At 59.7% G+C, this 49,662-nt stretch carries 28 protein-coding genes and 6 pseudogenes; 4 read left to right on the top strand and 30 right to left on the bottom strand.

All coding sequences use genetic code 11. The annotated features are described in order from the left end of the window. The 26 genes and pseudogenes from QYH69_RS31440 to QYH69_RS36180 form a co-directional block, all read right to left on the bottom strand. A pseudogene (locus QYH69_RS31440) lies at window positions 1–539 on the bottom strand (IS5/IS1182 family transposase); the annotation flags it as partial. Window positions 540–597: 58 nt separating this feature from the next. Beyond that, window positions 598–2,088: pseudogene (ltrA, locus tag QYH69_RS31435) on the bottom strand (group II intron reverse transcriptase/maturase). A gap of 365 nt (window positions 2,089–2,453) precedes the next feature. After that, window positions 2,454–2,717, bottom strand: a pseudogene (locus QYH69_RS31430) (transposase); the annotation flags it as partial. A gap of 270 nt (window positions 2,718–2,987) precedes the next feature. After that, window positions 2,988–3,563 carry an inclusion body family protein gene (locus QYH69_RS31425; RefSeq protein WP_308835572.1) on the bottom strand — a complete coding sequence of 192 codons (576 nt, stop codon included), beginning with the start codon at window positions 3,561–3,563 and terminating at the stop codon, window positions 2,988–2,990. Between the two features lie 214 nt (window positions 3,564–3,777). Next, window positions 3,778–4,323: an AidA/PixA family protein gene (locus QYH69_RS31420; protein WP_308835571.1), complete on the bottom strand. Its 546-nt coding sequence runs from the start codon at window positions 4,321–4,323 to the stop codon at window positions 3,778–3,780. Between the two features lie 176 nt (window positions 4,324–4,499). After that, a complete protein-coding gene (locus QYH69_RS31415; RefSeq protein WP_308835570.1) occupies window positions 4,500–5,234 on the bottom strand; it encodes a hypothetical protein in 735 nt (244 codons plus the stop codon). Then, a complete protein-coding gene (locus tag QYH69_RS31410; protein WP_308835569.1) occupies window positions 5,225–17,620 on the bottom strand; it encodes an Ig-like domain-containing protein in 12,396 nt (4,131 codons plus the stop codon). Before QYH69_RS31410 ends, QYH69_RS31415 begins: the two co-directional genes overlap by 10 nt. Continuing rightward, a complete protein-coding gene (locus QYH69_RS31405) occupies window positions 17,604–21,164 on the bottom strand; it encodes a hypothetical protein (RefSeq protein WP_308835568.1) in 3,561 nt (1,186 codons plus the stop codon). Before QYH69_RS31405 ends, QYH69_RS31410 begins: the two co-directional genes overlap by 17 nt. Before the next feature lie 139 nt (window positions 21,165–21,303). Beyond that, window positions 21,304–21,996, bottom strand: coding sequence for a hypothetical protein (locus QYH69_RS31400; protein WP_308835567.1), 693 nt, complete (start codon window positions 21,994–21,996; stop codon window positions 21,304–21,306). A 203-nt stretch (window positions 21,997–22,199) separates the two neighbouring features. Beyond that, on the bottom strand, window positions 22,200–23,213 hold the full coding sequence (locus QYH69_RS31395; RefSeq protein ID WP_308835566.1) for a hypothetical protein: 1,014 nt from the start codon (window positions 23,211–23,213) through the stop codon (window positions 22,200–22,202). An 820-nt stretch (window positions 23,214–24,033) separates the two neighbouring features. After that, window positions 24,034–24,240 carry an integrase core domain-containing protein gene (locus tag QYH69_RS31390; protein WP_374992536.1) on the bottom strand — a complete coding sequence of 69 codons (207 nt, stop codon included), beginning with the start codon at window positions 24,238–24,240 and terminating at the stop codon, window positions 24,034–24,036. Between the two features lie 210 nt (window positions 24,241–24,450). After that, entirely contained in the window at window positions 24,451–25,035 is a 585-nt protein-coding gene (locus QYH69_RS31385) for an isoprenylcysteine carboxylmethyltransferase family protein (protein ID WP_308835565.1), read from the bottom strand. A gap of 171 nt (window positions 25,036–25,206) precedes the next feature. Then, a complete protein-coding gene (locus tag QYH69_RS31380; protein ID WP_308835564.1) occupies window positions 25,207–26,289 on the bottom strand; it encodes a TadG family pilus assembly protein in 1,083 nt (360 codons plus the stop codon). Between the two features lie 3 nt (window positions 26,290–26,292). After that, complete coding sequence (locus QYH69_RS31375) at window positions 26,293–26,733, bottom strand: pilus assembly protein (protein ID WP_308835563.1); 441 nt, start codon at window positions 26,731–26,733, stop codon at window positions 26,293–26,295. 7 nt (window positions 26,734–26,740) lie between these two features. After that, window positions 26,741–27,667: a tetratricopeptide repeat protein gene (locus QYH69_RS31370; RefSeq protein WP_308835562.1), complete on the bottom strand. Its 927-nt coding sequence runs from the start codon at window positions 27,665–27,667 to the stop codon at window positions 26,741–26,743. After that, window positions 27,664–28,626, bottom strand: coding sequence for a type II secretion system F family protein (locus tag QYH69_RS31365; RefSeq protein WP_308835561.1), 963 nt, complete (start codon window positions 28,624–28,626; stop codon window positions 27,664–27,666). The genes QYH69_RS31370 and QYH69_RS31365 overlap by 4 nt, the downstream gene beginning before the upstream one ends. Continuing rightward, window positions 28,623–29,594 carry a type II secretion system F family protein gene (locus QYH69_RS31360; RefSeq protein WP_308835560.1) on the bottom strand — a complete coding sequence of 324 codons (972 nt, stop codon included), beginning with the start codon at window positions 29,592–29,594 and terminating at the stop codon, window positions 28,623–28,625. Before QYH69_RS31360 ends, QYH69_RS31365 begins: the two co-directional genes overlap by 4 nt. Continuing rightward, on the bottom strand, window positions 29,591–31,009 hold the full coding sequence (locus QYH69_RS31355) for a CpaF family protein (RefSeq protein ID WP_308835559.1): 1,419 nt from the start codon (window positions 31,007–31,009) through the stop codon (window positions 29,591–29,593). Before QYH69_RS31355 ends, QYH69_RS31360 begins: the two co-directional genes overlap by 4 nt. After that, on the bottom strand, window positions 31,009–32,226 hold the full coding sequence (locus QYH69_RS31350; protein WP_308835558.1) for an AAA family ATPase: 1,218 nt from the start codon (window positions 32,224–32,226) through the stop codon (window positions 31,009–31,011). The genes QYH69_RS31355 and QYH69_RS31350 overlap by 1 nt, the downstream gene beginning before the upstream one ends. A gap of 28 nt (window positions 32,227–32,254) precedes the next feature. Further along, window positions 32,255–32,545, bottom strand: a complete 291-nt coding sequence (locus QYH69_RS31345) for a CpaD family pilus assembly lipoprotein (RefSeq protein WP_308835574.1) — start codon at window positions 32,543–32,545, stop codon at window positions 32,255–32,257. Window positions 32,546–32,641: 96 nt separating this feature from the next. Beyond that, window positions 32,642–34,075, bottom strand: a complete 1,434-nt coding sequence (locus QYH69_RS31340) for a type II and III secretion system protein family protein (protein ID WP_374992537.1) — start codon at window positions 34,073–34,075, stop codon at window positions 32,642–32,644. Window positions 34,076–34,156: 81 nt separating this feature from the next. After that, complete coding sequence (gene cpaB / locus QYH69_RS31335; RefSeq protein ID WP_308835556.1) at window positions 34,157–35,119, bottom strand: Flp pilus assembly protein CpaB; 963 nt, start codon at window positions 35,117–35,119, stop codon at window positions 34,157–34,159. 11 nt (window positions 35,120–35,130) lie between these two features. Beyond that, entirely contained in the window at window positions 35,131–35,628 is a 498-nt protein-coding gene (locus QYH69_RS31330) for a prepilin peptidase (RefSeq protein ID WP_308835555.1), read from the bottom strand. 74 nt (window positions 35,629–35,702) lie between these two features. Further along, a complete protein-coding gene (locus QYH69_RS31325) occupies window positions 35,703–35,885 on the bottom strand; it encodes a Flp family type IVb pilin (RefSeq protein ID WP_308835554.1) in 183 nt (60 codons plus the stop codon). 412 nt (window positions 35,886–36,297) lie between these two features. Further along, window positions 36,298–36,490 (bottom strand): annotated as a pseudogene (locus QYH69_RS36185) (integrase core domain-containing protein); the annotation flags it as partial. A gap of 59 nt (window positions 36,491–36,549) precedes the next feature. Then, window positions 36,550–36,691 (bottom strand): annotated as a pseudogene (locus tag QYH69_RS36180) (IS3 family transposase); the annotation flags it as partial. Between the two features lie 340 nt (window positions 36,692–37,031). Here QYH69_RS36180 and QYH69_RS31315 point away from each other — a divergent pair. Both QYH69_RS31315 and QYH69_RS31310 read left to right on the top strand, forming a co-directional pair. Beyond that, entirely contained in the window at window positions 37,032–38,054 is a 1,023-nt protein-coding gene (locus QYH69_RS31315; protein ID WP_308835552.1) for an IS110 family transposase, read from the top strand. A 272-nt stretch (window positions 38,055–38,326) separates the two neighbouring features. After that, window positions 38,327–39,138, top strand: a protein-coding gene (locus QYH69_RS31310) for an IS5 family transposase (protein WP_308835551.1) whose coding sequence is annotated in 2 segments (ribosomal slippage) — window positions 38,327–38,675 and window positions 38,675–39,138 — 813 coding nt in all. Because the reading frame shifts where the segments join, the coding sequence is not laid out codon by codon here. 442 nt (window positions 39,139–39,580) lie between these two features. Here QYH69_RS31310 and QYH69_RS31305 read toward each other — a convergent pair. The 4 genes from QYH69_RS31305 to QYH69_RS31290 all read right to left on the bottom strand — a co-directional run bounded on the left by QYH69_RS31305 (window position 39,581) and on the right by QYH69_RS31290 (window position 46,744). After that, window positions 39,581–41,446 (bottom strand): EAL domain-containing protein, encoded by a 1,866-nt coding sequence (locus tag QYH69_RS31305; protein WP_308835550.1) that lies wholly within the window; start codon window positions 41,444–41,446, stop codon window positions 39,581–39,583. A gap of 25 nt (window positions 41,447–41,471) precedes the next feature. Continuing rightward, entirely contained in the window at window positions 41,472–43,262 is a 1,791-nt protein-coding gene (locus QYH69_RS31300) for a histidine kinase (protein WP_308835549.1), read from the bottom strand. Window positions 43,263–43,270: 8 nt separating this feature from the next. Continuing rightward, window positions 43,271–44,542: an HD domain-containing phosphohydrolase gene (locus tag QYH69_RS31295; RefSeq protein ID WP_308835573.1), complete on the bottom strand. Its 1,272-nt coding sequence runs from the start codon at window positions 44,540–44,542 to the stop codon at window positions 43,271–43,273. A gap of 117 nt (window positions 44,543–44,659) precedes the next feature. After that, window positions 44,660–46,744, bottom strand: a complete 2,085-nt coding sequence (locus tag QYH69_RS31290; RefSeq protein ID WP_308835548.1) for an ATP-binding protein — start codon at window positions 46,742–46,744, stop codon at window positions 44,660–44,662. A 533-nt stretch (window positions 46,745–47,277) separates the two neighbouring features. Here QYH69_RS31290 and istA point away from each other — a divergent pair. Both istA and istB read left to right on the top strand, forming a co-directional pair. Beyond that, a pseudogene (gene istA, locus QYH69_RS31285) lies at window positions 47,278–48,729 on the top strand (IS21 family transposase). Next, entirely contained in the window at window positions 48,726–49,547 is an 822-nt protein-coding gene (gene istB / locus QYH69_RS31280; RefSeq protein ID WP_061138844.1) for an IS21-like element helper ATPase IstB, read from the top strand. The pseudogene istA and the gene istB overlap by 4 nt, the downstream one beginning before the upstream one ends. Window positions 49,548–49,662: the final 115 nt, after the last annotated feature.

Here is a 49,662-nt window from a genome sequence, read left to right as displayed (position 1 = left end):
GAGTCTCCCTTCAACGTGATGACCGTATAACGCACCAACAGAGAATCGGTTGTCATGAATTTGGTAAAACTCAATAATGCTGCACGGCCTGGGTCTGACACCTGGGCGACCTGTCGCTCCACATCGCGCATCACCCGTCCAACGCGTGAACGCTGCGTGCGCAGTGCTTTCCTCATGCGTTTGTACTGCTTCGCGTGAGCGTAGCGGCCAATCTGCAGCCCCAGACGCGGCGCCTCCCGGTTGTAGTTCTGCCGCAGCTTCAGGCCGTGCCGCGCGGCCGCCTTCACCAGGTGTTCGCGACACCGCTCGAGCAGGCGTGAATCGGTTGGATGGGCGATCGCTTTTTCCATTACCGTTGTGTCGACGATCACCCGCTTCACGCTCGAAGCCTTGATCACGCCGGCACGTTTCGCTGCTTCGATCGTCTCGGCCAGCAACTCTTCAACGCCGGCTTCGCCCAGTCGCTTGCGCCATCGCGTCAGGCTCGACGGGTCAATCGGCGGTTCGGTCTGCAAATAGGTCTCACCGGTGAACACCTGATTGCGGTAGGAATACCAGTTACCCAACACCCCCCGCTTAGATCCGAACGTGCCCAATTCAGGCATTCGGCTCCCACCTCGGGTGATTGACGGCAAATCGGCGATCCGGCCACGCATGAAGAATCTGCGGTTGGGGGAGCCACTCGTCTGCGAGACGCTGCATACGCTGCCACGTCATCCCGTCTTTCTGACTGCGTCGCCGAAGCGTCCGCCGCCAGATCTTCATGATGCCGTGCCTGAACGCATGTAGCGTCCGGATATTGGTCGGAACTGCATGGTACGCAAAGTAGCCCCGAACGATCTGCGCCAGCCAGCGCCCTTGTGAGGCTATCGGCTCGTGCATACGCAAGCGCATCTGCTCTTTAACCTGCTTGAGCTTCGCGCGAAGCCGGTCCTTGCGGCTCTTGCGTTTGAGCTGGAAGGAGCCGTTGCGTGACTTGCCACTTATGTGGGTGAAACCCAGATAGGCAAACGTCTCCGGCTTCTTCATGCCCTTACGCCTTCGCCGCTCAGCTGCGTACCGACCAAACTCCAGCAGACGGGTCTTCTCCGGGTGCAGCGTGAGGTCGAATTCCTCCATGCGTTGCCGCAAATCCGTCATCAGCAGCAACGCATCGGCTTCGTACTGAAAACCCACTACCGTATCGTCCGCGTACCGCGACACAATCACCGTGCCACGAGCCCGCTGACGCCGCCATCGCTCTATCCACAAATCAAAGACATAGTGCAGATAGATATTGGCGAGTAATGGGGAGATCACTGAACCCTGGGGAGTACCGGCCTGTACCGACGTTAGCAGGCCATCGTCCAGTACCCCTGCGTCGAGCCATTTACCGATCAGGCGAATGACGCGCTGGTCCGCCACCCGATGCTTCACGAAACGGATCAATCATTGCCTGTTGACGGTATCGAAAAAGCTTCGGATGTCGGCGTCCAGAATCCAGTTCACCGGTCGCCACTGAATCGCGGCAGCCAATGCGTCGAGCGCATCATGCTGGTTACGACCCGGGCGAAATCCGTACGAGAAACCGAGGAAGTCTTCCTCATAAATGGCGTTCAGAACATCAACCATTACGCTCTGCATAAGCTTGTCCTCCAGCGCAGCTATACCCAACGGCCTGAGGCCTCCGTCGCCCTTGGGTATATAACGCCGCAGTACTGGCAGGGCACGGTAGCTCCCTGTATGAACCCGCCTGTGCAGATCCCGGAGATTGCTCTCCAGTCCCGCTTCATAGCTTTGCCACGTCACGCCGTCAACTCCCGGTGCCGCTTTGCGTTTGAGCGCATAGAACGCAGCACTCAGTCGCTCGACCGTGACGTGGTGCAGCAACGTCGTAAAACGCATCTTCTTATGCTGTCTCGCCAACTGCCGTACGCGATCCAGTCCCTGTGACACGCTTCCCCGGTTCTGTGCCCGGCACGTGTGATTCTGGTTCGCGTTCCCCTCGGTCCCCGCCCTTGGCTCCACCCACTCCGCCGCCGGTTTCCCGACCTTGTTCGCAGGCTTCTTCGCTACTACGGCGGAGTCTGACTTCTCACGTCCGTGCATCATCGGCTTCGGCTCCTCGCCTTCCCGATGCGGACCTGACCAGGACGGCTACTGCGCCAGGTCAGACGTGAGATCTCCCGGTTCCCGTGCAAGGCGCTTGCGTGCATGCCAGGTTCTACGACCACGCCGGATCGGCAGGCACTCGCGATGTCGCGCCCACTCGTATTGCCTTCCACGTACTGGAGCGCGTCGGCATCCGGGATATAAACCATTTCGTGGCTCCATGGCTGGCCTGCACATTCCCCTGCCGACGCTTCGCTGACCTCCTCACGGATGCCCGCGCACGGCTCGGGGGCGATGCGGCTCGCTATGCCTTCATCGTAGTGGACTCTCACCACCTACACCTTGCCGGTCTCCCGGCGCACCCAATACGGGTTCCCCACCCATTGCCAGACGACCTCTTCGTCGGACAGATCGAATGTGTGCTGCAAATACAGCAGCCCCGCAATCAGCCGCGGCGAGCTCGCCGGTCGACCTTTGCCCGACACGAAGCTCTCGCTCATCAACGCGCCCAGCCGCTCCCAGTTGATCAGGTCAGTCAGGTGTACCAGCGGATGCTTCAGGTTGATCTGTTCGCGCAGCGGTTGCCGGAAGAAATCTCCCTCCGTCACAGGCGTCTTCGGACCCATCTGCACCTCGTCGAAAAATGCAGGATTCTTGCGTTAATGTGCCAGGTTCCTGCAAATCTCACAACACCATTTCCGCCTCAAAGCTCCGCCACGCGAGGTTCTCCGAATTGTTCAGGCTCGACGACTTAAGTGGGCCGGATGTGGCCTTTGGGGGATCAACGGAACGGAGATTATGCCGGGCGGAGCCAGCACGCTTATATGCTCTTTCCGTTCTGTCGATCCCTAAAATACCCTTTCTGAAGGTAAGCGTGATCCCGCAATTGCCGGGAGTCAGGCAACGGTGATGGTCGGGTCCCACCAGAAATAGCCGTAAAGGTCCTGCCGTTGTCCGTTATCCGCGAGCGTGTAAAGTGCAAAGCTTATGCCGAAGCCCTCTTTACCGCTTTGCCGGACCGTGGATTCAAACGTCGAAAACCGGGTCGGCACGTGAAGAGCAGGCAGACCGTCGCGTGTTTTCGAATTCGGGTCCGGTTGGACCGCCTCCTTCTTTTCGTACACGTTGGCGTTGAACTGATTGAATACGTCGATGCCGTCAAATTTCTTGATATCGTAAATGATCACTGCATCGTCCGAATTATTGTAAACGGACGTGCCCACAAATTTAACTCTGTCTTCCACATTCGCCTTAAAGCTCAAGTCGCCGGTACCTTGGCCGCTGATAATTCCTCTAGAGCCAGTACAAATCATGTATTTGTTGCTGTGATCAAGCGCAGTTGGCATGTCTTTCTGCGTACTCGGGGTCCGACTTGGGTTACTCTTATTCCAGTAGTTTTTTATGCTTTCCGTGTCAATAACCGTGATAATATCGATCGTTTGCGAAGATGCCTTAAGAATCACGTTGCTCATGTCATAGTCCCCTATATCATGGAGTACGATTGGTTTTGCATACCGGTGCGCATTATTAGCACCGGCGCTCATTTTTAATCAGTTCGTCATGGAAGCGTACCTAGCCAATCGGACAGGTTGTTAATTTATTTAATTTAAAATGAATGCCCAAATATGTATTTAACATTATTTCGCATATAAAATTATCCGGATTGAGTTTTATGTTTGTCGAATGCTATTCATCGACCGTAATCGCCACGCCACATCTGCAATAACTGAAAAGCACATGTTTCTGACCGCTTTCCGATAAGGTATAAAGTGCGAAATCGAAAAGAATATGCTCGGTTCCGTAGGCGAGGATTTTCGATTCGAGGCTCTGGAAGCTGGCGTTCACGTGGAGTGCGGGCAAGCCATCATGGTTGGCGGAATCGGGGTTCGCTTGCACCGCGTGCGTCCTTGTCGCGAATCGCGGCCGGAAACGCGACAGTACCCGCTCTCCCGTAGCGGACCCAACACCGTATAGGATCACTGCACTATTCGAATTTAGGTCGATCGATGTACCTGTCAAAGAAAGCAAGTCCCCGACTCGGGCCCGGACCCGCACGTCACCTGCGTCACTTTGCATACGTGGCCCGATCATAAACAGACAATCCGGACTGACGGTGGCCGGAGTAGAAAGGTCCAGGCTGGGGGGAAGAAAACGGCTGATACCCGTATCCACTATCGCAAGCACGTTGACTTTTCGCGGCGAACTTGACTCAACGGTTGATTCGTATTCCATGTACCCTCTCGCACGCTGAACGACGCAGTGTTGCCCGCTGCGAGCGTGGCCTTCTCGATCACGCAGCGGCACCAATGCCGGTACGTTCCGCACGCAGCATGCCCGCTTCACAGAGGGTGCATGCGGGTTGGGGCCCGAATGTGCGACGCATTCGCGCTGCATGTTATATGAGATGGTCAGCGCACCGGCGCAACGAAATTGAGCAGTGCCGCTGCGGTCGTGAGCGATTCGCCCATGAAATATATCGCCGTATAGATTTCGCCTGGCGACAGCGTCACCCCCTGGATCACGGCGTTGTCGTCGGTCACGTCGTGCACAACGTTCACGCGCGCGACTGGCGCGGGCGCGTTGTAAGGGCTCGCGCGTCCTCGCCACAACCCCACCCAGTTGCCCGCAGTCGCGGGCAGATAGCCCGATAACGTGTGGTAGCGGAACGTCAGCGATGTGGTGCCGATTGACGCGAGTTGAAGCGTCACGGCATCCACGACGCCCGTCGAGCCGTCCGCGGCAAGCAGCGCCGATGCGCAGACGTCGTCGACTTTTGGCCCGACGGCATAGCCTACCGTATACGGCGTGGTACTGACCGACACGCCGGTCAGTACCAGCGTTCCAATTTCGGCGTCGGTCGGAATGCCGAGCCGTGCGGCAGCTGCGATCGTCCACGGTACAACACTGTTTTCCCATAATGCGACGAAGTCTCCGTAGAGCTTCGGTTGGTTGCCCGGCAACCCGGCATAGCTGACGTCGACGGTTGTACCGGAAGAACCCGTGATGATCGCGGCGCACACCGACACCGCCGATGCCACCGGCTGAGCGGGCGCCTCCGCCGCAACGGCGCCGGCGAGCAGCGCCCACAGCAGCTGCGCCGCGACGAGCTCGCATAAGACGCGACCGCGGCGAGCTAGCGGCATGGCAAGGACGGGACCACCTGTGCGATGGGCAACATCAACCGCCGCAGCCGCAGCAAAGGCATTGGCTCGCCGGTCAGGTTCGACATCAGCGTCAGGTCCATCCAGAGCGTTCCGCCGCCCGCCGGTTCGTACGTGGAGAACCAGGTTTCGATCGCGGCCGTCCAGTCAGCAGTCATGCCCGCAACGGTGCCCGCCCCGCCGCCGTCGACGTCGACTGTCAGCGGCGCCTGCATCAGCACCGGCAGCGCGATCTGATCGAGCGCCGCATTCAGCGCGTAGCCGTAGCTTACTTCTACCTGCACGACGATCTGCGGCTGCGTATCGCCAGCGAGCAGGTCGGCAAACACCGCGTCGAAATGCGCCTGAAGCGAACGCGTCACCGGCTTGCCAGACGGGATCGTCGATATATCGACGACCGCATCGGCATCGTTGGTTGGATACAGCGGACTCGCGAAGCGCACATCCGGCGTTCTGTAGACTAACGGATCGGCCGACGGCTTGCCCGGCACCAGTTCGCGATTGCGCTCCACCCAGACGGTGGACCACGCGTCCTGCCGCTGCAGGATGTCGAGCGCAGGCAGCCGCACCGTGCGGCCGGGAATGGTCTGCCCATCCGCAGCAGTCAGATACGAACCGTCCGGCCCAGGACCCGCCTTGAGCTTGTACACGTAATGGAACACATCGCCACTATCCTGCGTGTCGCCGGGCGGCTGCCATGGCTGCGCGTCATAGCGCGCCGGATGGATCTCGACGACCGGTTGGCCCATTCCCGGCGGGACCGTGCCGGTTAGCGTCACGACCAGTGCGCCTTCGGTATCGCCGACCTGCGCGGAGCCCTCTTCCACGTAAAATGCGAAGGTAAGCGGAGGGTCGCCGGTAACGAGCCGCACCGGTGCCGGGAACGTCAGACCCGCGCCGCCGCTGAGCGCGCCATTGCGTTGCGTGTTTCCACCCGCCGCATCGACGAGTTCATCGACCAGCTGGATGAACGACTGCAACGCGATCGATGCGTTGTTGATCTTCTGTTCATCCGCCACCGGGTTCACCGTTGCATCGATGCCTGCGAGGATAGTCTGCAAATCGGCATTCACCTGCGGGAACACGGTGATGAACTCGGCGAGTTGCGCGAACGCATCGGGGAAACTTGCGAACAGCGTCGGTGCCGCGCGCAGATTGAACTCGACTTCGCCGTAGATGCGGTCCTGCGGGTAGTGGAACGGCAGCGAGTAAGTGAACGCGTAGTCCCACTGTTTGATCTGGGACAGGCTCGCGGCGTCGAGGTCATAAGTCGGCGTGCCGTTCTGCTCGGTCATCGCAGGGCTGGCGGGGAACGCGCGCAGCACCAGCGGCACGGCAAAATTTCCGAGCTCCGCCGTAAGCGGCCCATCGGTGTCGGGCACGACAAAGCTAAGCCAGGCCGACGCCTGATAATCCTCGATGCCAGGAAGCGAGCCAATCTGGTGCTCGATCTGGCTGCCCCGGTAGTTCATATCCAGCTGGACGTACGACACGATCTCGCCCCCTGCGCCACGCACCGAATCCGGTGCGCTGACGAGATAAGTGAGCGCGCGCGCATCGCCCGTCTGCAGGGTGAGCTTCGGCGAACTGAACGCGAGCGTGCTGGCGGGCAGGCTGGCCGAACCCGTGGTGACGGTGCGCATGAGCGGCGGACGTATCGCGCGACCCGTTGCGTCCTTCAGGTTGCTTACCGTCACCGTCGTCTGTCCCGGCTGCACGTCCGTCGCGAGCGCGAGCGTCACGGTGCTGCTGGTGACGATTGCCGACAGCACGCCGACGCCGCTGCTCAATGCGTAGTTCGCGGTGTCGCCAGCGGTGACCGGATCCATCGGGTCGCTGAACAGCAGGAAGACAGTGGTCAGCGCTTCTCCTTCGATGCTGGCGGCCTCGAACACCGGCCCGATCCGCGCGACCGGGCCAAACAGCCGCGGCGGCTGATCCGCAGCGGGCTCGGTCACGTCAGCGGTGACGTTCGCGTGGAACTCCACGGCGGCGCGTGTCGTGTACGCGGCCGACAGCCGCACCAGTAGCTGCTGGTAGAATGCGTCGCGCGCGGCGGACGGGTCGGTGGTTTCGCCCGCAAAAACCGGCACCATCCACAACTTCGCGATCTTCGCGAGTCCCTTCTTGCCGTCGAGAATCGCCTGTAGGTAGTCGGTGGACTTCAGTTCGCCGACGATCTGCGTCGGTGCGGTGAATTGCGGCGTCAGCACGTCGTCGACGGCGGCGAAGACCTGCGCGCACCACGTGTCGAGGTCGACGTCCGTGAAGTCGGTGGTGCGTGACGGCGTCGACGCAATGCCCTTGCCGGTCGTGTAGTCGTAAAGCGGCACCTGTGTGCGACTGATCAACTGGTTGCTCGCAGGCTGCGGCGCGAACACCGCCGGACTGCCTGCATCGGCGATCTCATACGAGATCGCCTCGCCGGCCGTGAGGCCGACGCGCACTGCCCATATCGTGCTACCCATTCCCGTGTCGGGCGGCGCGGTGCGATCGACGCCGGTCGCCACCTTCAGCCGGACTTTGTCCGGCGTCGACAGCGCCGCTTCGAAGCCGGTCGCGAACGTGACGAGCCCAAGCGTGCTGCCGGTCGTGCCGACCGCGTCCTGCAGCGGCGCGATGCGCGTGCTCGCGCTGCGAATGCCGGTGACCGTCTCCAGTCCCGGCAGCACCGTGCCATGCGCGCGCGTCATCGTGAACGAGGTCCACAGCGAGAATATCTGCGCCGTGTTGACCTGCTGCGGCGTAACGTCCACGTCAAGCGGCAACGCGGCGGTGGGCGGCACCACAAGTGTCTGGAACATCGAGCGGTCCAGCACGAATGCGTAGACGTTCGCGTCCGACCCGGCGGTGCCGAACAGCCAGTCCATCAACGCGGCGGCGTCGGCCGACGCATACGTGACGCTTCCCGCTTCGCCGCCCTCGCCCGCGAGCAACGAAGACTGCGCGGACAGATCCACTCCGGCAGGGTCGGTGAGCTGGTAGTACAGCTGCGTGTAGACGTGTAGATCCTGCGATGCATTTTGCTGCACGGTGCTGCTGCGCGTGGCCGGATTATCCGGCCAGTCGAACGATGCCTGCCCGCTGTAGCGTGTATCGCTTGCTTGCGCCTTGATTTCAGTGGCGATCACGGTGTAGCGCATGCCGTCGTCGAGCGCCGGCACCATCAGCCTGACCGTTTTGCCATCCGCGGCGAGCGACGCGGATTCTACGGTTCCCGGCACCAGTTGCCAGTGCGAGAGTTCGCTGACCGACGTGGCATCGAGCACGTCCGTGAACACCACGGTGATGGTTGTCTGCGTCGCCGCCGAGGCCTGCAACAGGCCTTGATAGCGACTCGGGTCGAAGCTCAAGCCGATGCTCAGCCGCGGGTTCGCGCCGCTGCTGCCGGGCAGCATCTGCCAGTTCGACGCGATCGACGGCCATTGCGACAGCGACACGAGCGGATCGGTGTACCCGGTGAGCAGCGGCGCGTCGTTGTAGGGCGGCGCATCGCCGGCCTGCGGGTCCGACAGCGGCGTGGACAGTACGTTGCCGTAGTAGTCCTGCCACGCAAACGAAACCTGCAGAATGCCGCCGACGCCAAGATAGGGGCTGCCGCTTGCAGGCGGTAGCGCAACGGCTGCCTGAGCGGCTTGCGGCACGTGCTTCGCGAAGCGCGAATACGGCAGCGCCTGACTAAAATTCCACTCCTCGATCTGATCCGCCGGTATTACCGTCCGGACCTTGCCGTTACCGTTGTCTTCGGGAGCCTCGGTGGTCGGCCCGGCAGGCAGCCCCGACGGATCGCTCGGCCGGAAGTCGACGTTGCCGTAGACCTGCTGGTTCAGCAGGCTGAAGTTGTTCAGCAGCAGTTCCTTTCCGTAGTCCGGCGAGTCGCCGTCCACTTGCGGTGGCGCCGGACGTAGCGCGGCAAGCGCCTGCACACCAGGCTGCACCGCCGCCGACCGCACGCGCGGCCCGCCGGGAATAACGAGCGGTGCGCCGTCTGCGAACAGGCCGGGCACCAGTGCGTTATGTGCGGCCAGCGCGTCGACCGGCTCACCGTACCAGCCCGCGATATCAGCAAGCGACGCCGTATGCGAATTGGTGTCGGCCGTGAGCGTCAGATCCGGCACGCGGATCGCGGCCGGGAACGGCAGCGGGTTGGGCAGGCCGCCCCACAGCGGATTGGCGTCGTTCAGCGCCTGCTCGGTGGTACCGAAGCGGCTTGCGACCTGCGAAAGAGCAACGCCGCCCGGCGGCGCCTGATAGACTCCTTCGCTCACGCGTACGCGCACGCCGGCGCGGAGCGCGACGCCCGCATTGGCTTGCGCGATATCTGCCTCGTCCGAATACCATTGCGCCGCGAGCAACGCGAGTGTCTGACCGGCGCTCATGACGGTGTCCGGAACCGGCGCCGCCTCCGCGAACAGCACTGAGTTTCCGGTATCCAGCGCATCCGCCGTCACCACCGCATTCATGTAGCTCGTCACCCGATCCTGCTGGTCGACGGCCGCGGGCTTCGCGTACAGTACGATCAGCGTCAGCGACGCCTCGTTGCGATCGTTGAATATGCGATCGGGCAGCCCGCTTCCAGCGGCACGGTCGAAATAATACAGGAAGAAGCCGCCGGAGCGCGTGATGCTCGCTTCCCACAGCAGCCGCATGAATTCCGACGGCGCATTGAGGAGCGTGAGCGGCGGAGTTTCATCGGCCGTTTCACGCAATGCCATGAATGACATGCTTGCTGGCGGACGGGTCTCCGTCGACAGGTTCACCTGCGCGATGCCGAATGTGACGCTCGCCGAGCCGCCGGTTTGCACGCCTTCGCCGCCGCCCGACGAACCATCGGGCGCGTAACCGACCATCAGCCCGTAGTAGGCCGAATCGTCGGCCTGCACTTGGTTTAGCAATTGTTCGAGCACTATGATCGCGGGGCCTCCGGCGCCGACCACCTCGTACGTGTCGACGGATGCGGGACTGCCCTCTACCGGCGGGATACGCCGCACTGTGAAGCCAATGGTCGATGCCCATCCGTACGAGTCGACGCGCGCGGTCTCGGTCGCGCCCGTCGCATCGTCGTAGCGTGCCACTTGCAGCGCGAAGCGCGGATTCACCGCATGCGTGGCCGGATCAGGGAGCGCGGCAAGCGCGCCGGGCAATTGCCACACGCGCAACCACTGCACGCCGGTCGGCGGTTGGCCGTACGGCAGCGATACGGTGTCGGCGCTCAGCCACTGCAGCGCGGAGGTAAACGGATAGGTCGCGAGCGCGTCGTCATACATTTTGCCCGCACCGAGCGTGTCCATCGGAACATCGAGCCGCGTCTTTGCCGCGGCAGTGACCTGCGCGATGCGCGTCGCGTCGGGCGTCCCTGGTGTGACGGAAAGTGTCAGATGGTCAGTCGGGCCGCCGTTGCCGTCCACGAAGCGCAGCCACGTCGAACCGGCCACGCTATCGAAGGTCGCCGTGAACGAATCCGCGCCCAGCGCGGGCAGCGGGAATTGCTGGCCGGTCAGCGCGTAGAGCCCGGCTTGCGGCGGTAGCGTCAGCGTGCCGTCCACGTCGCGCACCCACATCCCCATCGCATTCGGCACGATCGACCATTCTCCGCCGTTGCCGGTCGCGCCCGACGTCGGGAACCGCAGCCCGTGCATCGTGTAGCTGCTCGCCATGCCGGACAGGTGCTGCAGCATGCCCGAGCGTTGCGCTTCCGCGAGCAGTTCGCCTACCGGGAATTGCGGCAGGTGCGGCAAATCGAGCGTGTCGCTAGCGTCGAACAGTCCGGCCACGGTCCCGTTGGCAGGTTGGTCCGCCAGCACCGAGACCGCGACGCCGAAGTGCGCCGCAACCTGCGCAAGATCGTCGCCTTGCTGCGTCGTGTAGCGGAACGCCGGTATGGCAAGCGACGCAACCGGCGCGAGCAAGCCGTTTTGCGTCAGCACCGCGCTGTTCGCGAGCAAATCGGCAACGCTCACGCCGAATGCGTTCGCGACATCGCCGAGCGTGCCGCGCGGCTGCACCGTGTATGCATTCTTGCCCGGATACTCGATTTTCGCGCCGGCAAGCAGCACGCTGCTGCCCGCGTTCGCTGTGGCCAGCGCCGCCGCTGTGAAACCGCCGCCGGCGTACACAGGCAGCCCGGCGATGGACGCGAACGTGTCGGTCGCAAGCGTCGTGTATGCCGTGAACGGAATCAGCGCGGTCGCGCCGATGCGTAGCATGCCGGCCGCGTCGAGCACGTCCGAGCTGGCTAGCAGGTCGTTGAACTCCGCGTGGTAATGCGCGGCGATACTGACGAGCGTGTCGCCCGCGACGGTCGTGTACGGATCGAACCCGGCATACGTGATCGTCGCGCCCGGTTGCAGCAGCGTGACGTCGGCCGCGTTGGCCGCGGCGATCGCACTCGCGGGCAGCGCGTCATTGAAAGCCGATGCGAGTGAAGTAAAGGTCTGACCAGTCTTGTCGGGCGAGATCGCGATCGTGACGCCGATCGTCAGGTTTTTTCCAGCAACCAGCGCATGCAGCGTATTGGCGCCGAATACGTCGTTCAACGTGTAAAGCCCATTTAACTGGCCGGTCGTGTTCACCCAGTTCACGACATCATCGGGCGTTTCGCTGGCGTCAAGTTCATATTTGAAGTCGCGCAGCGCATCCTGTGCCGCTTTGACCATCTGCCGGGCGAGCAGCAGGAAGTAGTCGGAGAACATCCATGCCGCCATCGACAGCGGCGCTTCCGCGGCGAACTCTCTCGCGACCGGATTTTCGGCCGCCTGCTCGCGCTCCACCTGCACGGACAGCTGATCGAACCACGCGCGCAGTTCGATAAGCGTGTTTTCGCCGAGCGCGTTATAGCTGCCGAGATCGTACTGCACGCCCGGGTGGTCGTTGCCGTATGGCGGAATCGTCATGCGCAGCTGCGGCGGCGCCGGGAAATACGCGGTATCGGCCGTTGCGTCCTGATCGGTCGGCGGCACACGCAGATTGAAGCGGAACTGCGCGTCGAGGAACGCCTGCACCGCGTCGAGCGGGATCGGTGTCGGATCGTCGCCGGTGCTGACCAGTACCTCGTCTGCGAGCCAATCGAGCCGCGTCGCGGGAACCGGGAATCGGTCGACCTCGTCCGGTGCCATTGGTCCCTGAACTGCCGCGACGGCCCAACGCAGCACCATTTTCGCGAGCGCCTCGAACGAACTGTCGGACGCTTCGCCTGCCGCCTTGAGCGCGCTGGCGCCGGCGTCCTGTCCCGCCGGCGGCACAGACTCGATCAGCAACAGTGCGATCCAGCACGGCAGCTGGTTTGCCGGTTCGCCTTTCGGTATCCATTCGTCGCGCGCGGCCGTGAGTCCCGGCACCAGGTAGCCCAGCAGGTCCGTCACGCCGCCTGCCTGCAGATTGCTCCAGTTCGGCGCGGCAACGAGCAGGGAAAGGCGCGCTTGCGCGAGCGCGAAACCGGACAGCCGGCGCTCGACCGGCAGGCGCAGCACGCCGCGCGCGCTCTGGCCGTTGCCGAGCCAGGGCGCGGTGCCCGCGTTGTCGATCGAGAAGGTCTCCTTCAGCCGCATCGAGAAAGAGAACGAAATACTGATCTTGAACAACCCGAGGTTGATCTTCACGCTGACCGACACGTCGACAGACGCGATCACCGTGATTGTAATCGACACGTACGATTCATACGTGAGCTGCAGCAACAGCTTCACCGTGATGTCGACGTTCGCCTTCACGATCGCGAAGTCGACGCTGCCATACACGCGGCCGACGATGCCGACCGTGCCGCGCAGCCAGAAGTAGTAGTCGCCCTGCAGCTGGGTGGACGGCTCGCGTCCGGAGTCGGTCAGCTGATACGGGTTCCACTTCGCGAGGACGCCTTCGAGAATGCCGACCACGGTCACGCTGAAACCAGCCGACAGGATGCCGTACTGGATCGATTTGCCGAAGCCTACCTGCATGCCAAAGCCGAATACGAGCACCGGATTGAACGTGCCGTACGACGACGCCGGCACGCGATTCGTGCTTGCGCTGGAGAGCTTGCCGAAGTAAAAGCCGGCCGAGCCCAGCACCGGAATGCCAGGCGGGATGATCGCCTCGATCGTGAACGAACGCGAAAAATTTTCATTCCACGGGAAGCCGATGTCCACCTGGAAGTCGCCGTTCGTGTAGATCGCAATGCCGAACACGGGCAGTGTGATCGAATACGCGCCGACCGTCAGATGACGCATCAGGTCGGGCAACGTGATCTCAGCCTGGTACACACCGACCGTATCGCTCACCTGGCGGTACATAACCTGGAAGTCGAGGCCCTTGAAGACCTTGGCGGCCGATCCGTCGAGCGCGACCCGCAGCCCGTACAGATGCGGGTCGTTAAACACCGCCTGCAGCGTCAGCACATAGCCGGCCGATTCCGCGGCGAGCACGTCGCCGTCTTCGGTCAAGCGCAGCTCGTTCGCGTTACCGCTGGTGTGCCCGCTGTCGATCTTCAGCACGCCAAAGTCCGTGCCGATCAGCCACGCGCTCTGTGGATCGAAAACCACCGCAGGAATCTGGCCGGGCTTCGGATCAGGCAGCGTGGCCATGCACGCAATGGCCTTCTGCACCGTATCGGTGGTTGCGAAGCACGGCAGCGTGATGTGCTGGCCCATCGCCAGCAACCGGAGGTCCAGATACTTGTTGCCGTTACCTGGAGGCGCCGGCGCGGTGCCCGGCTTGCTTGCATCCCACGCGAGCGGCGCGCTCGGGTCGGACTGCCAGAAGAACGAGCCGTTGAGCGACACCATCACGCCGCGATCCTCGCCGGTCGACTGATACCCGACGTCGATACTGTCGATTCGCGCGAAGCCGAGATTGATTGGGCCGATCGCCACGGCGAAGCTGACCTTGTTGCGGCTCGGCGTGGTCGTATTGAACGTGTATTTGAGCGCGAGATTCGACAGCGGAATCGAATTCAGGAAGTCCCAGGGTGACTCGAGACCGAACTTCGAACCGGTCGCCCATGAAACCATCGTCTCGATCATCGACCCAAGCGTCGTGCTCTGTTTGAAGCCGAGCGTCGCAACCCAGTCCTGGGTTTGCGCGTCAGGCCCGGTAACGAAGCCTTCCAGCACGCCCCATGTAATACCGTATTTCTTTGCCTTCGGGTTGTAGTCGAACCAAACCGTCAGATCGATGTTCTGCCAGATCACTTCGAGATCGAGCCTGGCGAACTGGCCGGGTAGCTCGGCTTTGGTTCCCGCGTCGCCCATGCGCAGGCTCGCCGCGAGACTAACGTCGAGGAACGGTACCACCCAGTTGCTCGCCGTCTTGCCCGTGAAGACCCATGTCGAATCGTCGGGAGAACTCGTCATCGCGAGCCCGAGCCCGTCGATACCATACTCCTGCCCAGCGGGAGCCTGCCAGGCGTCGCCCAGATAGTAAGCAAGCAGCGCGGTGAGACTCACCGTTCCGGAGGTCTGCCGCGCGTTGAATGTCCACGCCTTGTTCGCCGACGTGTACGTGGCCGTCGTGGTGAGTCCCACCGGGCTCGTCGAGTCCGGCAGAAGGATCAGTGAACCGCCGAAGCTCCCTTCAATTTCGGTCTGCGCACCGCTCCCGCTATTGTTGCCGCCGGGGTTCGCTTTAGGCGGATTGATATCGCGCGATATCGCGTCGATCGAGAAGTTCAGGCCGGTGATCGTAAAGAGTGCGTTGGCGGCTGATGGAACCGGCCACTGCGCGGCGACAGCCATCGAGAAGCTATATGCGCCCAAGGCCTGATCGACCGAGAAATCCAGTGCCTCGATCGCGGTGCTCGACACGCTCGCGGGAATGGCCGCGGCGAAATCCGCGCCCAGATACTCGGTGACGATCGCGGCGAGCGTGATCGGCGGGCTGCCGTCGATCAGGCCGCCGGTGACGCGCAGCGCGGGTACGCGCGCTTGCAGCTGTGCGTTGCCGCCGGCGATGTCAAAGTTGCCTCCGATCACATAGCGCGCGCTGCGCCGCTGCAGATCGCCCGGATAATTGGTCAGCGCACTGAAACTGAGCCCGGTCACGGTGACACCGGGCACCAGTTGCCAGCTTCGGTTCTCGGGCGTGCCGAGTGTGACGGAGATGTACTCCATCACGCCGGTCGCGTAGCTATAGCGCAGCCCCAGGTTCTGCACCTCGATATCACTGAAGAGCTGGATTTGCGGCGGCAGAAGCGTCTGGATATTGATGCCGCCGAGCATCTGAAAGATGTTCGAGATGCTTGGCCGTGGCGCGAGGAATTCCGCTTGCAGCAGCAGGCGGCCCGGTTCCGACGGCAGGGTCAGCGTGGCTTTCGCGGCGATGCCGGCCGTAAACGTCGCGCCGACCGTTCCCATCACGGGAACGGCCGCATTGCTGTCGATGGCGAGCGCGAGTTCCGGGCGACCGACAGTGAGCCACTGTGCGCCCGGAAACGCCCAGACCGCGTCGGTGAATGCGCCCGACATGTTGCCCGCGATCGTCCCGCCGCTGTCGGTGAAGGAAAACGCGAGCGCGAGGTTGCCCGCGCCGAACGCCGTCGAGGCGCCCGTCAGCGAGACTTCAGTTTTATCGGCGTTGATCTCGATCACTGTGCTGGTAATCTTGAACACGGTGTCTATCACCACCTGCTTGAAGATCTCGTTCAAGATGCCAGTGGTGACCGCCACCAGGAAGTCAAGCACGCCGTCGACCGTGTGATTGGTCAGATCCTGATAGAACGCTTCCAGCAGCGCGCTTGCGCCGTTCGAGTCGCCGTTCGTGAATCGGGCAGGCGGTCTGCGGTGATGGCCTCGCGCCGGAATTTGCGCGGCGGCGCCCGATTCGTAGGCACGCATGTCCGGATCGTCCAGCGCCGCGAGCGCGAGTTCGGGCTCGGGCTCATCCAGGGCCGCCGGTTTGATGAAATTGACGAACAGGTCCAGACCAAGCAGCAGCTTGTCGTTCCGCTCGTCATGGAAGAACGTGCGCTGTGCGTCGAAGTAGGCCGCACGGGGATTCCCGGCCGGCTGCACATACGCGGCGATCATATTTCGCAGTGCTTCTGGCGGATAGGTCGGGCGTACCTTATACCAGTTGTCTGGGTAAGCGAAATAGATGCCGTTAAATGACTCGTCGAGCGAGTCGTTCGCTTCGGCGCCCGGGTCGGTGGATGTGAGCGGCAGCGTCGCGTAGCTGAAGAAGCGCCCATCGGGTTCGCCACTCCTGTTGCTCGTGATCTTGAAGTAAGGCTTGCCAAGATTGAGCATCAGTTCGACTGTATTCTGGCCCTCCAGCACCGGAGGCAAAGTCGCCCTCGCATAGAGTTCGTTGAAAAGCGGCGCGGGAAGCCTGCCGATGTACACCACCAGCACCTGATTGTCCTCCAGATACCTCAGTTCTTCGTTGACCTCCGGGAGGGTGGCGACGCTCTTCGGGCTGCCGCAAGTCATAACCCGGTTTCCGACCTTTTCTTCCTTGTGCCATGCCTGGAAATCAGCCGATGGTCTGAACCGAAGCGGATTGAGGCTGCTTGGGACCGGGTTCGTGATCAAATTTCCGAACTGTTGCCACTCGTCATCATCGAGGTCCGTGATCTGAACCATTACCGTCTTCGTGATGGCGGGATGGCTGTCCTGCGCGACCAATGCGCTGGTAACGGAGTTGTACAGATTCGAAGAGGCGTTCCCTTTCGTCTTGACGCCGTAGACCGGGAACAGCGTGATTGCGCCTGCCTTCCGTTGCTCCAGCAGGCGTTTGATTACCAGCGCCTGTTGCGCAAACTTGGTTTGAGCAATCGCATCCCAGTCCGACTGGGTCACCACGGGATCTGGGAGGTAGAATGCACGCCGCGCCAGAAGCATGTCCGGATAACGCTCATCGAGGTTGTACTCGTTCGCGTTGCCCCCAGGCGGCTTGGTCCGGACCATATTGGTCCCGCTATGCCATGCGTACGGCTGAAGCTGGACGTAGTTCGTCACGCTTAACAGGTCGTATGGCGGCGTTCTAGCGTTGTCGAAGCCGCCAGTGATCGCGAACGACGCGGGCGTGAGCGCGTTTTGCAGCCTGACGACGGTGACCGACGCGGTGTGACCTCCCGCTTCCAGATCGAAGGCGACGTTAACCCGCTGGAATTGCGGAATCAGCAGTTCGACCTTTTCAACGAGGTTCGCGTATTCGTCAGAGTCGAGCGCATACAGCGCGACCGTATAAGGACCGCGCGCGCCCATGCGAATGAGGTTGCGCAAAATGTTGACCGACGACGACTGATGTCCGAAGTTCCGGCTGTTCGCGATAAAGACGCGTATCTCGCCAAGCGAATCGAGATAGTCCCGGACATGGGTGACGCGCTCGGCAAGATGGGTGGTCCGGACGTCCTCCGTTGCCTTCGAGAGCCGTTCGATGAGGTCATTCAATCCTGACACGGGTGTTCCCCAGAAGTCGGGCCGACTTTGAGCGGGAAGCCGGCGTATTGTTGTACATCGCGTACCACCCGAGCCCCGATGCCTTGCCCTCGCTTTGCGGATTGCCGAACAGATAGAAAAGCGTGGAGCCGCTCGGCGGAATCTTAAGCAAGCCGAGGAACTTAAGCGCGATCTCGGTGAGCATCAGCAGGAACGAACGCTTGTCGGGATCGTAGGTGAGCCACATCTGCCCGATCGAAAGCCGCAGCACGTTCTGCAGGCTGATCAGATTCGCGCCGCCGCCGGTACCCGGCAACCGGATGCCCAGCGACGCGCGGTAACGTCCTGCATCCGGACTCGCGGGTGCCCACGCGGTCACGAGGCCGGAAGTCAGCCCGATCGTTCCCGCGAGGTTGCCGGGCGTACCCATATTCAGCTGATAAGCGAGTCCGTACCATCGGTCGCCGTCGACGCCGCTCAACGTGGCGTCGGTGACCACGTTCAGGAACCCGCTAGCTTCCGGCGACGTCTGCGCGGTCCCTTGCACGAGTCCTTGCAAGCCGAGCGCGAAATTCACGAACAGGCTGTCCGGGCGTGGTGTGCTGGTCTGCGTGTCGAAGCGCATTTCCGATGCGGAGAACGCTAACGCAACCGTCGTCGGATCCGCCACCGGGAAAGTCATCTGCACGCCGAGGTTCGAGTACGCGAGTCCGTGGCGCAACTGGTCCTGCCCCGCGTCGCTGCCGAACGATAGGATGTCGAATGCACCGCCGTCGTTCGCCTCTACGACGGCGAAATCGAGAAAGCCGGACAGCGCGAACCACGACACGATCTGTCCGTTCGCGCCGCTGTCACGCGTGGACATCTGCGCGCTATCGACTTCGATTTTCGTAAACAGGTTGTTGTCGAAGTAGAACGTGCTCGTCGCAGTGGTACCGAGGCCGTATACCGCGCGGCCGCCGTTGTCCTGGTAGCTGCCTTGCAATACCAGCGTCGCGTAAGGGTTGCCGCCCTCGCCCATCCGCACCACAGGCATATCGAACAGACTATTCAGCGTGAGTTGCGCTTCGCTCTCGAAGCGCTGCACGGCCGTGTTCGCGAACAGCGCCTTTAACGTCAGCACGCGGAACTGGTAGTCGATGCCCGGTGTCGGCGCCACCGGCTGCGGATCGATACCGAGCTGCGGCGCGATGTAATCGGGGTCCATGTAGTAGATCAGCCCGAACATCGAACTGCTCGTGGTGAGCTCGATATCCGGTGCGGCCGAATCGTTCGCCACGGGGCTGATTTCAATGCCGAAGTGGTGCGCCCTGAAAAGCTCGGGCGCCTGTACGCCCGCGACGATGCCCACGAGGTCGTCGGGGATCGAGCTGATCTTCATCCGCAAAAACAGGATGCCGGTCCACGCGGGGTCTTTCGCGATTGCATTGAACTTCGCAAAGTATTCCGGCTCCGCCTGATCCAGCGCGTCCTGAAAGTAGCGCTGCAGCCAGTATGAGAGCGCGGTCAGTTCGTCCGCGTTCGGCGCCCCGACGATCTCGTCGGGCGGCGGCGCGGGGTTCGGTACAAGGTCGCTCGGCGCGGCGAAGACATCCTTTTGCGTCCACATGTCCGGACTCGCGACGAGACTGCCAGCCGGGTCTTGCGGGTCCCACAACGGGCCGCGCCTTCCCTTCACGATCATCACGTCGGCATAGTCGTCGTACCGGTTGTTCTGCCCGACCGCGGCTTCGAATGACCAGTCGCCGACGTTGATCCGGTTCGCGAAGGTCGCGGACGCGCCGCATGTGCCGCTGCCGTCCGCGGAGAAGACGCCCAGGTGCTGGGCGTTGGCCACCACAAGGAACAGGTCGCTGGTCGCAAAAGCCCGCTGCAGTTCGGCATCGGGGTTGCAAAAGCTCATTTGCCGAAGCGACGGCGAAAGGTTTTGCCCGAGCAGGATATTGTTCCACTGCCCGGTGGCGTCGACGGTGATTAGCAGGCCCGTCGGCGTCGTCGTGTTATATGGCGAGGCCACGGCCATGTCGGCAAGCTTCAGCGCATGGGCTTTCGAAGGGGCGACGCCCGCGCCCGCGTCGGCAATGCGGTTGCGGCGCGTGGGCGAAATCACCTGGCGTTCGAAGTCCGCCATCTGGTCGGCGGTAAGCGCGGTCACGCCGTTTCCTCCGGACGATCCCGCGTACGGAACGACCGGAAACGCAGCCGCCGCAAGCGTCACCGAAGGGGTCATGGGCCCGAAGAGCGTTTTCTGGCCGAGCGGGTGGATCAGCATGTCGCGGCCGTAGAGCGCCGCGCCCTTCGGCTGTGCGACGTAAGGGGCCGCGCCCGGCGCACCGGGCGCGCGCACCACAGTACCCCACGACGTCGTATAAGTCGCGTCGAGAAGCGGTGCGTTCACGTCCACGGGCGCGCTGACCGGCGACACTTCCGTGAATGGGTAACGCGGCGAATAGGCGGACGAGCGCGCGGTGAACCGCAGCCGGTCGCCAGCATAGCCGCCATCGACGAAAGGCTGAAACGCGATGAACTCGGTACCCTGCAGACCGCAAATCAGGTCATACGTGCCATCGCCGCTCGGCCCTTGCGCATGAATCACGAAGTCACCTTGCGGCGCAAGTTGGAAATCGTGATTGCCCTTGTCGTCGGGAGCGCCCGCATTGAAGAGAAAACGCGCGGCATCGGGCTGCGTGTCCAACGGACCTGCGACCGGAACGAGCGTCAGCAGTTCGCCGTAAGTGGTCGCATAGCATGATGCGAGCACTGTCGCGCTGCCGTCCTGGTTTTGTCCGGTGAAGACAAGGACGCTGCGGTCCGCCGCGATCGCACACGCATTCCAAGGATCGCTCGGGTCATAGCTCACATCGAAACCGACCATGTCACCTGGGTTGGGCAGATGACCGAATGCAAATGGCAACCACTCGCCGATTGCGCTGCGCACCGGGTCATCATTCGGGATTTGAAACTGGAAGCCCCAGTCCCAACCATCGTGAAGAAACTGACGCTGCAAAAAGAGCGGAAAACGAATGCAGCCGCGCGCCGCGCCGGATAACGGCAGTGTGCCGGCCGGCACCTGGTTTGTCTGAGTGGCGCTGGGCGCCGAAGCGCCGCTAAAGAAAATTCCGTTGGATGTGCCGAGTTGAAGTGTGTCGCCATCGAGTTGCAGCGTGACGCTGGCACGAACGTTGAGCGACAGCGTCTCGAAGATAGGCGCCTGTAGCGCATTCGACACGTACGCGCCGTTCGATGCGATGCCCATTAGCGGTGTGCTTGAAGCCGACGGCTCAACCGGATTCATCAGCCACAGGAAGCCCCGATCGGCTGGCGAACGCGCGATGATCTGATCCACTGCGCCGATGAACGAGTCGAGCAGCGGCATGTTCGAAAGCGGCGGTGCGGTAACGGCGAATAGGAACGAACCGGGCCACTGCTTCAATGCCGGTTCGAGGTCGACGCCATCGGTACCAGGCGACGACGTGGGAAGCAGGTAGGCAAGCCATCCTGCATCGCCGGCGACGGTCGAGGCGATATAGAGCCGCGATCCCTCAAACTGCGTGAAAAAGCTCATGAGATCGCCCCGCACTGAATGATCCGATTTTGTTCTGCGTCCCGCTGAATGTGGCGCTGGAACGCTTAGCAAACACGGGTGAAGCGGAGGGGAGCGCTGTCCTCAACCGGACGGCTCGCCCCCAGATGCCGTGACGCGTTTAACCCGTGAAGGTCGTGCTGGCCGCGAGCGTGGTCTGCTTCGGGTTGCTCGGGGCATAGCCGCCCTTGAAATAACCCAAGGTGTACGTGACGCCCCGCTGTATATTTCCGCTGGACAGGTTGATGCCGAAATTGCCCTGATTGTTATTGCTTCCTAGTTGTACGAACCATGTAGGCGGCATGCTGTAAAGCACTGCCTCAGTCTGGCCTTGCCACAATCCCACCCAGTCGCCGTCGTTTTGAGGCGTCATCCCCGAAGGCGTCGCGTAAGAGAACGACACCGACGTCGAGCCCTTGTTGGTCACGAGGATGGACGGAGCCTGCACTGGATCGAATGGAGACTGTTGACTCTCGGTGGATGGCACGAACACCGCGGCGACAATATTCTTGACCGAGTTCCCGGTTGCGAACGCGACCAAATACGATTCGCTGCTCACGGAGAGTCCCTGAAATACGCTGGTACCGTTTGGCTGGTTACTCTGGACGATTTGCGAGTTGTACGGCGCGGTACCGACCGGAATAAAGACTTGTGACGTCTGCCAAATGAAGACCGTATCGCCGTATGCGTTCGGCTGGTTGCCCGGCATAGTGTCATAGCGGTACGTGATCTGTGTACCCGTGACATCTTCCGGTTTAATGGTGAAGCTGGTAACGAGCGCTTGTTGCGCCGGCGCATTGAATTCTTTCGCCATCACAATTTCTCCTGTGTGGTGGTCGTGCGGTGGTGGATTCCGACGTCGACGAGTGCGTTGGGTACCCGTTGGCCGGTAGAGTCATCATAGGGACGCGAATTGAAGCGTCAACCTACTGAACCTTGCAGGGGGGATTCCCGGTGCGGTTCATAGCCATGGATACGGCGTCCATCGCTGGAGGAGGGCCCGACACGTTAGCTGCCCTAAAACTGTGTTTTCATGGCGCGCGTTACGGCAGCAAACAAGCTTTGCCCGAAAGAAAAGCTTGCTCGAAACTGAAGCTGTGCAACTAATGCGCTTCGCAAGCTCTCGGCCGATCGAACAGCGTCGCACGGCAACAGATCAATTGCATCAATGAAGTCGTCAACAGCGTCGCACGCTTCTCTCCCCGGGAGAGCCTTGAGCATCTCACCACGCTTGTCTATTATCGCCAGAGAATCCTTGGCGCTCCCATCAGCCCAGATATCGAGGCTGAAGGACCTGCTTCCGAAACAGACAATCATGTCTGCCGCATCTGCAAGGTTGACATCAGGGCGTACTTTGTCCTCTGTCTGTATCGGTAGCACCATCGACGGAAGTCTTGACTGAAGCGCGGTCACATCGCCCAGAACATGTGTGTGCTGTGCTTTCGACAATGCACGTGCGAACCGTGACGCTCGACCGGCTTTTTGCTGACCGATCCCGTCGTCCGGAATGAAGACCGCGAAGTCTGTCTCCGACAGACCTAACGCAGCTCTAGCGGTTAGGCGCGCCCGGCGTTCAATGCGTCTTCCTCTTGCAGGGAAAGGCATGATTGTTTCGGTCCACTTGAACGAGCACCCACCTTTCACGACCGTCGAGATCAAAGATGCTGAGGTCAAGCACTGACCGGTTAGCACAATTATAGGTGCCCGATCAAAGCGGCGCGCAAGCAAGAACTTGTAGTCACTCAGTTTTTCGACGCATAATTCAAGGCCAACGAAAATGAGAACTTGTCGACAGCGTCGCTCGGCGATAGCCGCTGCACATGTCAATGCCGCAAGCAAAGGTTTGGCGGCGGCATCCGACCCGGCCACTCCGCAGTCGAGGCCTTCGACGTGCGCCAGAACAACACCATCAAGAGCCTCCGAATGCGATGAGCACCGAAAGGTCTCCCGGCCGAACGGCGCAACGATTCTGATCGCAACCTCGGACAGCGAACGGATCCCCTTCACGCCGTCCATGACCAACTCGATCATGTTCTGTTCGACAATGGGTAACACAAAAATTATTTCCCACATCCCGACGCCGTTTAAAGGTCTACGCATTGTTGAGCACCTCGGGACTGATAATGCACCTGTCGATGAGCCATTTAACTATAAGCCAGTGTAAATTTCCCAGAAACGACTGAAATAATTATCAAGTGTATGATTGCGCTACCACGGACTATCATCCGAACCCGAAATTCTGAAGACTATCTGCCCAACAAAAGTCAATTATCCATAAAAGGCGCTTCCCGAAGGGTGGCCGAATAACGTTATGCTAATGCAGAGAACATATTAGCTTTTCGCAAGCAGCGCATGACGTGTGCTTTCATGGAGGCTACCGCTTCGCGCATTGGGTATCCGCCGCAACGGCCTTTGACCAAAATGAAGTGGGCATACACCGGCGGCAGCTTGGAGCTTGAAAATCTCATTCTCGTTTCGCACGAAACCGGTAAAAGCGGCCGCGTTTTTCCCTGCAGCACTCCGAGCGACTCGGAGTACTGCGATTCTAAAATGCCATCACTTAAACGAAGCCTTAAAAGGAACTTCGCTTGGAGGTGGAACGATTCAATGGTAGTTCACAACTCCAAGCACCTCAAGACCTCACAATATCAAGGTGACGCAAAGATGGAATATGCAGGAATGGGCCCGCGGCTGTGAAGAAAAATGTCCTATGTAGGAGAAAACAAGAATAACGCCCGGTGACAAAAGAAAAGAACACAGATTACTTCACATTGCGGCAACGCTGATCCCCCGCTTTTAACGCAAGGCAGAAGCGGAGACTATGCTGCGGCCGTGTGCCGCTGTTTCGGCGTCACGTCGCCGGGGCAATGGTGGGGGCGCTCGTGACTGTATTGTCACATCCATTCAGTTGCGAAGTGCTGCTGCACGTGTAGTGCGAGGTCATCCAGTCGTTCTGCGACAGCCGTTCATGTTGCACCGTCCGGTTGAACCGCTCGACGTACGCGTTCTGCTGCGGTTCGCCAGGCTGGATGTAGTTTAGCGCGATACCGTGCGTCATCACCCACCGCGTGATCGCTTCACTCAGGTATTCCGGGCCGTTAGTCAGGGGTCCTGAAATCTGCTTGCCTCAACTTCCTTCTCGAACCACGCATGCTCATCCGCCTGTCGTTTGCAGGCCATTCGCTCGCACACGAAACACGATGTTCGCCAGGTTACCAGGCTTCTAACCGGCCTTGCGGGTAATTGCACCGCCCGAGTCGCGCTTACTTCAAAACACACCGTACAGAAGCCGGTAGCGCACGTGACGCTTGTACTCACGGTACGCGATGTCATTGGATAGCAATCGCTCTTCCCTCACAATCCGTTGCACCTGGAGCGTCCATTGCACCAACACAACAACGAGATTGCGGGTGCCGAAATTCGCTGCAAGAAAGCCGATGTCGGTCACCAGGTAGCCGAGATACATTGGGTGACGAACAAAGCGGTATGAGCCTGTGACGATGATGCCGCGATTAGCCGGCAAAAGGCCGAACGCACGGCGCAGAGACCACTTCGAGTAAATCTGGACCACAACGCCAATAACCTGTATCGTCGCCGCCATGGCTTCTGGAACAAGACGGGTACCAGGCGTAATCTGGAACGCCAGAAAGTAGAACGTTGCAAGTACGGTGACGACGACACTAAGCGGATTCCAGTCGCGCTCGCGCGGAACGCGTGAGAAAGCGGCGAGAACGACAGTCAACACTTCCGCAAATGCAAAAATAAGCAGTGTGATCCGAGACGGATCTTTTATGTATTGATGAATGGTTACGACGAGGAAAAGACATAGCAGCGGCACGGTCACCACTCTCACAGCGACTTCCGTCGCAATTTGCCTCGGTGTTATTGCGCCCCGGCTAGCCGGCACCGGCAATGCTCGCACGTGGCGCGAATCCCGGTGCCGCAGATTTTCCTTCATAAGCTCGAAACGATCCCGTGTTGGAGGAAGCGCCACTGCGGGCCGATTCCGCGGACGAAAAACGCATCATTGCGCCAGACGAGGCGCAACATATGCACCGTATACACTGCTCTGTGAGTTAGATGACGCTTTGAGTCTCGTGATCAGGCGGCCCTGAATGTAGTTGTTGCCCCCACTGCTGACGGCATAATCGATATGAAAAGCAGCGAAACCCAGGATCGTGGCCGTTGACGACATCAATTGTGATACCACCGGAAGTAGCACGTCGACGTTGGATGGAACGGAACTGTAAATCGTCGTCTTAACGCCCGGCTGTATCCAGATGGACGCGCCAATGTTCAGTTCCGTAGGGTTCCCGCCGGTCATCAATCCACGGATGGTGGGTACGTCGTTCGCTGACACTTGAAACGATGTCCATTGTCCCGGAACGCAGTTTCCATAGGCCGTGCCATTGGTGATCTGAAACGTATACGCTTGCCCGGACGAGGGGTCGATCTTCGGGGAACCGGTTTGAGTATTCCAGTACTGGTCGAAAATGCATTTGGCTAGGGCCACCGGAAATAAAACTCCCGACGCCGCATAGCTCGGTGCTGAAATTACTGCCACCGCACTCGCTGTAACCGGCGTATTGCTCACGCCGAAAAGCGGAGCAAGCAGAAAGATAAGAGGGCCGTCATTCTGTCCGGTCGAGCGCGAAATGGTGACTTGCACGGCGGGGTTATCGTACGTGCCGGGGATGATTGCCGACGACTGCAAACCTACCGGGTAGCGTGTCAAATTCCAGAAACCGCTTTGCACTGTCGCGTCTGTCAGCGTTGCGCCCCCCGACACATTGAGTCGAACGGCGCTTGCCGCACTGGCGTTCGCCGCGCTCCAGTTTGCAGTCGAGTTGAGATTTCCGGAAAACAGCGACCGGGCGCCCGCGATGGCGGCTGCATCGGCCGCCGTCTGTAATTCGGCGAACGCGAGATAATAGCGGCCGATATCCACCGACAATGCCGAGAAAGCTAGCGCCATCAGCACGAAGGTGACAAACGCGAAGCTTGTCGTACCGCGCTGACGTCGATACTCTGCACGCGCGCGGACGTCCCGATTGCGTACCACGCACGGGACCGGGACCTCGCGCTCGACAGGCGTGGGGGCAGTCATGGTCTATTCGTAAATCATAATGGCCGTTGCATTCAGAACAACGGGCCCAGTCAATGCACTGAACACTGAACCGAGCAGCAGCCCTTGGTAAGTATACGAAGCTGCGACTTGGAGTGTGCCGCCCGGAGTCGTCCCGTTCGACTGAGTCACCGTGACGGTCGGTGATGTGGCACTTCCTCCACCAACCAGGTTGTTTTGCGCGTAGGCGGTCGTGACAGACACGATCTGACTCGTGGTCAACGGCGGCACTTGCACAACCGTGCCCGCTCTGGCGCCGGCGCGAACTGCGTTCGTCAGGATCGCACTGTCATAAAAGATCAGGTTCACGTCGATGATTCCAACCAGAATCATAATGAGAAAGGGCAGCAGAATGGCAAACTCAATGGCCGCAGACCCCCGACTCGCGCGACGCTGGGTTAAACGGTGATGGCAAAGTATAAGCATCTTGTTTTCACCGGACGGTGACGGATGGACTCGTATCCGGTGTAGTACCAGTCGGGGTCGCGCCCGCACCTTTCGCCCCGTTGTTGGCAGGCCGGAACATCTGTTCACGCTGAATCGCATAGAAGCGCAGGTTGTCCTCCACCGATGCCTTGGGCAGATCCTGTCTCAGGATGGCCGCCGCCGCTTCAGTATTCCCAAGCAGGCCATATGCGAGCGCGAGATCCTGGCGTGCCTCAGGCGGTGCGCCAGGAAAGCGCGTCACGTCGAGCAGCACGTTCACGCCCTCGCGCGGATTACCGCCCAACGTCAGCGATAGTCCAAGATTGACGCTCAGCGCCGGATCACCCGGATTGGCCCTGAGCGACTGACGCAATACCTCTTGCGCTGCAACGTGGTCGCCCTTCATGTCGAGCGCCGCACCGAGGCCGGCCGAAGCGAGCGGCGCATCAGGCGTCACGACCAGCACCTTCCGATAGATCGAGATTGCGTCGTCAAAACGGCGCTGATGAATGGCCACGCGCGCCGCGCCGATCGTCGGCGCAATGGCGGCCGCGTCGACCTGCCGCGCCCGCTCGTAGTAGACCGCCGCACGCGTGAAATCGCCGACCGCGTAAAGCGTGTCGCCCAAGCCCGTCAGTCCGGCAACAGAGCGGGGATCAGTGGCCACGACTTTTTCGTAGAGGGTCGTGGCCAGCTCCAGGTTGCCGGAGTCGAGTGCGGTATTCGCAATGCGAAGTTCGCTCATGCTATCGGGCGTGGTGCTGTGTGTGGTCTCACGAAGTTTCGATACGTGATACGTCGTCGTGCATGCACTCATCGCAACAAGCGCTGCGGCACAGCAGCCAATCAGCCCGGCAAGACGTTCTGACGGGGGTATCACGTATTGGTGTACCGGTGACATGAGCGAATCGGATCGCAGCTCAGCATTTTTCATGTTCTTGCAAAGAACTCGAGGACTTGAATAACGGCCGGACCGGCAGCGATGACGACGATAGCCGGCATAATGAACACCATCATCGGCAGGACCATCTTGGGTGCGAGCTTGGCCGCCTTCTCTTCAAGCGAGATTATTTGGGCCAGCCGCTCGGTGCGCGACAGGGTGCGCAACGCCTGAGCGATCGGCGTGCCATATCGCATTGACTGAGTCAGCGCGGAAATCAGAGAATAGACTGAGGGCAAGTCGACGCGTTCAGCGAGTCCGTGCAGCGCACGCGTGCTGTCGCCCGAGAGCTTCAGTTCGTCGGCCGTCAGGGCAAATTCGTCGGAAAGCGGCGCGCAGATGGGCGCCAGCTCGTCCGCGACCCTGCGAACGCTCACCGCCAGGCTGTTCCCGGCGTTGGTGCAGATCACCAGCAGATCGAGTGCGTCGGGCAGGCAGGCGGCCATTGCGCGACGGCGCTGTCCGGCGCGAAATGCCAGTACGTATTCCGGGACGATCATTCCCACAATGAAGACGAACACCATCAGAATGGCGCGGGCGATGGGATATTGGCCGATGAAGGGAAGGTGCGAACCCTGTAAGACAGCCAGCGTCGCACAGACGATGCCAAAAATGAACTTGATGGCAATCAGGATGGGTACAGCACGTTTGCCACGGTAGCCGCTTCGCACCATTTGCTTTCCCAGTGCTGCGCGATACTGCGCGTCGAACAACGGCAGTCGTTCACCTAGCGTCGCAATGCGCTGCGCGAGACGCACGCGCAGCCCGGCATCGTCGTCATCCGTGTTATCCGGTGCAATGTCTGGACGCTGACTCAGTGCCGCTGCGCGCGCGCGTTCGGCGATCCGGCCGCGCGTGCTACCGCGTTTCGCGGCCCACCATAAGGCGAGCGCCCCGAACAAGGCACCGAGCATCACCAGGTTAAGCAGTGTCTGTAAACTGAAATGACTCATCGTGAGGTGTTGAGTTTAGACATCCTGTTGATCACCGCAATGCCGATCACCACCGAGAGCGCTGCGAACGTCAGCAACCTCTGCCCGGCGGGCCGCTCGAACAGCACCATGATGTAAGGGCGATTCATTTCATACAGCATCAGGACGATCACGATGGGGATAGCAGAGAGAATTTTCGTCGTAATCCGCGCTTCCGCGGTAAGCGCCTTCGTTTTCATCCGGATCTCGCTGCGCGAGCGGACAATGGCCGCCAGATTTTCGAGCGTCTCCCCGAGTTGCCCTCCCGTTTCCCGCTGCAACATCAAGCACACGCAAAAGAATGAAAAGTCGGTAATCTCGATTCGTCGCATTGCGGCGGTAAGGACTTCACTAAGGTCGATCCCAAGCTGCAAAGAGTCGCCCATCAGCTGGAATTCGTGGCGCAACGGTTCCGCACATTCCTTGCTCGCCGCGCCGATAACGTGGGTGACGGGCACCCCCGCACGCACCGCGCGCACGATCATGTCGATCAGGTCTGGGAAGCCATTGAGGAAACGTCGGTGGAACCGGGAAACGAGAATACGGTAGGCCTGGGCCGCGGCAACGAGCGGGAGCGCGGATAGCAGAATCGCCCTGACCAAAGCCGGAAGTGGTATGAAACAATTTACCGTGAGAGCTGTGAGTCCCCCTGCGATGGCAGCGCCGATCACGATACGAAGACCGCTCGCCCCGGCCACCGTCCTGAGTCGCGTCAGCCTTGGCGCCAGCCACCGGCTTATCGCGTTGCTTTCGCGTTCGACCTTGAAGAGGGGCGTGTCGCGGCTTCCTGCGACGGGAGCAAGCGTATCATCCTGTGCCGAAAGGGATTGCAGCACGCGCAGTTTGATCCTCGCTGCAGGACGCCTGCTGCGTACATCCTGGACGATGAGTGCCATCAGTCCAAGCAGCAACACGCACGCAAACGACGAAAAGGTCACCAGGTCGATCATGGCTTCATTGCCTCCAGCAGGGCGTCCTCGACGCCGTAATAGACCGCCCGGTCGGAAAACGCAGGTTTGATGGAAGCCGTTTCGAAAACTCCCTTGACCTCTTCGTTATAGGCACTCGCGTCGTAACGAAATGTAAAAAGGTCTTGGGTGAGAACGACGTCGCCTTCCATTCCCACCAACTCGGTAATGCGCGTTACACGCCGCATGCCGTCGCGCATCCGCTCGATCTGCACGATGAGGTGAACGGCGCTCGCAATCTGCCGCCGGATCGACGTGAGCGGCAGGTTGGCGTTCGACATCATCACCATGCTCTCGAGCCGCGTAATCGCGTCACGCGGCGTGTTCGCGTGGATGGTGGTCATCGAGCCGTCATGGCCGGTGTTCATCGCCTGCAGTACGTCAAACGCCTCCGGACCCCGGGTTTCGCCGAGGATGATCCGGTCGGGCCGCATGCGCAACGCGTTCCGTACCAGGTCCCGCTGGGCGACACCGCCGAGCCCCTCCGCATTTTCCGGTCGCGTTTCAAGGCTGACGACATGAGGCTGCTGAAGTTGAAGTTCCGCTGCATCTTCGATCGTAATGATGCGTTCCCTGTCTCCAATGAAGTGGGACAGCGCGTTGAGTAATGTGGTCTTGCCTGAACCCGTGCCGCCTGATACTACGATGTTGAGGCGACAGGTGCTGGCGAGCTTGAGCACGTTGCTCATCTGCACAGACATATTGCCCTGTTGGGCCATACGGTGAAGCGTGATGTTTCGTTTCGAAAACTTGCGGATAGCAATGCAGGCACCGTGAATTGCCAGAGGCGGCAGGATGACGTTGACACGGCTGCCGTCGGCAAGGCGGGCATCCACCATTGGACTGCTTTCGTCGACCCGCCGTCCCACGCTGGCGGCGATGCGCTGAGCCACGCTGACGACGTGTCCGTTGTCCCGAAACTTGTACGGCGTCAGCTCGAGCCGCCCATGACGTTCGATATATACCTGATCGGGACCGTTGACCAACACGTCGGTAACGCTGTCGTCCGCAAGGAGCGGCTCGATAGGACCCACGCCGAACATGTCGTTGAGGAGTTCGCTGACAATCTGGCCTTGCTCCGACATCGTGACATTCAATCGTTCATGAGCCGCAATTTCCTGCACGAGCGCTTCCACCCCTGACCTGACCTGCTCGCGCGTCTTTCCTACAGCAGCCGACGCATTCATCGATGCGAATACGCCGTTGCGGATGATCCGGAACAGTTCCGAGCGCACCAGCGCCTCGTTGCCTTGAGCGGGCGTAGTGCGAGCCGCTAGCTCGGTGTTGGCGATTGTCGCAGTATCAACCAGGTTGGAAGACGACGCGGCTGTCGTGGCGTGAGCCGTCGGCTGCGCTACCGCTACGTCTGGATGAGGGATCTGTTTTTGCCCGAACATCAGCGTCTCCTTATTCCCAGCCTCTCGAGAAGAGGACGCTCGGCATCCCAGCGCTGTCCGGTAAGGTCACTGCCGATACGCACGATCGCCTGCCTGAAATCATTAGCGCTTTTCCAAAAGTGTGCCTCGCCAAGGTTCTCGGCAATTGATACGGCCTTCGCCTCGTACGGAATCTCGAAGAGCACGGGACGTCCTACGGCTGTCACGAAATCCGCCGGTCGCACCTTGCCCGCCGTCGCCGCATTAGGGCTGTTGAGCAGCAGAGAAGCCGTGGGATTGTTGTCACGATCCTCTATGTAGCGCAGCAGGCGCAGGGACTCTCGTACGGAATGCACTGAACGGTCGGCCACGACATAAACACGGGATGTATTGTCAAACGCCTCGCTCGAAAGCGGATGGGCGTGTTTCGAGACGTCGAGGATCACATAATGGAAGTTGTCACGGAGGGCCTCAAGCACGCGTTTAAGCGCGCCGGGCTCGAAAGGGCTGGTTGCGCCATAGTCGAGTTCGGAAGACAGCACGCAAAGCCGGCTGCCCTTCCCGACAAGCGTGCGTTCCAAGTATTGCGGATCGAGCCGGTGCACGTTCTGCAGCAAGTCGATCAGGCCGTTGTTGCAGTGGATATCCAGCATGCTGTTCGCAGCGCCGCCGTGTAGATTGAGATCGACGTAAGCGATGCGTCGATGCGTGTCGTCAGCGAGGTGCAGGGCAAGATTTAGCGCGATCGTCGTGACCCCAACGCCGCCTCGTGATCCAACCAGCGCAATCGTTTTGCCGGCGCGTGTCTGGGCGACAGGGTTGACCTTTTGCTCGCTGACACTCAGCGTCCTGTTGAGCAGTTCGACGGTTAGCGGTTTGACCAGATAGTCACGCACGCCGAGCTTGAGCAGATTGCGGAAGAGTCCGACGTCGTTGCGTTCGCCGATTGCCACAACCTGGACGGACGGCTCGCAGACCTCGGCTAGCCGTCCCAGATCCGATAGCGGCATCGCTGAGCCGTGAAGGTCGATCAGCAGGAACAACGGTGAACGCTGGATCTTTGAGAGATAAGCGATCACGTCATCGATGCTACCGATCGTCACATGCGTATGGGGCATTGCGTGCTCAAGTACATAGCTTTTCAGCACCTGTTCTGTATCGCGATCGCCGACGAAGGCAACGAAGTCGACGGCCCGAACCGCCGTCGTGCCTTTGCGGAAGCTGAAGTCTGTGCTCATGGCGCCTTCGGTGCGTTTCAGCCCGCCGTCAGCGGGCATCACGTGTCGTTGTTTTGTCAAGTGGCGCCACTTGTCCGGCCTGATAACGGTGCACCGCGCTCGCTGCTATCGCGGCGTCGGCCGGGCCAAGGGAATCGGGCTTGACGAGGTCCCGCGGATGGGCGATCTGTGCCGCGAGATTCGTGTAAGTCGCGCAGCCCCACTGCATATCTGGCCGCGCCGTCCCCGCATCGTTCACTACCGATGGACGAGCTAGGCTGGCACATTCGGGCGGCAACGCCGTGTGCCCGTCGAACCGGATAACTGAGGCGTCAGGCATGTTCCTCGGGGGCTGCAGGCAACCACCGATGCCGGCAACAACTGTGCATACCAGAACACACGCGATCAGTCGTGCGGGCATCGTAGATGCTCCTCTTTAATAGATATAACCGGCCGCACCGACGAGGCGCGGTAGCCCGGAAGGCGCAGGAGCGTCGCCCCCGCGGTGTCCAAGGCTATATTCCACATCGCTGCTAGGCGACATGAGCGAATCGAGCGGTGTACGAAGCCTGGCCGGATCGGTTGGCTCAACGAGATATGGCGTCACGATGATGACGAGTTCGGTCTTGTTGTTCAGGTAGTTGGTCGATGAAAACAGCCGACCCAGAATGGGAATCGATCCTAGTCCCGGCACCTGTGAAACGATATCGGTAGTGTTTGTCTGCAACAGACCGCCAATCGCAAAGCTTTGGCCGCTCGCTAGTTCGACCGTCGTGTCGGCGCGGCGCACGCTTAGCCCTGGCACCGTAACGCCGTTAGCGGTAACGCTCGCGGTCGCGTCGATCTGGCTCACTTCCGGGCGTACTTTCAGGCTGATCCGCCGTTCGCTCATAACGGTTGGGGTGAAATCGAGCTTGATACCGAACTGTTTGAAGTCAACCGTGATCGCACCATTGATCTGCGACACAGGAATTGGGAACTCGCCGCCAGCAAGAAAACTGGCGGTCTGCCCCGACATGGCGACGAGATTGGGTTCCGCGAGAACCGTCAGCAACCCTTCCTGATTTAACACGTCAACCAGCAACTGAATATTGGTATTTCCGGTCTTGAACTGACCGAGAAACGAATAGGCGTTGTTATTCGGCAAATTGACGGGAAAAATTGTTCTTCCGTCCGGACCGGTGATCGGCTGGGATAGGTTGAATATCGGACGACCACTAAAGATGCCGCCAACGAAATTTCCGACGCCCGATCCGAGTGCTTGCCAGTTGATCCCCAACTGTTGCGTGACGTTCCGGTCTACCTCGGTGATGCGAACGCGCAACTGCACCTGAAGTGGCCGATCGATCGTGATGCGGTTGACGAGCACTTCCTTTTCAGCGAGATACGGCGAAAGCGTTTGCACAACCGCATCGGCGTCAGCAGCCGACGGCGCTTCGCCGGAGACCTGTAGCGAACCTGGACTGGCGGTCAGTCGGACATGCATATTCGGAAACCGCGCGGCGATCGCATTTCGCAGCGTATCCATGTCGCGACTGACGATCACGGTCCGTTGATAGAGTGTCTTATTGCCGGCGCCGAGCGCATACACTGTCGTCGTACCGGGCTTCTTACCCAGTATGAAGATTGCCTGCGGAGACGGCACGTGAACGTCGGCGATCGCCGGGTCGGCAACGAACACAGCGCTCGCGTTCCCGTTTAGCCGCACGAGGATGCCTTTGCCGGCGTCCACGGCCAGTTCGCCTTGCGAACTGCTTGCCCTGCTCACCTCGGCGGCATCCGTTGCGGGTGGCAGCACCACCGGTGTCTGCGCCGCCTGTGCGTGGACGGCAAGCGCCGTCGACCAACTCATGGAGGCGCACGCCTTCATCCTCAAACTGAAGCCACCTCGACTCGGCTTTGTTGTCATAGCGCTCCATCGTTGCCTGTAGACGCGATACCTCGCCACGCGTCAGCGCTGCGCGGGAAGAGACGGCACTGGGGGTAAGTTGTTACCACTGACGGAGTTGCCCGACTGTGCGACGCTCGATTGCGCGTCGCTTCTATCGGATCCTCTGTATATCGTTACGGCTGGTGGGATCGTCGATGCGGGACTCCCACCCGCGGCTTGCGTCAGTTGAGCGCCACCTGAGCCCGGCAATTCGCGCAGTGCTCGAGAAATGTCGCCGGCCCATACGGGTGGTGGCAACGAGTTCGCAGGTGCAGACGCCGTTGAGTCGCGCGTAGCGGTCGCAAAGCTACGCAATGCAAGCGACAGGCTGCCAAGGCGTGCGGCGACGGTAATCACTTCGCCCGTGTGTGGGGTGACCTCCAGCGTCACGGTGCGAATACGATTATTGACATCTGGCGCATCGCCGCTCTCCGGACGCTGTATCTCTGTGCCGACTGCAAGCACACGCACCCGTTCGACGACGGTTTCGCTCGATACGGCAAGCTCCGGCGAATTGGTTCGCCGGTCCATCAGTTGCGTCAGCAACAGGTCGACGTAGTCGCCAGGCTGGATCAGCCCTGCGTTGCCGGATACTTCGTCGACGGCGACAGACACGGCCCGCATCTCCGGTTTCAGCGTAGCCGCGAGAAATCCCGGAGCGTTCGGCAGAATGACGTCGTCGGCGACAATCACTGTTCCCTTCGCCACTGCGCGACGCAACAGCGCGCCCTTGAGTAGGACGGTATTGGGTGCGCCGTCGATGATCGCGCCTGCGGGAATGCCAATGGCCGGCACAGGTTTCCAGGCGAGGTCCTCATCCCGCAGAAGGAGGCCTTGCGGGAGGTCAACGGCACTGACGCGAACCTTTTCTATCACAGGCGCAGCAGCCGACGGATGAAGCACGCCGGCCACCACGATGCGGACGATAAAAGCGATCAGAGCAGCGAATAAGAAAACCAAAACTATCTTGATCGCGTTTGACATGGATACGGTGCCTATCGCACGGAATACAACGGCATCACGATGAGCGGTACGCCCCCGAGTGCCAGTGCGACGCCATAGGGCACGCCTCGAGCGACCGAGAACATGGCAAGCGTGCGCATCAGTCGCGAGCGGTGCTCCGGAATTATGTGTCGCGTCGCAATACTGATCAGTGAAATGCCAAGCCCGGCGACGCAGATCAGCGTCAGTGCCGGCAAAGCGACGCTCAGGCCGACCCACAAAAAAATGACGGATGCCAGTTTTGCATCGCCTCCCCCCACCAATCCTAGTGCGAACAAGATTGCGCCGACGACAATCGCAAAAATCGCGATTAACAGATGAGAAAGCAAATCGCGTATCGGCATGCCGATGATAAGTGCTTCAATGAAAAACAGTGCGCCGAGAAACCCGATCATGCCGGTCGGGAGTCGACGGTAGCGCACATCAATGACCGCGACTCGGAACAGTATGAGAATCGCGACTAAACGTACTATGGCAGAGAGTATCCACACAATTCACTGTACGCCTAAGTTATAAATATAGAACGCATCATGAAAACCGATGTTTCATCGTCTGCTGACCGTAGCTACGCCTTGTTCTGGGCAGTCGTGACACTTGTGAAAAGATTCGAAAACATCGCGCTGATATTGGTATTGAAAGTCGCGGCCATGGCCCCGAGTGCAATCACGACGATACCCGCGAGAACCGCGTACTCCATGGCGCTCACGCCACGTTCGTCACGGAGGAACATCTTGAGAAAAGTACGCATCTTTAACTCCCGTATCCTGAGTGATGAAAGGGGGTTGGCCGCAACGGAACCGAATAACTTTTCCTAGAAGGGCTGGAGAGTGCAAAAGTACCGCTTGCCTTTCGGTTACCGCTGCGATTCCACTAGCATAGAAAATAAAACAACAAGTATGTGATCAGAGAATGATTCACGTCGATAAAATTACAAATTAACTATAATCATTTTGCATATGGCGCATTGGGCGAGTCCATTCCATCGTACTCACAGGCGACCATATATCGCGGACAGCTGCTGCCCGTCGAGGTCGATTATTTGGCAGTTATCTTACGATTCCATGATATGACAAAAGAGGAAAAAAACAACAAGGAAATTGATTAACGTTGGGCTCAGATGGCAATCCTCCCGCTTTTAACTCGAGACTGAGAAGAGAGTATGCTGCGGACATGAGCCGCTGTTTCGGCGTCAAACCTCCAAGGCGCATATCAGGGCGCTCGTGATTGCATTGTCACATCCATTCGGTCGCGAAGCGCTGCACGTGCACAAGCTCATCGCGGCAGTACTGCGACAGCCATTCATAGCGCACCGTCCTGTTGAATCGCCCCCATGTAGGCGTTCTGCCGCAGTTTGCTTGGCTGAGAATAGTTCAGGATGATGCCTGTGTCATTACCCATGCGTGATCGCACGCCCTCCGTGCCGTTATTGCGCCGTATCAGCATCGGCTTGCCCCGCCAGCCGATGATCTGTTCGAGAGCGCGCATGACACGCGCTGAGGGTAGTGAGAGGTCGATCTCGATGCCCAGCGCTTCCCGGTTGAAATCGTCGATCATGCGGCGGACGCCGCAGCCGCTCGGGGTGCCGGTGTCGGCGGATGCGGCGTGGTCGTTGGGCCTCATGCAAGACCAACTCAAGGCCGTCGCAGTATCCGGCTGTCAATGTTACAAGCCGCTTGCGACGCTTGATGCACAGGTTCAGTTCCAGCTCCCGATAAATCCGGTGTACGCGCGTGCTGGATAGATGGTATGAACGCCGCCCTCTCTCAGCAGGGATCCGTGCGCGGCGCCGATGTGACTTTGGAGAGATGTTGGGATGTCGGGTCCCTCCAGAACCGAACGGCATCTATGTGCCAAAGTGGAAGTGTCACGACCACTTAGGAACGGAGGGACCATCATGAATACTACGACGTTCGGGCTTGACATTGCCAAACGCACTTTCCAAATGTATTGGGTTGAAGCGGGAACCGGAGAGATCATAAATCGGCGGTTTTCGAAGCAACAACTTATAGAATTTCTTGGTCAACGATCTGCCGGGCTTGTGGCATTGGAAGCCTGCGGGAGCGCGCACTGGTGGGCACGCAAGATCGTGGCGCTCGGTCATCAAGTCGTATTGCTGCACGCGAGCTTCATCCGCCCGTTCGTCCAGAATAACAAGACGGATGCGACCGACGCTCGTGCGATCTGCACAGCAGCACAGCAGCCCGGTATGCGTTCGGTAGCACCAAAGTCAGCGGAGCAGCAAGCCACTTTGGCCTTGCATCGCATGCGCTCGCTGATGGTCAAGTCACGTACCATGCAGGTGAACCAGCTACGCGGCCTGTTATACGAATTCGGCGTGACGCTCAAAGCGGGGCGCATTGCCGGCCTGGCCGAAGTCCGCGAGCGGCTCCCGGAAATTGAGCAGGTTGTTCCAGGCACGTTGTTCTGTGCTCTACGTGATCAGCTTCAGTTTATCGATCGTATCGAAGACGAGATCAAGAAACTGGAGAGGCAGATCGTTGCCTGGCAGCGGCAGGAGACGGCATGTCAGCGAATCGCTGCGATTCCGGGTATCGGACCATTGACGGCGACAGCCCTGGTCGCGACGATTGGCGATCCTGCTGCATTTAAATCGGGACGTGAACTTGCCGCATATCTCGGTTTGGTCCCCAGACAAAACGGTACGGGCGGCAAGACTCGATTGGGCGGAATAAGCAAGCGAGGCGACGCCTATAGACGTATGCTGCTCATCCATGGAGCAAGAGCCGTTCTGTTCAAAAGCAGGAGTAAAAACGCCTGGTGCGAACAACTCTCTCTGCGGCGTCCCACGAATGTCGTTGCCGTAGCGCTGGCAAACAAGATGGCGCGAACCGCATGGTCGCTACTCGCCAATCAAAGCGCTTATCGAAAAGATTACGTGGCACGAGAAACCGCGTAGCAAGCGGGAATCAAACAACGTTTCCAGACTGGTTGCGAAGGTCGATAACGGTGTGATGGCGAGACAGGTTGGTCCGCAAGAACGTGAACCTGATTGACGCTGAGCGCTTTGAGCGCGTTAGATAGCAGAGGTCGTTCTTGGCGAATTCCATCAGGGCGCGCAGGCTGGCCTGTAGACGCCGGATATAACAAGCCTTAACAAAATGAAAAAATGGGCTGTTAACCCTGAATGAATCCTGTTAACCTTTTCGTTGTTTCGACGACGAAAAGGCCATGGCGAAACCGATACTCGACGACGACCTGTGGGCACTCATCGAACCGTTGCTGCCCCCTCCGAAACTACGGCGCCACCGTTACCCAGGGCGCAAGCCGCTCGACAATCGAGCAGTGCTCACGGGCATCCTCTTCATCTTGCAGACGGGCCTGCGTTGGGACCTGCTTCCTCGCGAGATGGGCTGCGGCAGCGGCATGAGTTGTTGGCGTCGCTTGCGTGACTGGCAGGAGGCCGGCGTCTGGGACCAGTTGCACGAGATACTCCTTGCACGGTTACGCTCCGCCGACCAAATCGACTGGTCTCGCGTCATTGTCGACTCCTCCTCAATCCGCGCTGTGGGCTCAGGTCAAAAACAGGACCGAATCCCACAGACCGCGCGCGACCCGGTTCAAAGCACCATCTCATCACCGAGGCGCAGGGCATCCCGCTCGCGGTGATACTCACCGGCGCCAACCGCAATGACGTCACTCAACTCCATGCTCTGGTCGGGGCTATCCCGCCCATCAGCGGCAAGCGTGGCAGACCACTATCGAAGCCTCGGGTCGTTCAAGGCGACAGAGGCTACGACCACGACAAATATCGACGTCCACTACATGCAGCCGGCATTGCAACCGAAATCGCTCGACGCGGACAGCCTCATGGGAGCGGACTAGGCAAAACACGCTGGGTCGTAGAGCGGACCATCTCATGGCTGCACAACTTTCGCCGACTGCGCATTCGTTTTGAGCGCCTCGCCTTCATCCACGAGGCCTTCCTGAAAATCGCGTGCTGCATCATATGCTGGAGAAGACTGCGAACGTCATTTTGTTAACGCCTCTAAGCGTGCAACCAAATCCTCGTCGAACTTCTCAACGGTATCACCTTGCAAGCCGGGCGGGGTGCGGTTATACCCAAGCCCTTCATGTTTCGCAGGTAAAGGAAGCACAGCCGAAAGCCCCGGTTAGATGGATGGCCTAAAGTCTTTTTTACAGGCGCCTCGGTGGCGATCTCCGCCTTGTCTGTGACCTTCGACTTCTTCTACTTCCGATCCCGCTTGCTGATTACAGTACCTTCCGCCTCGAAGATGGATTCGAGTGACGTCAGCCGGTCAATGCAGCGCGCTCGCGCAGCACTTTATAAATGTCCCTTACCCCGTGCTTCGTGTGCAGCAGATGGTCGTAAACTGTCGCGATGGATCCGGGCAACAGCGAAACTGCCGGACGATGGTGACGGGCTCAGGGAAATGGTTGGCCAATCTCCGCGAGCAGAAACCTTCACTGGTCAAGTCGCGCAAATCCGCTTAACGCATCCTGAAGCAACGTACGAACGCTTTCGGCGCTCATCGCGCGTCCAAAATGAAATCCCTGCCCGTATTCGCAGCCTTTATCGACGAGTCGCTCGAGTGCCGTCTGGTCCTCGATACCTTCCGCAACCGTCGGCATCCCAAGGCTGTGAGCGAGCCCGAGAATCGCATCAACTATTCTGTCGCTCTCGGTGTTGCTTTGCATGGACTGTACGAACGATTTGTCGATCTTGACCTTGTCGAACCTGAGTTCCCGCAGATGATAGAGACTCGAATAGCCAGTTCCGAAATCGTCGAGCGCGACCCGAATACCGGCGTCTTTCAGTGCATTCAGGACAATTCTGGCTGTCTCGATATCTCCCACTAGCGCCGTCTCGGTGATCTCGATTTCAAGGCGCGAAGCAGGAAAGCCTTCTTCATGCAGGATTGACAGAATCTGTTCCGGGAGCCCGAGATCCTTGAGCTGTCCCGGTGCAATGTTCAGTGAAAGCCTGATCTCATCGTTAGCCCATTGCGTCGCGTCGCGGCAGGCCTGCCCAAGAATCGACGCCGTCAGCTCGGGAATCAATCCCAATTGCTCTGCGACCGGAATAAAGGTGTCCGGAGGTACCGACCCGCGCGTCGGATGGTTCCACCGCGCAAGGATCTCGAACCCGAACAACCGCCGATCCTGCATGTCGATCAGTGGTTGGTAGTGCGGCCGGATTTCCCGGCGGACAATGGCCTCCTTGAGGTCGATTTCCAGCTGCACCTGCGCACGCAATTCCTCGTCCATGCTCTGCTCGAAAAAGCGAAAAGTGCCGCGAGCCTCGCGCTTGGCGCGATACATCGCAATGTCCGCTGCACGCAGCAACGTTTCCGCATCGAGCCCGTCCGCAGGGCAACGTGCAATTCCTATGCTCGCGCCGATCTCGATCATGCTGCCCTCGACGTTGATCGGCTGCCGGATCGCCCCGAGCAGCCGCGCTGCAAGCAGCATTGCGCCATCAGCGTGCGCATGCGTATCTGCTGCTGCGACGATTGCAAACTCGTCGCCACCAAGGCGCGCTACCGTGTCACTTTTGCGAATCGCATCTGTCAACCGCCGTGCAACTTCGCAGAGCACAACATCCCCTGCAGCATGGCCGCGCAGGTCGTTGACCGGCTTGAATCGGTCGAGATCAATGACAAGCACCAGATACACACCGGCCCCACTTTTCGCACGCGCGATCGCTTCGTCGAGTTCACCAGCGAATACACGACGGTTATATAAGCCCGTCAGAGGATCATGCCGCGCGAGTCGGTTAGCCTCTTCCGTACGAGCCGCGACCTGCCCCTCAAGATCGGCGTTAAACCTGCGTAGTTCCTCGTTCTGCATGAGCGTGAGTTCGGTCAATCGCGCGGTTTCCTTGCGTAGGCGTCGTTGCTCAAGTGCCTGCGCGACCGTCATCACAAGATCCTGATCGTCCCACGGTTTGTTCAGGTACCGATACACACCGCCTTCGTTGACCGCCTTGACAACCGCGTCGATTTCCGAGTACCCGGTTAGCAGGATGCGCATAGTCTCGGGATAAAGCGCCTGCGCGCGCGCCAGAAAATCGGCACCGTTCATCTGCGGCATGCGCATGTCCGACACGATCAGATCGACCGCATGGCTGGCAAGTATCTCCAATCCCTCTTCTCCGCTTTGCGCGGTAAGCACCTCATAGCGTGAGTTTCTCAGCAGCCGTTTGAGGGAGGATAGAATACCTGGCTCATCGTCAACCAGCAAAACTGTGGGCGCCGCGTGCACGCCGCCGACGATATTCACGGTATCCACCGCGCTGCTGCTTACCTGGTTTTTTGCGCATTCATTCATATGCCCCCCTTCCATTGCGATGTGGCTATCGCGCCGTACCTAAGGATACCGGCTCAACGATGTCTTCCGGCATGTCGTCCTTCACTCGACGTTGCCGGATCGGCACCCGGACGGTAAATGTGCTCCCACAACCTGGTTCGCTCTGAATGCCTATCGTCCCATGATGTCGCTCGATGATGCCGTGCGAAACGGAAAGCCCGAGCCCGGTGCCCTGACCGACTGCCCTCGTCGTAAAAAAAGGATCAAAAGCCTTGCGTATTACATCGGGTTGCATACCGATGCCGGTATCCGATATCGCCACGGCCACCATGTCATCCTCACAAACGGTACAGATCGTGATCACACCTCGCCCCTCGATTGCCTGCGCAGCATTCATCAGAAGGCTCACGAATACCTGGTTCATCTGTGAAGGCACGCATTCGATTAGTGGCAGGTCCCCATACTTCTTCACGATTTCCGCCTTGTACCTGATCTCGTTCTGAACAATATTGAGCGTGCTATCAAGTCCTGCGTGCAAATCCGCAAGACTCCATGAATCGTCACCTGGACGCGAAAAGTCACGAAGATCCTGCACGATGCGCCGGACCCTTTGTGCGCCATCGATGGATTCGTCGATTACTGTCATCACTTCACCGCAGATGTAGTCGAGTTCCGTTGTCTTGCGCGCTGCCTGAAGCGCAGCGCGGGTGTGAGATTCGAGCTGATACACAGCCGCCTCGTACGCGGCAATGTGTGTAAGCAGGCGCTGCACCCAGTCTCTCAGCGTATTGAGATTCGCGCTGACGAAAGCGAGCGGATTGTTGATTTCATGCGCGACGCCTGCGGCCAGCTGACCAATCGACGCGAGGTGTTCCGACTGAAATAGCTGGACGTGCGTTTGTTCGAGCTCGGTCAGCAGACGGCGCTGCTCGTCCTTCTCCTGCTCGAGGCGAATCTGAGCTGCCTTACGATCATCGATTTCTCGCGCCATTTGCTCGCGCGTGCGTTGCAGCGTCCTCATCGACTGCTGATACCGATCTAGCGCACTTTCAAGATCGGCCGTGCGCTGTCGGACCTTTTCCTCGAGCGTATCGGCCATGCCGCGCAGAAACGTTGTGCGCGCATCGAAGCGCGACAGCATTAACGTCACGAGGAGAATCGCCAGCGTAAATAACGTGACTGTAGTGGCGAGCCATTGGGTATCGATGCCACTAGCTGCGCGGCATATGGACCCGGGGAGGAAATCCGCTGCCGCCATACCGGTGTAGTGCATGCCGGTGATCGCAAGACCCATGACCAGCGCCGCTCCCGCACGCCTTGCGGCCACATGTCTTTTGTCTTGCATGCTCAGGGTATGAGCTAGCCACAGCGCAGCAGTTGATGCGCAGAACGCAATCGTGAACGATGCAACCAGGAGAGTCGGATCGTACCGTATCGATGGCTCCATCATCATCGCGGCCATACCCGCGTAATGCATGCCGGCAATGCCAGTACCCATCAACGTGCCGCCAAGCAATAGACGAACCAATGACAGACGTTGTCGCGTGACAACGCTTAATCCGAAGTAAGAGGCGAAGATCGCGATAAGAAGTGAGGCACCGGTCGTTGCCAGGTCATATCCAAGCGGAATCGGCAGTGAAAAGGCGAGCATGCCTACGAAATGCATCGACCATATTCCTGTCCCCATCGCCGTCGCGCCTCCCGCGAGCCATGCACGCCTGAGCTTCGGTTTGTCCAGAAGCGATATGAACGCGGACAGATCGAGGGCCGCATAGCTGGCCAGAGTCGCAATCACTAGCGAGAGCAGGACGAGCGACAGGTTATAGGTGCCTTGCATATCCCTCCCTACGCCTCGACATGAAAGCCTGGCGCACGGGTACGGTCTGATGGCGCACTACGTTCAGTGTGAATGACGAAGGAAAAAGGACTGTTTTCGCTGAGCTCGTAACGACGGATAAGCTCGATGTGGTGTGCGGACATCACGCTGTCCCGTGTCATCAGAAGCACGCCACGGTTTGTGCGCAGATCATCGGCCAGACGCATGCCCTCAACAAGTTCCGTAGAAGCAACCTCGCGCGTTGACCGCACGGATTCGAAAGCGGCGGGGTTTTTCATCAGCGTGACGAAATGCCCGACCACTTGTGGATCATCGCGGATTGCCGACTGCCCGTTGATTACACCGATTGCCTGCTCTCTGGAAAGCCGCTGCCTGGCAATATCACCGTGAGACAAACCCTCGAAATCACGGGCTACCGCAAGGATGCGCGACCCTAACGGAATGTCCGCGCCGGACAACGCGTCCGGAGTACCGCGGCCGTTGTAACGCTCGTATTGATGCAGGATGATTGATGCGACAGCGTGGAGCTGCTGAATGGGAGTCGACACCATTTGCGCCCGGGAAGGATGCCGGTGAAACAGCCTGCTCTCGTCCGGGGACATCTGGTCGAGCGATTTGCGCAATAGCTCGTCTGGTAGTGAAAGCTTGCCGATTCCGTGTAAAAGCCCGGCAAAGTAAGTGTCCTGAACCTCCACTTCGCTCAAGCCGCACGTGACGGCCAGTTGTCGCACCATCTCTCCCACGCGCGCGGACTGGCCTCCAGGTGCCCGACAGCGCAGTTCGACCATGTTCGCGCAGATTTGCATCATGGATGCAAAGCTACGCTTCAGGGCGGTTTGCGCCTCTTCCAGAAACATGACGGTCCGGCGGGTGAGTTCAATCAGCCGCTCGGTTTCCTTGCGCAGCCGTCGTTGCTCAAGCGCCTGTGCAACCGTCAACAGCAGATCCTGATCATCCCACGGTTTGTTCAGGTACCGGTAGATCTCGCCTTCGTTGACCGTCCGCACTACCGCCTCGATTTCCGCATATCCGGTCAGGAGAATGCGCATGGTATCGGGATACATCAACTGCACCCGCGCGAGCAGGTCTGCGCCACTCATCCGCGGCATGCGCATGTCCGATATGATCAGGTCGACCGGTCGAGCCGCAAGTGTCTCGAGTGCCTCTTCTCCGCTAAGCGCGGTGAGCACCTCATGGCTTTGGCTCCTGAGCAACCGTTTGAGCGAAGACAAAACACCCGATTCATCGTCGACCAGCAACACAATGGAGGGGGGCGCCATGGCAGGTGTGGATTCCTGGACCTGCGAGCCGGTGACGTTCGCCGCAGCTCCTGTCTCGCTCATGAAATCTCCAAAGGTGGTGTCTACGACGTTGAGGAAGGCGCTGACCGTGGTTGGCTACACGTCAGCGCCCGCTGTCTCTGCGTGGCGCGTGGCACTACGGCTAACCGGCAAGCTGACGCGAAACGTCGTGCCTTTACTTACCTCGCTGCGGACGTCAATGGTGCCGCCGTGTCTTGCCACAATCCCGTAAGCCAGAGACAGGCCGAGGCCGGTGCCCTGGCCAACCGGTTTGGTCGTGAAGAATGGGTCGAAGATGCGCGGGAGATGATCCGGGGAAATGCCCTTTCCGGTATCAGCTATTTCGATCCAGACATTGCCGTCCGCGGTACCCGTGCGCAGCGTGATTGTGCCGCGCGACTCGATTGCCTGTGCAGCGTTAACCAGCAGGTTCATGAACACCTGATTGAGTTGTGTCGCCACGCATTCCACCTGGGGCAGTTCGCCGTATTCCTTGACCACGTCTGCCTTGTACTTCAGTTCGTTCCAGACGATATTCAGTGTGCTATCGAGGCCTTTATGCAAATCGGCTAGCTGGGGATCGGTGTCGTTCCGATGCGAGAATTCCTTAAGGTCCCGGACGATTGCCTGTACCCGACTGACGCCTTCGGCGGTTTCGCGGATCAGCGTTCCGATGTCGTCCTGCACGTACTGCAGATCGGCGGCGTCCCGGGCTGCAGCGATCTGCTCCAGTATCGAAGGCTCGCCACATAGTAATGGCTCCGCGCATTCATATGCGTGGATGACCTGCAGCAGTCCCGCTACCTGCGTGGACAGTGAACCAAGATTCGACTTGATAAAGCCGACGGGATTGTTAATTTCGTGTGCCACGCCCGCCGCGAGCTGACCGAGCGACGCCATTTTTTCGGACTGCAGCAATTGCCCCTGCGTCTGCTCGAGCGTTCGATTGAGTTCCTGGAGTTCGCGGTAACGCTGCATCAGTTCGTCCTGTGACCGTTTGCGCTCGCTGATGTCCTGGAACGCGACGACCGCAACAAGTGGGGAGTCTGCATCCTGCACTAGCGTACGCGTGTATTCAACCGGGAAACTGGTGCCGTCCTTGCGCCGGAATCGTTGCCTCTGAGTGACGTCGCGACCGTCGTGGATCGTCCTGACGGACTGCTGGGCTGAGTCGCTAACGCGCTCGGCGACTTCGAAGAGATCGCGTGAACGGCACCCCATCAGCTCAGCCATGGACCAACCAAGCATCTTTTCCATTGCGGGATTGACAAATACGATGCGTCCCTCGGTATCCTCTCCGAATACGCCCTCGTCGAGCGCGTTCAGAATCATTTCATACCGGCGGCGCAGGAGCTCCAGCGATTCGCGCCCGGCCTTGATAATCTGCAACGTCCGGTTCAACGAGTCGACCATTCGGCCAATTTCATCCTGTGAGGTTGCCTTGATTCTCACGTCAAGTTCTCCTCCTGCCACTTCTGCCAATGCCCGGTTGATTGCATCAATGTTGCGATCAAGATGGGTAATTACCCAGAACAGGAAAAACCCCACGCATGGAACGGTCAACAGGACAGCAAGGATACTGACCAGAACAACACGGCTCGACAGAACAGCGCCGCCACGCGAGAGCTCCCTGGCCTCTTCCTGCTCGATATCGTTCAGTCTGTCCAAGGGTGCGGCAAATGCTGCACGGTTTTCGTGCAATTTATTCTCAAGCTGGTCGGTGATCGCCGAATTTGGATTTGCTTGCTGATAGGCGTGAGCCAACTCCTCAAACAGGCGTCGAGACGATGCAAGCTGATCATCGATAACGCGGGTGACTGCAAGCTCTTCCTGCGTCACCGGGTAGTTCGACTGCGTATTGCGAAATTCCGCCCATGCGCCGCCAATGCGTTTTACATGCTCAATGAGCTTCGCTTGTGCGTCCGGCACCGACCGTTCACCGGTCCGCGTCTGTTCCATTTCGAGTTCGATATCGCGAATCGCATCGCTCACCTCTTGCAACGCATTCGACGGCACCATTACCTGTTCGTACAGGTCCGAGATTGATCGACTGCTTTCCCGCGCGATAAGAATATTGAGTAGTGCCATCCCCAATATCGCGAAAAGCGATACTGCCCCGCACAGATATAATTTACTTCGTATCGTGAGGTGGTTCACAAATGTCTCCCAGTCGCGCACCATCCATCTATACGAAAACGGCAGTAATGCCAAACGAATGGGATCCCAGCGCGAAACGTCATCGACTGGAGCCTGCCACCCATGTTCGCGGGGCGGAAGCGTCGAATACCTCGATTAGCGCATTGCCGGGACCGATGTTCCAGCATGATAGTAATTCTTGATGCAAATGCCCAATTATTGTTAAGTCACTCTGACCAACCAGGAACATCACAATGTTAATAACGCGGCAATCGGACCTGGAACAGCCCCCTGAAAGTCCGGACACGGTCTCCCACTTACAATAGCGGGTAGGGTGCGACACGAAGCACGAGGCTCCGCAGTTTGAGCGCAGTGCATGTGGACCGCGACAATCATGTTGGCCGGTGTAGCGGCGAAGGTTTTGGCCGGTGGGGAGGAGTCGCAGGCGGCGTAGCCGCCGGAGACTTCTCCCCACCGGCGGCGCCGAGTCGGCCGGGCTCTACGATGGCTGATCGAATAAAAAAGCGATCAGCTACATGTCTGGAACCCGCATTACCGACCAACAGGTTCGCCTCTACATGTCCAAACGCAAACATCACTCTCAGGAGATCGCCGCCGCCAAGGCTGGCATCAGTGTGCGCAGCGCGCGCCGCATAGAACGAGACGCCTTACTGCCATCCCAGAAACCTCGTCGTTACTGGCGTTCCCGTCCCGATCCCTTCGCTGACGTCTGGGATACTGAAGTCGTTCCGATGCTCGCGAACGCGCCGCAACTTTAGGCGGTCACGATCCTGCGCAAGTTGCAGGACGATCATCCCGGCGAGTATCCGGACAGCACACGCCGCACACTCGAGCGCCGCGTGCGGCACTGGCGGGCGACGTCCGGCCCACCGAAGGAAGTCTTCTTCCCGCAGTTGCATGAGCCCGGCGCACGCGGCCTGTCCGACTTTACCGACATGGCCGAACTGCGAGTGACGATCGCTGGCGTGCCATTCGAACACCGGCTGTACCACTTCGTGCTCGCGTTCTCGCGCTGGGAATACGCCAATGTCGTTGAAGGTGGCGAGAGCTTCGAAGCACTGTCCATGGGATTGCAGAATGCACTGTGGCAGGCCGGGGGATGTCCGCGCGAGCATCGCACCGACAGTCTGTCGGCGGCGTTCAGAAACCTCGCGGATGAAGACGACTTCACGGTGCGCTATGCGGCGCTGCTCGAGCACTATGGCATGACCGGGACACGCAACAATCGCGGCCTCGGTCACGAGAACGGTAGCGTTGAGTCATCGCATCGCTATCTGAAGGAAGCCGTCGACCAGGCGTTGATGTTGCGCGGTCACCGGGACTTCGTCGATCGTGCGGTCTACGATGAGTTTCTGCGCGAGGTCGTCATGCGTCGCAACCGGCGCAACGCAGCAGCGTTCCGCCTTGAGCGCGAACAGCTCATGTATCTGCCGTTAAGGCGCACCACCGACTTCGTCGAGGAAGAAGCGCGCGTTACACGCTGCAGCACCTTCACCGTACGCGGCATTCTGTACAGCGCGCCGTCGCGCCTGATCGGGCATCGCCTGAAGGTGCGCGTGTATGGTGACAGGCTTGACTGCTATCTGTCGGGCGCGCTGGTGCATAGCACCTCGCGCGGCTCGCGTGCCGGCGACAACCGCCGCGCGCTGGATTACCGACACTTTATTGAGAGCCTCAAACGCAAGCCGCAGGCCTTCAAGGGGCTTGCGTTTCGAGACGAGCTGTTTCCGCGTGAGGCGTATCGCCGGACGTGGGAACAGCTGGAGGCAAGACTGACGCAACGCGAGGCGTGCAAAGTCATCGTTGCATTGCTTGAACTCGCCGCGCTCGATGGCGTCGAGGCCGTGCTGGCCGCGCGCCTCAACGCGTTGCTGGTTGACGGCAAGCTGCCTGATCTGAAGGCTCTGCGCGAGGAGTTCGCGCCGCGTCACGCCGATTGCCCAGTCGTCAATGTCGAGATGCCACCCGCAAGCAGCTATGACGACCTGCTCGGTAAGGAGGTCGCATGAGCACGCCCGCTTACGATGCCGGCCGTCTTGCCTTGATGCTCAATGAACTGCGCCTGCCGACCATCGCCCGCCTGTGGCCCGAGTTTGCGGAGCGCTCCGACAAGGAAGGCTGGCAGGCCACGCGGCTGATCGGCGCATTGCTCGAACACGAACTGGCCGAGCGGGCCAAACGGCGCATCGAACGACACCGTGCCGAGTCGCATCTGGACCCGACCAAGACGCTTGCGACCTTCGACTTCAGCATGGTGCCGATGGTTTCAAAGGCACACGTCATGGCGCTCGCGACCGGCGATTCGTGGCTTGAGAAAGGCGCCACGGCGCTCCTGTTCGGCCCGCCCGGAGCCGGCAAAAGTCATCTAGGTTCGGCCATCGGACACGCGTTGATTGACGCCGGCTACCGGGTGCTGTTCACGCGTACCAGCGAGCTCGTGCAGAAGCTGCAGGCTGCGCGTCAGAGCCTGCAGTTGCCCTCAGCTCTTGCCAAGCTCGACCGCTTCGACCTGATCATCCTGGACGATCTGTCATATGCCCGGAAGGATCAGGCCGAAACCAGCGTGCTGTTCGAGCTCATTGCCGAAAGATACGAGCGCCGTAGCCTCCTGATCACCGCCAACCAGCCGTTCTCGGGCTGGAATGACGTGTTTCCTGATCCCGGCATGACCGTCGCTGCAATCGACCGGCTTGTCCATCATTCGACGATCTTCGAGATGAATGTCGAAAGCTACCGTCGTCGCACCGCCAGCGACAAACAGAACAGCAGGCGCCGACAATCATCCGGCGACAATCAACAACAAGGAGCGACAACCATGACCGGGTAACTACCGACAATCATCCCGGTCGACCGGCCAAGATGGTTTGAGGTTGACCCGCTTCAACGGCCAGATTTGCAGTTGAGATCAGTACGATATTGATCCTCCGTTAAGCGTTGAGTCG

It is taken from the genome of Paraburkholderia sp. SARCC-3016, from assembly GCF_031119615.1.
Classification (GTDB): Bacteria; Pseudomonadota; Gammaproteobacteria; order Burkholderiales; family Burkholderiaceae; genus Paraburkholderia.
The sequence above is the reverse complement of the archived record's forward strand: the minus strand, read 5'-3'. Positions and strand labels throughout refer to the sequence as shown.

What these genes read in the sequence shown, in the direction of transcription:
- QYH69_RS31315 (WP_308835552.1), top strand. Translation starts at nt 37,032, where the DNA reads ATGAATACTACGACGTTCGGGCTTGACATTGCCAAACGCACTTTCCAA.
- QYH69_RS31405 (WP_308835568.1), bottom strand. Translation starts at nt 21,164, where the DNA reads ATGAGCTTTTTCACGCAGTTTGAGGGATCGCGGCTCTATATCGCCTCG.
- QYH69_RS31305 (WP_308835550.1), bottom strand. Translation starts at nt 41,446, where the DNA reads ATGAATGAATGCGCAAAAAACCAGGTAAGCAGCAGCGCGGTGGATACC.
- QYH69_RS31390 (WP_374992536.1), bottom strand. Translation starts at nt 24,240, where the DNA reads ATGACGCACGGTATCGCGCTAAACTACATCCAGCCTGGCGAACCGCAG.
- cpaB (WP_308835556.1), bottom strand. Translation starts at nt 35,119, where the DNA reads ATGTCAAACGCGATCAAGATAGTTTTGGTTTTCTTATTCGCTGCTCTG.
- QYH69_RS31375 (WP_308835563.1), bottom strand. Translation starts at nt 26,733, where the DNA reads ATGCTTATACTTTGCCATCACCGTTTAACCCAGCGTCGCGCGAGTCGG.
- QYH69_RS31300 (WP_308835549.1), bottom strand. Translation starts at nt 43,262, where the DNA reads ATGCAAGGCACCTATAACCTGTCGCTCGTCCTGCTCTCGCTAGTGATT.
- QYH69_RS31295 (WP_308835573.1), bottom strand. Translation starts at nt 44,542, where the DNA reads ATGGCGCCCCCCTCCATTGTGTTGCTGGTCGACGATGAATCGGGTGTT.
- istB (WP_061138844.1), top strand. Translation starts at nt 48,726, where the DNA reads ATGAGCACGCCCGCTTACGATGCCGGCCGTCTTGCCTTGATGCTCAAT.
- QYH69_RS31355 (WP_308835559.1), bottom strand. Translation starts at nt 31,009, where the DNA reads ATGTTCGGGCAAAAACAGATCCCTCATCCAGACGTAGCGGTAGCGCAG.
- QYH69_RS31395 (WP_308835566.1), bottom strand. Translation starts at nt 23,213, where the DNA reads ATGATCGAGTTGGTCATGGACGGCGTGAAGGGGATCCGTTCGCTGTCC.
- QYH69_RS31340 (WP_374992537.1), bottom strand. Translation starts at nt 34,075, where the DNA reads ATGAAGGCGTGCGCCTCCATGAGTTGGTCGACGGCGCTTGCCGTCCAC.
- QYH69_RS31415 (WP_308835570.1), bottom strand. Translation starts at nt 5,234, where the DNA reads ATGCCGCTAGCTCGCCGCGGTCGCGTCTTATGCGAGCTCGTCGCGGCG.
- QYH69_RS31350 (WP_308835558.1), bottom strand. Translation starts at nt 32,226, where the DNA reads ATGAGCACAGACTTCAGCTTCCGCAAAGGCACGACGGCGGTTCGGGCC.
- QYH69_RS31380 (WP_308835564.1), bottom strand. Translation starts at nt 26,289, where the DNA reads ATGACTGCCCCCACGCCTGTCGAGCGCGAGGTCCCGGTCCCGTGCGTG.
- QYH69_RS31345 (WP_308835574.1), bottom strand. Translation starts at nt 32,545, where the DNA reads ATGCCTGACGCCTCAGTTATCCGGTTCGACGGGCACACGGCGTTGCCG.
- QYH69_RS31370 (WP_308835562.1), bottom strand. Translation starts at nt 27,667, where the DNA reads ATGAAAAATGCTGAGCTGCGATCCGATTCGCTCATGTCACCGGTACAC.
- QYH69_RS31365 (WP_308835561.1), bottom strand. Translation starts at nt 28,626, where the DNA reads ATGAGTCATTTCAGTTTACAGACACTGCTTAACCTGGTGATGCTCGGT.
- QYH69_RS31420 (WP_308835571.1), bottom strand. Translation starts at nt 4,323, where the DNA reads ATGGAATACGAATCAACCGTTGAGTCAAGTTCGCCGCGAAAAGTCAAC.
- QYH69_RS31425 (WP_308835572.1), bottom strand. Translation starts at nt 3,563, where the DNA reads ATGAGCAACGTGATTCTTAAGGCATCTTCGCAAACGATCGATATTATC.
- QYH69_RS31400 (WP_308835567.1), bottom strand. Translation starts at nt 21,996, where the DNA reads ATGGCGAAAGAATTCAATGCGCCGGCGCAACAAGCGCTCGTTACCAGC.
- QYH69_RS31325 (WP_308835554.1), bottom strand. Translation starts at nt 35,885, where the DNA reads ATGCGTACTTTTCTCAAGATGTTCCTCCGTGACGAACGTGGCGTGAGC.
- QYH69_RS31290 (WP_308835548.1), bottom strand. Translation starts at nt 46,744, where the DNA reads ATGGTGCGCGACTGGGAGACATTTGTGAACCACCTCACGATACGAAGT.
- QYH69_RS31360 (WP_308835560.1), bottom strand. Translation starts at nt 29,594, where the DNA reads ATGATCGACCTGGTGACCTTTTCGTCGTTTGCGTGCGTGTTGCTGCTT.